Origin of the sequence: Rickettsiella endosymbiont of Dermanyssus gallinae (assembly GCF_019285595.1) — a bacterium.
Taxonomy (GTDB): domain Bacteria; phylum Pseudomonadota; class Gammaproteobacteria; order Diplorickettsiales; family Diplorickettsiaceae; genus Rickettsiella_B.
The window spans coordinates 1,670,001-1,727,671 of record NZ_CP079094.1 but is presented as its reverse complement, the minus strand read 5'-3'; the positions used below and the strand labels follow the sequence as shown (position 1 = coordinate 1,727,671).

53 protein-coding genes and 1 tRNA gene (2 of these 54 cut by a window edge) are annotated in these 57,671 nt (G+C 39.2%); 30 read left to right on the top strand and 24 right to left on the bottom strand.

Annotated elements, in window-relative coordinates; genetic code table 11:
* Positions 1-846, top strand: partial view of a tRNA lysidine(34) synthetase TilS gene (gene tilS / locus KX723_RS08745; protein WP_218813955.1) — the 3' portion only. The gene continues 474 nt to the left of window position 1, outside the view; 846 of the gene's 1,320 nt are visible here — the last part of the coding sequence; its start codon lies off the left edge, out of view; its stop codon occupies positions 844-846.
* 107 nt (positions 847-953) lie between these two features.
* Here tilS and KX723_RS08740 read toward each other — a convergent pair whose 3' ends face one another.
* Together KX723_RS08740 and KX723_RS08735 are read right to left on the bottom strand one after the other, a co-directional pair.
* A complete protein-coding gene (locus KX723_RS08740; protein ID WP_218813954.1) occupies positions 954-1,178 on the bottom strand; it encodes a CsbD family protein in 225 nt (74 codons plus the stop codon).
* Between the two features lie 182 nt (positions 1,179-1,360).
* Positions 1,361-2,116, bottom strand: coding sequence for an FKBP-type peptidyl-prolyl cis-trans isomerase N-terminal domain-containing protein (locus KX723_RS08735; RefSeq protein WP_218813953.1), 756 nt, complete (start codon positions 2,114-2,116; stop codon positions 1,361-1,363).
* Between the two features lie 159 nt (positions 2,117-2,275).
* Between KX723_RS08735 and mnmG the strand changes: the two genes are divergently transcribed.
* The 10 genes from mnmG (at position 2,276) to KX723_RS08685 (ending at position 15,841) form a co-directional block, all read left to right on the top strand.
* A complete protein-coding gene (gene mnmG, locus KX723_RS08730) occupies positions 2,276-4,144 on the top strand; it encodes a tRNA uridine-5-carboxymethylaminomethyl(34) synthesis enzyme MnmG (protein ID WP_218813952.1) in 1,869 nt (622 codons plus the stop codon).
* Positions 4,145-4,298: 154 nt separating this feature from the next.
* A complete protein-coding gene (locus KX723_RS08725) occupies positions 4,299-4,502 on the top strand; it encodes a hypothetical protein (protein ID WP_218813951.1) in 204 nt (67 codons plus the stop codon).
* Positions 4,499-4,669, top strand: a complete 171-nt coding sequence (locus tag KX723_RS08720; RefSeq protein WP_218813323.1) for a hypothetical protein — start codon at positions 4,499-4,501, stop codon at positions 4,667-4,669. The genes KX723_RS08725 and KX723_RS08720 overlap by 4 nt, the downstream gene beginning before the upstream one ends.
* Positions 4,670-4,740: 71 nt before the next feature.
* The gene (locus tag KX723_RS08715) at positions 4,741-5,808 is read left to right on the top strand and encodes an ankyrin repeat domain-containing protein (RefSeq protein WP_218813950.1); all 1,068 of its coding nucleotides are present in this window, start codon (positions 4,741-4,743) and stop codon (positions 5,806-5,808) included.
* A gap of 51 nt (positions 5,809-5,859) precedes the next feature.
* Complete coding sequence (locus KX723_RS08710) at positions 5,860-6,354, top strand: hypothetical protein (protein WP_218813949.1); 495 nt, start codon at positions 5,860-5,862, stop codon at positions 6,352-6,354.
* Positions 6,355-6,552: 198 nt separating this feature from the next.
* Positions 6,553-7,716: a hypothetical protein gene (locus tag KX723_RS08705; protein ID WP_218813948.1), complete on the top strand. Its 1,164-nt coding sequence runs from the start codon at positions 6,553-6,555 to the stop codon at positions 7,714-7,716.
* The gene (locus KX723_RS08700; RefSeq protein WP_218813947.1) at positions 7,707-8,519 is read left to right on the top strand and encodes a hypothetical protein; all 813 of its coding nucleotides are present in this window, start codon (positions 7,707-7,709) and stop codon (positions 8,517-8,519) included. Before KX723_RS08705 ends, KX723_RS08700 begins: the two co-directional genes overlap by 10 nt.
* Before the next feature lie 20 nt (positions 8,520-8,539).
* Positions 8,540-10,885, top strand: a complete 2,346-nt coding sequence (locus KX723_RS08695; protein WP_218813946.1) for a hypothetical protein — start codon at positions 8,540-8,542, stop codon at positions 10,883-10,885.
* A 120-nt stretch (positions 10,886-11,005) separates the two neighbouring features.
* On the top strand, positions 11,006-14,482 hold the full coding sequence (gene mfd / locus KX723_RS08690) for a transcription-repair coupling factor (RefSeq protein ID WP_218813945.1): 3,477 nt from the start codon (positions 11,006-11,008) through the stop codon (positions 14,480-14,482).
* A gap of 105 nt (positions 14,483-14,587) precedes the next feature.
* Positions 14,588-15,841 (top strand): hypothetical protein, encoded by a 1,254-nt coding sequence (locus tag KX723_RS08685; protein ID WP_218813944.1) that lies wholly within the window; start codon positions 14,588-14,590, stop codon positions 15,839-15,841.
* Positions 15,842-15,855: 14 nt separating this feature from the next.
* On the opposite strand, the gene KX723_RS08680 is transcribed toward KX723_RS08685, so the two are convergent.
* The 5 genes from KX723_RS08680 to djlA form a co-directional block, all read right to left on the bottom strand.
* Positions 15,856-17,154, bottom strand: coding sequence for a peptidylprolyl isomerase (locus KX723_RS08680; protein WP_218813943.1), 1,299 nt, complete (start codon positions 17,152-17,154; stop codon positions 15,856-15,858).
* Positions 17,155-17,163: 9 nt separating this feature from the next.
* Positions 17,164-19,806, bottom strand: coding sequence for an LPS-assembly protein LptD (locus KX723_RS08675; RefSeq protein WP_246562451.1), 2,643 nt, complete (start codon positions 19,804-19,806; stop codon positions 17,164-17,166).
* Between the two features lie 104 nt (positions 19,807-19,910).
* Positions 19,911-20,306, bottom strand: coding sequence for a hypothetical protein (locus tag KX723_RS08670; RefSeq protein ID WP_218813942.1), 396 nt, complete (start codon positions 20,304-20,306; stop codon positions 19,911-19,913).
* A gap of 1 nt (position 20,307) precedes the next feature.
* A complete protein-coding gene (gene rpe, locus KX723_RS08665; RefSeq protein WP_218813941.1) occupies positions 20,308-21,033 on the bottom strand; it encodes a ribulose-phosphate 3-epimerase in 726 nt (241 codons plus the stop codon).
* A 73-nt stretch (positions 21,034-21,106) separates the two neighbouring features.
* A complete protein-coding gene (djlA, locus tag KX723_RS08660; RefSeq protein ID WP_218813940.1) occupies positions 21,107-21,937 on the bottom strand; it encodes a co-chaperone DjlA in 831 nt (276 codons plus the stop codon).
* A 98-nt stretch (positions 21,938-22,035) separates the two neighbouring features.
* Between djlA and waaA the strand changes: the two genes are divergently transcribed.
* Together waaA and KX723_RS08650 are read left to right on the top strand one after the other, a co-directional pair.
* Complete coding sequence (gene waaA / locus KX723_RS08655) at positions 22,036-23,322, top strand: lipid IV(A) 3-deoxy-D-manno-octulosonic acid transferase (protein ID WP_343230280.1); 1,287 nt, start codon at positions 22,036-22,038, stop codon at positions 23,320-23,322.
* 2 nt (positions 23,323-23,324) lie between these two features.
* Positions 23,325-23,978 (top strand): riboflavin synthase subunit alpha, encoded by a 654-nt coding sequence (locus KX723_RS08650; RefSeq protein WP_218813939.1) that lies wholly within the window; start codon positions 23,325-23,327, stop codon positions 23,976-23,978.
* Here the strand turns inward: KX723_RS08650 and KX723_RS08645 are convergent.
* On the bottom strand, positions 23,965-24,627 hold the full coding sequence (locus KX723_RS08645) for an HAD family hydrolase (protein ID WP_218813938.1): 663 nt from the start codon (positions 24,625-24,627) through the stop codon (positions 23,965-23,967). The genes KX723_RS08650 and KX723_RS08645 overlap by 14 nt on opposite strands.
* 217 nt (positions 24,628-24,844) lie before the next feature.
* On the opposite strand from KX723_RS08645, the gene KX723_RS08640 reads away from it, so the two are divergent.
* The gene (locus KX723_RS08640; protein WP_218813937.1) at positions 24,845-25,285 is read left to right on the top strand and encodes a hypothetical protein; all 441 of its coding nucleotides are present in this window, start codon (positions 24,845-24,847) and stop codon (positions 25,283-25,285) included.
* Positions 25,286-25,370: 85 nt separating this feature from the next.
* Positions 25,371-26,024, top strand: coding sequence for a GNAT family N-acetyltransferase (locus KX723_RS08635; protein WP_218813936.1), 654 nt, complete (start codon positions 25,371-25,373; stop codon positions 26,022-26,024).
* Positions 26,025-26,040: 16 nt separating this feature from the next.
* On the opposite strand, the gene KX723_RS08630 is transcribed toward KX723_RS08635, so the two are convergent.
* From KX723_RS08630 to dapB, 3 genes are all read right to left on the bottom strand, one after another.
* Positions 26,041-26,117, bottom strand: a tRNA-Arg gene (locus KX723_RS08630).
* 94 nt (positions 26,118-26,211) lie between these two features.
* Positions 26,212-26,850 carry a 16S rRNA (guanine(527)-N(7))-methyltransferase RsmG gene (rsmG, locus tag KX723_RS08625; protein WP_218813935.1) on the bottom strand — a complete coding sequence of 213 codons (639 nt, stop codon included), beginning with the start codon at positions 26,848-26,850 and terminating at the stop codon, positions 26,212-26,214.
* The gene (gene dapB, locus KX723_RS08620) at positions 26,847-27,581 is read right to left on the bottom strand and encodes a 4-hydroxy-tetrahydrodipicolinate reductase (RefSeq protein WP_218813934.1); all 735 of its coding nucleotides are present in this window, start codon (positions 27,579-27,581) and stop codon (positions 26,847-26,849) included. The genes rsmG and dapB overlap by 4 nt, the downstream gene beginning before the upstream one ends.
* Positions 27,582-27,776: 195 nt before the next feature.
* Between dapB and KX723_RS08615 the strand changes: the two genes are divergently transcribed.
* From KX723_RS08615 to KX723_RS08600, 4 genes are all read left to right on the top strand, one after another.
* Positions 27,777-28,655, top strand: coding sequence for a DMT family transporter (locus tag KX723_RS08615; RefSeq protein ID WP_218813933.1), 879 nt, complete (start codon positions 27,777-27,779; stop codon positions 28,653-28,655).
* A gap of 13 nt (positions 28,656-28,668) precedes the next feature.
* The gene (gene pepN / locus KX723_RS08610) at positions 28,669-31,311 is read left to right on the top strand and encodes an aminopeptidase N (RefSeq protein WP_218813932.1); all 2,643 of its coding nucleotides are present in this window, start codon (positions 28,669-28,671) and stop codon (positions 31,309-31,311) included.
* Positions 31,312-31,661: 350 nt separating this feature from the next.
* Positions 31,662-31,832, top strand: a complete 171-nt coding sequence (locus KX723_RS08605; RefSeq protein WP_218813323.1) for a hypothetical protein — start codon at positions 31,662-31,664, stop codon at positions 31,830-31,832.
* 141 nt (positions 31,833-31,973) lie between these two features.
* Positions 31,974-32,561 carry a hypothetical protein gene (locus tag KX723_RS08600; protein ID WP_218813931.1) on the top strand — a complete coding sequence of 196 codons (588 nt, stop codon included), beginning with the start codon at positions 31,974-31,976 and terminating at the stop codon, positions 32,559-32,561.
* Positions 32,562-32,607: 46 nt separating this feature from the next.
* Here the strand turns inward: KX723_RS08600 and KX723_RS08595 are convergent, their stop codons facing one another.
* Entirely contained in the window at positions 32,608-33,513 is a 906-nt protein-coding gene (locus KX723_RS08595) for a DMT family transporter (RefSeq protein WP_218813930.1), read from the bottom strand.
* 300 nt (positions 33,514-33,813) lie between these two features.
* On the opposite strand from KX723_RS08595, the gene KX723_RS08590 reads away from it, so the two are divergent.
* The 3 genes from KX723_RS08590 to KX723_RS08580 all read left to right on the top strand — a co-directional run bounded on the left by KX723_RS08590 (position 33,814) and on the right by KX723_RS08580 (position 39,736).
* Positions 33,814-35,307, top strand: a complete 1,494-nt coding sequence (locus KX723_RS08590) for an efflux transporter outer membrane subunit (protein ID WP_218813929.1) — start codon at positions 33,814-33,816, stop codon at positions 35,305-35,307.
* A 162-nt stretch (positions 35,308-35,469) separates the two neighbouring features.
* The gene (locus tag KX723_RS08585) at positions 35,470-36,621 is read left to right on the top strand and encodes an efflux RND transporter periplasmic adaptor subunit (protein WP_218813928.1); all 1,152 of its coding nucleotides are present in this window, start codon (positions 35,470-35,472) and stop codon (positions 36,619-36,621) included.
* Between the two features lie 55 nt (positions 36,622-36,676).
* Positions 36,677-39,736: an efflux RND transporter permease subunit gene (locus KX723_RS08580; RefSeq protein WP_218813927.1), complete on the top strand. Its 3,060-nt coding sequence runs from the start codon at positions 36,677-36,679 to the stop codon at positions 39,734-39,736.
* Here the strand turns inward: KX723_RS08580 and KX723_RS08575 are convergent.
* The 3 genes from KX723_RS08575 to KX723_RS08565 form a co-directional block, all read right to left on the bottom strand.
* A complete protein-coding gene (locus KX723_RS08575; RefSeq protein WP_246562449.1) occupies positions 39,709-40,110 on the bottom strand; it encodes a phospholipase D family nuclease in 402 nt (133 codons plus the stop codon). The genes KX723_RS08580 and KX723_RS08575 overlap by 28 nt on opposite strands.
* Positions 40,111-40,299: 189 nt before the next feature.
* Positions 40,300-40,932 carry a guanylate kinase gene (gmk, locus tag KX723_RS08570; RefSeq protein ID WP_218813925.1) on the bottom strand — a complete coding sequence of 211 codons (633 nt, stop codon included), beginning with the start codon at positions 40,930-40,932 and terminating at the stop codon, positions 40,300-40,302.
* 3 nt (positions 40,933-40,935) lie between these two features.
* Positions 40,936-41,787, bottom strand: coding sequence for a YicC/YloC family endoribonuclease (locus KX723_RS08565; protein ID WP_218813924.1), 852 nt, complete (start codon positions 41,785-41,787; stop codon positions 40,936-40,938).
* A gap of 116 nt (positions 41,788-41,903) precedes the next feature.
* Here KX723_RS08565 and rph point away from each other — a divergent pair, with 116 nt between their 5' ends.
* Positions 41,904-42,623 (top strand): ribonuclease PH, encoded by a 720-nt coding sequence (gene rph, locus KX723_RS08560; protein WP_218814997.1) that lies wholly within the window; start codon positions 41,904-41,906, stop codon positions 42,621-42,623.
* A 168-nt stretch (positions 42,624-42,791) separates the two neighbouring features.
* The gene (locus KX723_RS08555; protein ID WP_218813923.1) at positions 42,792-44,357 is read left to right on the top strand and encodes an APC family permease; all 1,566 of its coding nucleotides are present in this window, start codon (positions 42,792-42,794) and stop codon (positions 44,355-44,357) included.
* On the opposite strand, the gene murB is transcribed toward KX723_RS08555, so the two are convergent.
* The 6 genes from murB to KX723_RS08525 all read right to left on the bottom strand — a co-directional run bounded on the left by murB (position 44,352) and on the right by KX723_RS08525 (position 51,014).
* Positions 44,352-45,233 (bottom strand): UDP-N-acetylmuramate dehydrogenase, encoded by an 882-nt coding sequence (gene murB / locus KX723_RS08550; protein WP_218813922.1) that lies wholly within the window; start codon positions 45,231-45,233, stop codon positions 44,352-44,354. The genes KX723_RS08555 and murB overlap by 6 nt on opposite strands.
* Positions 45,234-45,236: 3 nt before the next feature.
* Positions 45,237-46,661: a UDP-N-acetylmuramate--L-alanine ligase gene (gene murC, locus KX723_RS08545; RefSeq protein WP_425516603.1), complete on the bottom strand. Its 1,425-nt coding sequence runs from the start codon at positions 46,659-46,661 to the stop codon at positions 45,237-45,239.
* 77 nt (positions 46,662-46,738) lie between these two features.
* Positions 46,739-47,887: a putative lipid II flippase FtsW gene (gene ftsW / locus KX723_RS08540; RefSeq protein ID WP_218813921.1), complete on the bottom strand. Its 1,149-nt coding sequence runs from the start codon at positions 47,885-47,887 to the stop codon at positions 46,739-46,741.
* Position 47,888: 1 nt separating this feature from the next.
* The gene (gene murD, locus KX723_RS08535) at positions 47,889-49,259 is read right to left on the bottom strand and encodes a UDP-N-acetylmuramoyl-L-alanine--D-glutamate ligase (protein ID WP_218813920.1); all 1,371 of its coding nucleotides are present in this window, start codon (positions 49,257-49,259) and stop codon (positions 47,889-47,891) included.
* Positions 49,246-50,328 carry a tRNA 2-thiouridine(34) synthase MnmA gene (mnmA, locus tag KX723_RS08530; protein ID WP_218813919.1) on the bottom strand — a complete coding sequence of 361 codons (1,083 nt, stop codon included), beginning with the start codon at positions 50,326-50,328 and terminating at the stop codon, positions 49,246-49,248. The genes murD and mnmA overlap by 14 nt, the downstream gene beginning before the upstream one ends.
* 14 nt (positions 50,329-50,342) lie before the next feature.
* The gene (locus KX723_RS08525; protein WP_218813918.1) at positions 50,343-51,014 is read right to left on the bottom strand and encodes an SCO family protein; all 672 of its coding nucleotides are present in this window, start codon (positions 51,012-51,014) and stop codon (positions 50,343-50,345) included.
* A 207-nt stretch (positions 51,015-51,221) separates the two neighbouring features.
* Between KX723_RS08525 and KX723_RS08520 the strand changes: the two genes are divergently transcribed.
* Positions 51,222-51,392, top strand: coding sequence for a hypothetical protein (locus KX723_RS08520; RefSeq protein ID WP_218813323.1), 171 nt, complete (start codon positions 51,222-51,224; stop codon positions 51,390-51,392).
* 364 nt (positions 51,393-51,756) lie between these two features.
* Positions 51,757-52,518, top strand: coding sequence for a hypothetical protein (locus tag KX723_RS08515; protein ID WP_218813917.1), 762 nt, complete (start codon positions 51,757-51,759; stop codon positions 52,516-52,518).
* A gap of 11 nt (positions 52,519-52,529) precedes the next feature.
* Here KX723_RS08515 and KX723_RS08510 read toward each other — a convergent pair whose 3' ends face one another.
* Entirely contained in the window at positions 52,530-52,700 is a 171-nt protein-coding gene (locus KX723_RS08510) for a hypothetical protein (RefSeq protein WP_218813323.1), read from the bottom strand.
* Positions 52,701-52,744: 44 nt separating this feature from the next.
* Between KX723_RS08510 and KX723_RS08505 the strand changes: the two genes are divergently transcribed.
* The 4 genes from KX723_RS08505 to KX723_RS08495 all read left to right on the top strand — a co-directional run bounded on the left by KX723_RS08505 (position 52,745) and on the right by KX723_RS08495 (position 55,657).
* Positions 52,745-53,713 carry a hypothetical protein gene (locus tag KX723_RS08505; protein WP_218813916.1) on the top strand — a complete coding sequence of 323 codons (969 nt, stop codon included), beginning with the start codon at positions 52,745-52,747 and terminating at the stop codon, positions 53,711-53,713.
* A gap of 174 nt (positions 53,714-53,887) precedes the next feature.
* The gene (locus KX723_RS08500) at positions 53,888-54,832 is read left to right on the top strand and encodes an L-threonylcarbamoyladenylate synthase (protein ID WP_218813915.1); all 945 of its coding nucleotides are present in this window, start codon (positions 53,888-53,890) and stop codon (positions 54,830-54,832) included.
* A 77-nt stretch (positions 54,833-54,909) separates the two neighbouring features.
* The gene (locus tag KX723_RS09905) at positions 54,910-55,062 is read left to right on the top strand and encodes a DUF5993 family protein (RefSeq protein ID WP_425516584.1); all 153 of its coding nucleotides are present in this window, start codon (positions 54,910-54,912) and stop codon (positions 55,060-55,062) included.
* 1 nt (position 55,063) lies between these two features.
* A complete protein-coding gene (locus tag KX723_RS08495) occupies positions 55,064-55,657 on the top strand; it encodes a disulfide bond formation protein B (protein ID WP_218813914.1) in 594 nt (197 codons plus the stop codon).
* Positions 55,658-55,707: 50 nt separating this feature from the next.
* Here the strand turns inward: KX723_RS08495 and rho are convergent, their stop codons facing one another.
* Together rho and trxA are read right to left on the bottom strand one after the other, a co-directional pair.
* Positions 55,708-56,973, bottom strand: a complete 1,266-nt coding sequence (gene rho, locus KX723_RS08490) for a transcription termination factor Rho (RefSeq protein ID WP_218813913.1) — start codon at positions 56,971-56,973, stop codon at positions 55,708-55,710.
* Positions 56,974-57,370: 397 nt separating this feature from the next.
* Positions 57,371-57,671: the 3' portion of a thioredoxin TrxA gene (trxA, locus tag KX723_RS08485; RefSeq protein ID WP_218813912.1), read on the bottom strand. The gene runs 32 nt beyond the window's last position; 301 of the gene's 333 nt are visible here — the last part of the coding sequence; the start codon falls outside the window, past its right edge — the gene reads right to left on this strand; its stop codon occupies positions 57,371-57,373.

Genomic DNA, 57,671 nt, shown 5'->3' with positions numbered 1-57,671 from the left:
CAATGTACTCGTGCAGAATTGCAAGCTTATGCTGAAGCGCAACAACTGACATGGGTAGAAGATAGTAGTAATACCGATTTGCGATTTAATCGTAATTTTATGCGCCATCAAGTATTACCACTTATCCAGCAACGTTGGCCTGAAGCGAGTAAAACCTTAGCACGTGTTGCTGAAAATGCGGCAGAAGCACATCAACTACTTGAAGCGCTGGCCTATGAGGACTTGATAAAAGTTCGGGATCCACAATCAAATAATATACTGGTTTCCCATTTACTTCATTTAACACCCCCACGTCGACGGAATTGCTTACGTTATTGGCTGAAGCAATTACATTTTCCGCTACCTACTCAAATGCAACTGCAACAAATTGAGTTTTTGTTAGAAAGTAAAGGCGATGCGAATCCCCAAGTCAATTGGGGTGGTGTGCAAGTTCGTCGTTACCGTGATCTTTTATATCCGTTTATATTAAAAGAAAATAAACGGCCTAGCTTGCCTGTTGCCTGGGATCTACATCTACAACAAGCGGTTTTACCGTTACCACCGTTAGGGTTCTTAATGGCTGAGCGAACACAAGGCCAGGGAATTTCTTGTGAAAGTATTAAAGCAGAGTCGGTAACTATTAATTTTCGACAAGGCGGAGAGCGGTTTCATTTGCAAGGACGTCTCGGCTCTCATCCATTAAAAAAACTCTTTCAAGAATGGGCTGTTCCACCTTGGCAACGCGAAAAAATTCCTTTGATTTATTACAAGGAGCAGCTTATTGCGGTAGCGGGTTATGGCATTAATCCCAATTATTTGGCTAAGCCTAATGAGCTAGGGTACATAATCAGTTTAAAATCTATATAGAAAACTCATTGTCCCCGAATCTATTTTTACAGAAAATATATTATCGTACTAAGCATTTCTGTTACTGAATGTTTTAAGATAGGTACGGGGCAATGACGGTAGTTATTTTATGGTTGATGGTGGTCGTCGTCGTCTTTATTTTTGTTAAAAAAGTCGCGAAGTTGTTTTTCCGCTTCTTCTTTCTCGACGCCATATCGCTCTTTAATTTTTCCGACCAGCTGATCTTTATTGCCTTTGATTCCTTGCCAGTCATCATCGGTAAGTTTAGACCATTGTTCACGTAATTTACCGATCAATTGTTGCCATTTCCCTTTTAATTCATCTGCATTCATTGCTATCTCCTTATGTAATATCAACGGGTTTAAAAGATCTATACCCAAGAAGTACGAGCGGTATAGACAAAAAACAAGATAATTTCGTCTGATCGAGTATAGCGGAAGTCTACTCAGATACAAGTTGGGACATTATTCCCGCTTTTGCGGGAATAATGTCGTGCATTCACTAATGGATTGGTTTAAGCAGATTTACTGTCGCTTTTTTTTACTTCCAAGAGATGGATAGTAAATAACAGCGTTTGATTGGGGCCAATGGCTTTATCCACGCCATGTTCACCGTAAGCGAGTTGTGGGGGAATAGCGACTTCGAATTCAGCGCCCGGTTTCATCAATTTTAAAACTTCAGTCCAGCCAGGAATGACATTATTAATTGGGAAAGTAACAGGATCTTTCGATTTATCGAAAATTGTGCCATCGATAAATTTACCGGTATACATCACTTTTACCATTGAATTATCGCTAGGTGCTTCACCATTACCGGCATTAACAATTTTATATTGCATGCCGCTTTTCGTTGTGATAATGCCAGGCTTTGCTTTATTGCTAGCTAAGAAAGTATCGCCTTGCTGTTTGTTTTTATCGCTAACGGTTTTAAATTCAGTTTCTTTTTTAGCAATAAGTTGTTGTTGAAAGTTTTTCAATATATCCACCATTTGTGCTTGTGATAATGAGGTTTTTCCTAGGGTTGCATCTTTTAATCCATGGGCGAGTTCAGCAGGGTCGATATCGATCCCTTGTTCCTTAAAATTTTCACCCAGGTCAGCGCCAATACTGTAGCTGATTTGCGCTTTGCTCGGTGTTGATGTGGAGCTGATATGCTGGCTTGTCGCACCGAGTTGATTAACCGCGGAGGGAGGGGTAGTCTGTGCAGCCAGTGCCGATGAACTAACGATTAAACTAGCCGTTAGGGTAGAAAGGACGGATAATCTTGTCATTGGGTTCTTCCTCTTGGGGATAGCATTAAAAGAACGTTATATTGCCTTTATACGGCTCGTATAGCAAGATGCAAGCCTATACTCTTCGTACTTGAATTTTTGTCTGCGTTGCCGCTCAAATGGCATGGTTGGAAAACAAGCGATAACTAAGAATAAACTATGCAACTTTCTCAAGAATTTGATGTCATTGTGGTGGGTGGTGGCCATGCAGGGACTGAAGCGGCCTTAGCGGCAGCGCGTTTAGGCGCAGCAACCTTGTTATTGACACATAATATTGAAACACTCGGTCAATTATCCTGTAATCCTTCTATAGGGGGCATTGGCAAGAGTCATTTGGTCAAGGAAATTGATGCTTTAGGCGGTGTGATGGCGCGTGCCGCCGATCACGCCGGAATACAATGGCGTATTTTAAATGCCAGTAAAGGCCCAGCTGTACGGGCAACACGTGCGCAGATGGATCGTAATCTTTATAAACAAGCCATTCGTGCGACATTAGAAAATCAAGCTAATCTACTTATTTTGCAACAGGCAGTAGATGATCTACTTTGGGAAGGGAATCGTATTAAAGGCGTTATCACGCAATCAGGGATTCATTTTCGTGCTAAGACGGTGGTATTAACGGCCGGGACCTTTTTAGCCGGTAAAATTCACATCGGGTTACAACAATCACAAGGTGGACGAGCGGGGGAACCCGCGGCTATGCATTTAGCAGAGCGATTGCGTCAATTGCCCTTGCGAATTAATCGCTTAAAAACAGGCACGCCGCCGCGCCTTGATGGCCGAACCATTGATTATAAACAATTATTAGAACAACCCAGTGATTATCCTTTACCTGTGTTTTCTTATTCAGGAAAGCTAGAGCAGCATCCTGCGCAGATTAGTTGTTTCATTACACATACGAATGAAACAACGCATGCCATTATTCGTTCAGGCTTAGATCGCTCACCTATTTATAGTGGCGTGATCGATGGTATAGGACCCCGTTATTGCCCATCGATTGAAGATAAAGTCGTTCGATTTGCTGATAAAACAGCACATCAAATCTTTCTTGAACCGGAAGGTCTTAATACGCATGAAGTGTATCCGAATGGTATTTCAACCAGTTTACCTTTTGAAGTGCAAGTTGAATTAGTGCGTAGTATTAAAGGTTTAGAGCAAGTACACATAACCCGGCCGGGTTATGCCATTGAATATGACTTTTTTGATCCACGTGATTTATTTCCTTCATTGGAATCGCGCATACTAGAAAATTTATTTTTTGCTGGTCAAATTAATGGTACCACCGGCTATGAAGAAGCTGCCGCGCAAGGATTAATTGCGGGCTTAAATGCGGCGCGAAAAGCGCAAGCGAAATCAGCGTGGGCGCCGCGACGTGACGAAGCCTATATTGGGGTCTTAATTGACGATTTAATTACACAAGGTACTTTAGAACCTTACCGTATGTTTACCAGCCGTGCAGAATACCGTTTATTGCTTCGAGAGGATAATGCGGATCTACGCTTAAGCGAATCAGCGTATCATTTAGGTTTAATTGATGAAATCCGCTGGAAAATCGTCTGTAATAAACGAGATAGCATAGAGCAAGAACAACAACGTCTACAGAAACTTTCTGTCAAGCCAGAAACATCAGCTAGTAAGGCGATAGAAATGTATTTGCAACAGCCTTTGACTCGAGACTATCGTGTTTCTGAGTTACTGATACGGCCCGAATTAAATTATAGTGTTTTAATGAAAATAGAAGGTTTAGGTCCGGGTGTGTTAGATGTAGCCGTGAGTGAACAAGTTGAAATTCAAGCAAAATATCAAGGTTATATCGAGCGGCAACGCAGCGAAGTGCAGCGGCAAGCGCGTTACGAAGCGATTTCATTGCCCGTGAATTTAGATTATCACGCCGTTAAAGGGCTCTCTAATGAAGTACGGGAAAAATTAATTCAACATAAACCACTGACTTTGGGTCAGGCATCACGTATTTCCGGTATAACGCCGGCGGCAATTTCTCTCTTGTTGGTACACGTCAAAAAACATTAACACACGCTTGTATATTTTACTAAAGTTAATGCGCCTTTTTTCTGTTTTTTTTAAATATTAATCCATATTTCTCCAAATTAAAAAAATATAACGCCCATATATTTTTTATGTTTATAATACTAGACATATTAAAATTCTAAATGGAGATAGAAAAATGCAAGAAATAACAAGGATGTTTAAAAAAGCCCTTAAGAGTGGAAACATAGTTTCCGTTCATAACTTTCTAAAAAAATATCAACACGAAGACATTGCAAATTGGCGCTTAGACGCCGATGGATATTCTGCATTACATTATCTATCTTATGTTGAAGTTTCTATCGATGATCTACATCGTCGAAGATTAGCACGCTTACGATGAGACAGGAAAGCATTGTGAAAGCAATGCGAAGTCGAAGAGCCCGCGATAGGCGTGCGTTGACGGGCGAAGCAGGAAACGCATCACGCCGTAAAGTCATTTGTGGGAGGCACGGGCATGAACTCCGAAGGAGTGAGTGCGTGCCGGACGCAGGACGTATCGCGGCCTAATTTCAGTCGCGTCATGCGAACGAATTTCGGGGACACGATGGCCGAAATTCTTCGGGAGCATAGCGACTCACTTGTTATTAGAGTATGGAGCGAATGTTAATCTAAAAGCTAAATTTGATATAACGCCAATATTTGACGCCTGTGAATTGCCTTCTGAGCTATTAGTTGAATTTTTCATAAAGCACGGTGCTGACGTTGATATATTTGATGTCAGTGATCGAACCGTTCTTTTCTCCGCCGTAGAGAATAATGAAGTTGATATGGTAGTTGATCTTATAAACGCAGGTGCAGATGCAGTAATTGATGTGATCGATGAAAATGGTGATGCGGCTATCCACCGTGCATTAACACACCCCTTAGCTGATATTAGAGTATTACGGGAACTCATTAATGCCGGCGCTAATCTTGATCTCCAAAATAAAAATGGGCACACGCTTCTTCATTTAAATGTTTTATCTCATAAAAATGAAGCCGCGGCTCGATTGCTTTTAGAAAAGGGGGCTGATTATTCAATAGAGGTAAATGGGGTAACCGCGTTACAGGACGCTGCAAAAAGTGGATTTTATCCTTTAATTGATTGGTTAATAGACGAAGGTGTTTCTGTGCAAGCTAACAACGGAGTACTTTTAGAGGATTGTGTTGAAAAATTTAAGATTGTTTTACTAGAAAATCCAACATTGTTCAAACTTGTTGCGCTTATTTTGGGTTTAAATGATAAAAAGGATTACTTGTCAAATAAATGGAGCCTAATCCAACAAGAATTAATAAAAATGCAAAATACGAAAATAGGACTTACTGAATATTCATTTTACGATATTTTATCGGAAAGAAACCCGATAAAATTAAAAAATATTTTTAGTGACCAAATAGTCATAGACGCTATCAACGATAATACTTTAGAAGCGTTTCCTAATTTTTCCATGAAAATAAAAAGCTTGAAAAATAACATGAAGAGGATCGAGGGGGTTAGAACGCCCTATTCAATCTATGATATTTATACAGAAAAAGATAAAAATAAATTAGCAAATATTTTTTTGAATAGAAATTTAGAAAATAAAGTAAGGGAGCTATTGAATGAAGCTGATTTAGGCAATGTTGTAAGAAACAACTTATGGCGTAATTTACAAATAGGTGTTTAACGAAGAGATCTTTTACAAGCAAGCTTAGATTATAATACTGATAGCAATGGAGTGAAACGCTTATCTCAAGAAATGATATGGGAAATATTAAAATATCTTTCTTTAGAGCAATTAAGAGATATAACTTTCACTGGCCTCTCTGTAAAAGAAAATAGAGAAATTGACAGCGACTTAGCAAAAAACGTTGCTCAACTGTTTGTAATTTTATCAAGATACATAAGAAATGATAGAAATTTACCTATTATTTTTCGTGTAAAAAATGTAGATGATATCTTTGTTTTTCTTAAGGCACTAAATACTGAACAATTTATAGCGGTATTTAATTATGTTAAGGAAAACATACCTTTAAATATCTATGAGGTCAATGATTTTTATATTGTTTTTAAAAACTTAAATACCGAACAACGTGCCATGTTGTTTGATTTGATTAAAGAGAAATTGCCTTCCATCATTAAGAATAGCAATGATTTTTGTCATATTTATAAAAATTTAAATGTAGCACAACGTGCGATTTTATTTGATCAGGTTAAGGAACGGTTCCCATGATTTATCCAGGTTTCGGATGATTTTTACCGTGTTTATAAAAATTTAAATTCTGAGCAGCGCGCAATTTTATTTGATAGCGCTAAGAAAACATTGCCATCGCTCATTAAAAGTGCGGACGATTTTTATTTTATTTTTATAAGTTTAAATCTTGAGCAGAAAATAAATATATTTGACCAGGTTAAGGGAGTATTTCCTTCAATGATTCATAGTGCAGAAGATTTTTATTCTGTTTTAAAGCATTTAAATTTCGAACAACGTACAAAGGTATTTGAGAATGTTAAAGGAAAATTGTTATCAATTATTTTTCGTGCGGATGATTTTTATTTGATTCTTGAAACTTTGAATTATGAACAACGCACCACTACATTTAATTTTCTTAAACAAAAATTGCCTTCGCTTATTCGCTGCTCAGATGATTTTTACATGATTCTTGAGAATTTAAATTTTGAACAGCGCACAGCTATTTTTAATCCCGTTAAAGAAGGATTATTTTTTTCTACTGCCTATGATTTTTATATTATTACGAAAAATTTAAACGCGGAACAACGTGTGATTATATTTGGTAGAATTAAAGATAGCTTATCTTCAATGATCTTTAATTCAGATGACGTTTATTACATTTTTAAACATTTAAATTTTGAGCAACACGCAATAACGTTTAAAAATGTTAAGGAGAAATTGTTATTTACTATTAATCATGTAGATGATTTAACGACCGTTTTTAGTGTGCTTAGTACAGAACAACGCCTTGATGTACTTAAAACATTCGAAGAAAAATTACCTTTTATCATCCATAATGCCGATGCTTATAATGCGATTATTAGAGATTTAAATTCTAGTGAACGCGCCTATTTGGATCAATTGTTAAAATTTCATAAATATAATTTATTAGCAATAGATTCAAAGTTAATATCTTTCGAGGATTGTTTACCCGGTCCGAGTGGTCATCATCGAAGAAAAAGAAATACACTGGAAGAAGCTTGTCAATCTTTGTGGGAAGATGTGGATAAATTCAATGAAGAAAAGGAAAAACCAAGGGATTTTAATAAAATAAAAATTAATAGTGATCGATTTATAGCTTTTTTAGAAAACCCATCATTGTCGGAAGCTAGACGTGTTCCGTTATTTGAGTTAGCTGATAAAAGACCTGTAATGGGTACCTCTCAAGATAGTGTAGATGGCTTAATTAAGTATAAAAAAAACTTACGCTATTTGCACAAAGTAGGTCATTTATCGAGTATGGCGACGCAGGGAATGATGCTTAAAAATACGCTGAGAGATTTTTTTCAGGAGGATTATAAAGGCGTCGCTATTAACATAGGCTTTATTGCAGGAGGGCAAGGGTTTGCAAAATGGCGGTAGCGGCGTCTGTAAAGGGAAAAAGGTTCGTTGCAAAAGGGCAACGTTTGCTGGGCCAATCGTTAAAAGTTGCATCGCCTTTCTTGGCACGAGGAACCTCGGTCTTTATTGCTTATGATTTAGTCGAACAAATAAAAGCTTATAAAAAAGGAAATCCTGATGCAGCGATTGGTATGTTGGGAGATGGTATTTATCTGGGTGTTGATGGGGTGGAAATTGGAATAGAAATAGCAGAAGGATCGGCGTTATTAGAGGGTGTTTCGTCGGTTACAGGACCGATCGGTGCAACTATCGGCGCTGTCGTGTTTATTGGCACAGATATTTATTCTGCAGTTAAATTGGTTGATAAAATAGATGAGCAAATTCATTTAACCGGTATAGAAAAATTAATTGAAGGCTTACGTGCTGTTGTAGGAATGCGGCCTGAACAATACATCGAAAAATTATTGCAAGAAAAGCAAGTTAATAATGAGTTATTCGCACAAGGACTTGCCTTCTTAAAAAACCACACTACAGTACGGCGAATTATTTTTCCAACAGCAACAGTCGTCTCAGAATGCACTGCAAGATTTGTACCTACACGCTGCCCGCTTATTGGCCAAGGAGCCTTTGGAAGATGTGTCACAAATTCAAGGATTAAGTCTTTCGATCCAGGGCAACTGGTAGGACAATGTACAAGCAAGTTGAAACCAGATTTAAATAACATCATGATACTTGAAGGGAAAAAAAATGATATTAAATGGAGTCGACTAAAACCCGATGAGAGGAAGGAAATCTTTTTTGTTTTACCGCAGGTGATGAGGTAATACCTAGCGATGGAGCCTATTTGTGCGACAAGACTATGGGTATAGAATATTCTGATTTCAGGACAGGAAATTCTACTGTCATTCAGTTAGGAAATGGAAATGATGTAGTAGTTGGTTTTCCTCAGACCGATCATATACTTATGTTGGGTGGTGGAAATAAAAACATCAAGTTAGGAAATGGTAACGATACGTTTCTTTTAGCGGGTAATGGCGTTACAGGTACTCTACAGAGAGGTGGCGGTACTAATATTTTGGATTTAGGTTCTTTTGCTAGCAAAAAGAAACATATTTCTGTTGATTTGAAAAAGGAAGTTAGCTACCTACACAGCACTGCAAAACTTAATAGTGTGAATGATCTATTAGAAATGTATGGAATAACTGATTTTTTTTTACGACCAAACAAACAAGATGTGGTTTATACCGTTTGTAATGCGCATTCTATAGATGCACGAGGAGGAGAAGATCAATATAATCCGGATATTATTGTTATTTCTGAAATTTATAATTGTACTTATCCATTACAACTTACAGTAAGCGCTTATACGAGGATTATTAACCGTGCTAATAGCAGTGAGTTTATCTATATCGTGCCCTATTCGGAAACGCAAGGGGAAAGTACGGTTGATTTACAGGCGGATGGTGGATTACACCGATTTCTGTTTAACCACACACTATTTGATATTGATAGGCTGGAAAATATTGATAACACATTAAACATTGCTTTTATTAATGGGTTTAAGTTACGTATTACTCAGCGCGATATAAATACAACTTACCAATTTCTTGATCAGATAGAAATAAAAGTAGTGAAAAGCAACCTGTATGCTTTTCAGAGCACAAACCGAACAATAAGCGAGATCATTAACCATTATCCTCGTTTAGCGAACTATTTAAAACTTTCTTTTATTATGCAATTGCCATTAATGAATGAAAGTATTGTCATAGGCTATAACAAGCGCGATGTATTATATAATAATCCTCATCGCCAAAGTCATTTAATGGGAAATGGTGGTGAAGACCTATTTGTTATTACTTCGGGCTATAAGATCTTAGATGAAAATAAATTACCGATTCCTAAAGTACTGCTTTATGACGTGGATTATGAAACCTCAATGAATACGTTGGATTTGAGTCATATAAAGCGTCAGTTGGAGAAAGATTTAGGTTTAAAAGTCCGAACAAGGATAAGTACGATAGGGAATGATGTCGTGATTGAATTATATAGGCGGCTTACTGATACGGTAAATCCGCTTGTTACTGTACGATTAAAAGAGGCGTTCCGTACAAGCTGGCATGAAAGATTTCATATCATTCTTAACCATGTGCCTATGAGGTTCAATGAGTTTGATTTAGAGCCGGTACCGTTAGAATTTGGGGCAGAAGATATCATTATTGTTAGTCCTGAAGATGTAGAGGAAAACACGACACTTGTTCTTTCTCAGGGATCAGGGGATTATCGTTTTTCTCGAGTGTTAAATAATTTGCTTATTAGCAACGCATTTACCAATAACCTAACCGCAACCGAGCGCTATACGGTATCGCTACAAGCATTTTACCAAACGCCGAAGCTAGAAACTTTATCCATCCAATTTTCAGATAAAGAGATAGTGCTCAAGAATGAAATGGTAAAAATAAAACATGCCGCCGATTTTACAGCGGAATGTGAGCAGTACAATCGTACGACGCATGATATTTTTTTTAATAAAGACATACGACAAGAGAATAAGAGACCCGTTCGCCATATACATGCTAAGGGAGTTGAAAAAAAAGAAGTGAGTAAAAACCGTTGGGGAATAATGACTTCCTATGTATTGCCCATAGTAGGGGCGATAGCGGCTGCTTTTGGAGCGGGTATGGGTTATAGGCATCAAGCGAGGAACCGTCTTCGAGCAAATGCGGTGCTTGCTGTCGCTGAACCAGCCGCTATGACAGTGCCTTTTTTAGCCCCGACTGTAGAAGCTAAATCAACCAAACAGCAGGAAAAGCTAGGGTCGGGTAGCAAGGAAAGTTATTCAGAGCAAAATAGCCGTTTTACAGCGGATTTTAATAATAGCTTAATGAATAACACTTCTTTTGCAGAGTGGTTTTTACAGGTTGTTCTAGGCAAGCGTTCTTTTGTTGCTCGAATGAATAAGGCCAAACAGGTCGTGGCTAATGCACATAATGATTCCATGGATCCGTTGGATTTAATCGAGCAATCCGTTAAAAAAGCGATAGGAGCCAATGATTTTGTGTATGCTCCTAAATCAAATGGTATAAGCTGGGCAGCTAAAAAAAACACGGCGAGCTTTTTTCAAGCTAGCTTAGCGTCGACTCCAGACAACAAGCCGGAGTATCAGCTAATTGGCTTAGCATCTGGAACCTGATTTTTCTATAGTTTCTTAGATAGTTAGAATTGAGTAGAATGTGCAATATTTGAGAGTTTATGCAAAAAAGCCCCCCGGGGGCTTTTTTTAAAATTTAATTCAATAACATCTAAGTTTTAAATGTCTATTTCTAAAGTTTTCAATTTTTCTATTCCGACAAAGCCCGATCAGCGTTTGCGTTTAGGCAATCTACAGCAAGATAGTATGGCCTTAGCCTTAAGTGAGATTGCAAGCAAGCAATCTGGCGTTATTTTAACAATAACACCGGATACGCACACCGCAAATCGTTTAGAACTCGCATTGAAGTTTTTTTCACCGGGGCTGACGGTACTCAATTTTCCTGATTGGGAAACCTTGCCTTATGACCATTTCTCACCGCACCAAGATATTATTTCACAGCGTTTATTGACATTAACCCAGCTTCCTTATGTAACACGTGGCATTTTATTGGTTCCGATTACGACGTTGCTGCAACGGCTTCCTCCGCTAAGTTATATTCAATCTACGGGTTTAATGATCCAATGCGGCGACAAAAGACGTATTGATGAAATGCGCCAAGGATTACAAAAAGCGGGCTACCATAGCGTTTCGCAAGTGTTAACCCGCGGAGAATTCGCGGTGCGCGGGTCTATTTTAGATATTTTCCCCATGGGCAGTGACAGCCCTTATCGTATTGATTTTCTCGATGATGAAATTGATAGTATCCGTGAATTTGATCCCGATACACAGCGTTCTACAGAGAAGCTAGAAAAAATTGATCTATTACCGGCTAGAGAATTTCCTTTATCCGAAGCAGCCATTAGTCAGTTTAGACAGCAATGGCGTGAAAACTTTATAGGAAACCCCTTAAATTGTCCGCTTTATGAAGCCGTTAGCCGAGCCTATGCGCCAGCGGGGATTGAATATTACCTGCCTTTGTTTTTTTCACAAACACAATTATTGTTAGATTATTTACCTAGCAACGCATTGATTATAGAAATAAACAATATTCAGCAGCCAGCCCAGCATTTTTGCCAAGAAGTTAAGGAACGCTATGAGCAGCTGCGGCATGACGTAGAACGACCTATACTGGCACCCGAGCAATTATATGTTGCTTTGGATGAGTTGTTTGCCGCGCTTAAGCAATTTCCGCGCATTGTATTACAACAAAAGCCCTTAGCAGAGGAATCCGCCCAGTATAATTTCCCAGTAAACGTGTTTCCAAACATTACGATTGATCACAAGTTAGAACAGCCTAGCAATAGCTTACAGCTTTTTTTAAAAGAATTTTTATCAAATGAGCATGAAAAAGCACGTGTTTTATTTTGTGTAGAAAGTGCAGGGCGTCGGGAGGTATTACTCGATTTATTAAAAGATTTAGCTATACAACCTAAACGGTGTGAAACATGGGCTGAATTTCTGCATGCGACTGATCCGGTGCATATTGCAGTTGCGCCTTTAGAAGAAGGCTTTTATTTTTCTCAGCCGCCGTTGGCATTAATTACGGAGTCTCAACTATTTGGCCAACATGTTATACAGCGGCAGCGAAAAATAAAAAATGCGGGTAGCCAAGCGATTATTCGCAATTTAGCAGAACTAAGTATAGGAAGCCCGGTTGTTCATATTGATCATGGTATTGGGCGCTATCGTGGTTTAGAGCATGTCAAAGTCGGTGATCAAGAGAGTGAATTCTTGATTCTTGAATATGCTAATAATACCAAGCTGTATGTGCCTATTGCTTCACTAGACTTAATTAGTCGCTACAGTGGCGGCGAATCCGAACATGCGCCTTTACATCGTTTGGGTTCTGATCAATGGGAAAAAGCGAAACGAAAGGCAGCCGAGCAGATGCAGGATGTTGCTGCAGATTTACTGGATATTTATGCGCGTAGGGAAGCTGAAAAAGGTTATAGCTTTAGCTTGCCCGATGAAAACTATAGGGCCTTTTCCGCACAATTTCCTTTTACAGAAACCGTTGATCAAACCAAAGCAATTGAACAGGTTATTACGGATATGACCTCCGCAAAGCCTATGGATCGTTTAGTCTGCGGTGATGTAGGTTTTGGTAAGACAGAAGTGGCTATGCGCGCGACCTTTTTAGCCATACAGTCGAATAAACAAGTGATTATCTTGGTTCCTACGACCTTGTTAGCGCAGCAGCATTATCAGAATTTTAGTGATCGATTTGCAGAATGGCCAGTACAGATAGAAATGATTTCACGTTTTCGTTCGGCAAAAGAACAAAAAACGATTCAGGAGCGCTTAAAATTAGGTGCGATAGATATCTTGATTGGTACGCATAAATTATTAAGTAAAGAATTAAAGTTTATCCGTTTAGGCTTATTAATTATTGATGAAGAACATCGTTTTGGCGTACAACAGAAAGAACGCTTAAAATCCTTACGTGCTGAAGTAGATATTTTAAGTTTAACCGCTACGCCGATTCCACGAACCTTAAATATGGCTTTTTCTGGCTTACGAGAATTATCGATTATTGCTACACCGCCAGCACGTCGTTTATCCATCAAGACCTTTGTGCAGCTGCGTAATACGCGTTTAATGCGCGAAGCAATTTTACGTGAATTATTACGTGGCGGACAAGTTTATTTCTTGCATAATCAAGTACAAAGCATTGAGAAAACGGCCAGAGAACTAGAAGAGTTAATACCCGAAGCGCGCATTCAAATTGCGCATGGGCAATTACGTGAACGTGAACTCGAACGTATCATGGCAGATTTCTATCATCAGCGTTTTAATGTATTGGTATGCACTACTATTATTGAAACTGGTATTGATATACCGTCTGCCAATACGATTATTATCGATCGTGCGGATAAGTTTGGTTTAGCACAGCTTCATCAATTACGTGGACGTGTAGGACGATCGCATCATCAAGCCTATGCTTATTTGATGACACCACCAAAAGAGATTATGACAGCGGATGCCATTAAACGTTTAGATGCTTTAAGTGCTTTAGAAGATTTAGGCGCGGGGTTTACCTTGGCCACACATGATTTAGAAATTCGTGGCGCCGGCGAATTATTAGGCGAACAACAAAGCGGTAACATACATAGCATTGGATTTTCGTTGTATATGGAGCTCTTAGAGCAAACAGTTAAAAGCTTAAAATCCGGTAAAATCCCTAGGTTGGCCGATATCATTGCTGAGCGTGGTACAGAAATTGATTTACAAATTTCGGCCTTAATTCCTGAACCTTATTTGCCGGATGTACATACGCGTTTAGTTCTCTATAAACGGATTGCGAATGCAAACAGTAAGGAAGCGTTAGAAAAGCTTCAGGTAGAAATGATCGATCGTTTTGGGTTATTTCCTGACGCTATAAAAAACTTATTTCAGGTAAGCGAATTAAAATTATTAGCACAATCATTAGGGATTAAAAAAATAAATGCAGGCCCACAAGGTGGTTTTATTGAGTTTAGTGCAAAACCGCAAATTAACCCGGCCTTTATTATTCAACTGATTCAAAAGAAACCATCGCAATATAAGCTAGATGGCGGCTCTCGGTTACGTTTTATGCTCGAGCAAGCCAATGCTGAATCCCGCATTAAAACTATCTTTGATTTATTGAATGGCTTTATTAAAACAGCAGCACTTTAACGGCAATTTAAACTGCGTTTGTCCTAGGGCTCTCAGGTGTTGTTTAAGGGTTTTTTAATATAAATGCGGTACTATCTGCAGCCAATTTATAATTCAAAGAATATCGTGAGCCAACATCTAGAGAACAATTCTCCCCGTAACTATAGTAACTTATCGTATTATATAACTGAGTTTTTAGGTTTTTTTCTTAAAAAGGGTGTTGTTTCACCTATAGGCAAAATGGCTTCGCCTCTCGTTGGGATAATAGAAAAAAAAGCCAAGCATAATTTAGAAAAAATTTTAGCCCGGAACGATTTTTGTTTTGCATTACTAAAAAAGCTATACGAGTGGGATTGTGTCACTGAGGCGAACTTTGAATATTATGCAGAAGTCAGAAAACATCATTCAGGTACAGAGAAAATAAAAACAAAAGCTAAATTTGTGGTGGATAAGGTACTAGGGAAGGCAAAAAAAACAGAATCTGACCACGCGGGCAGTGGGGTGGATGATAATAAATTCGATGTTTCCACTAGATCGTACTTTTTCAAGAGTAGTATCTATGTTATTGCAGTAGCTATTTGGTTTTCTCATAAGTGTTACAAAACCCACTCAACTTTAAAGAGTGGGCAAGTTACCAGCTCGGATGAAGATCGCAATTCATCAGGCAAAATTTATTTTGCTAAAATTTTGTTAAGAAGAACCAAACGAATTGTCAATTCTACTGACTGGGATGAAGAAGGGAAGGATTTATTTTTTAGACCGATTAAATGTCCGGATGGGTTCCAGAGAATGCGAAAACGTTTAATTGATATTGATAGTATCTTAGATAAGTGTGAGTTGACTGAGTTAATTAATGAAATAAATAAGATCCGCGATCTCGTTACTAAAAAGAGTAAAGAATCTAATTTATATAAGTATCATTGGTATAGGTCCCTTAGAACGCAGGAGGCATATGAAATGCTTTCGGATATATATGAAGCATATAGTAAATGCACATTTGAGCCTCAAAATGATTGGGTGCAAATAAAAGAAGAAGAGGAAAATGTTTTAATTTTTACAGATAAGCTGTATAGCGATGATTGGGAATCATTTCTTCCCAAAAGAAAAGAAGGTACAGAAATAACGACAGGTCACTCGGGATTTTCTTCTGCCACAGATAGCCTTGAAGAAGATAAAGAGCAAATAGCACAGCGAGAGCATGCGCTAGAGTTGGCGGATAATCATGCCGAAAACAGTCTTATTGGAAAAACTTATTCGTTTTTTAAATCAAATGCTGATTCTGTAAGCTCAGCTTTGACTGATTTTAGCCGTGAAATAAAGGATGTTGCCAGAATATGTGTAAGCTCAAACTTGTTTTTTCCAATAAGTTACGAGCATTAAATCTAGCAAAAACATTACATGATTTTTACATACGCTTGACGACGTAACTGTCGCAACCAATTTTGTAAGGCTTGTTGAAATTTTTTCTGATAAACCCATTGTGCCGCTTGTTCGCGCGTGAGTGATTCGGTGGTTTGCAGTTTTTGTTCACGGCCTAAGACCTGTATCAAATGCCACCCGAATTGAGTTTGAAAAGGCAAACTAAGCTGATTAAGCAGTAGTTTATTTTCTTGTGCTTCAAAGGTTGGATCAAATGTGCCTGGTAGTGTCCAGCCTAGATCACCGCCTTTGACAGAAGAGCCAGGATCTTGTGAATATTTTTTTGCTAGATCGGCAAAGTTACCGCCACGTAAAATTTCAGCACGGATTTCTCTCAGGCGTTGTTCGGCTTGCTTATTACTAACCAACGGAGATGTTTTAATTAAAATATGCCGCACGTGTGATGAAGTGACGGTACGAGCTGCCGTTGCGGAGCCTCCGCGACTCTCTAACAAGCGAAGAAGATGAAATCCATTTTGTGCTTGAATAGGACCTGCTATTTCTCCTGGCTTTAATGATTGTACGGATGATTGAAAGATATCCGGTAATTCATTCAGAAGTCTCCAGCCTAGATCGCCGCCAGATAGAGCCAATGAGGCATTTTGAGGTTGTTCCACCAATTGCTGGAAAGAATGGCCACTTTTTGCTTGTTGTAACAGAGATAAAGCTGCTTGTTTGGTCGTAGCTAAAATTTGTGATGATGGATTATTTGGAAGTGGTACCAGCAGATCTTCAACATGATAGGCTGCTCCGCCAGTATTAGATTTTGGCATATGTGCAAGCGCATCGGTTATCTCTTGTGGCGTTACCGTAATTTTTTGGCCCACTTCATCTTGTTGTAAACGAGCCATAATCAGTTGTTCGCGTATTTTTTGTCGATATTTTGCATAAGGCATATTTTCTTGTTCAAGTCGGCTACGTAACTCTTCAACAGTCAGGCCATTGCGCTTGGCGATATCGGCGATTGTTTTATCTAATCCGGTTTCGTCGATCTTCATACCAGCCATTTCAGCCAATTGACGTTGTAATTCGGTATCAATCATGTGATTAAGAACTTCTGTGCGGAAAGTGGCATCAGAAGGAATGGGCTTGTTTTCTGCTTGTGCTTGTTGGCGTGTTAGTTCTATTTGTTCGTTAAGCTGTTGTTGCGTGATAACGTGCGTATTAACGACGGCAACAATACGATCTAGGGTTTCAGCCGCATGGCTAGTCATTGAAACAAGCAGGCTGCTTAATAAAATAACCAGAGGAACAAATTTTTTAAAATAATGCATAGCTCGCTACTATAAAAGATTGGCACTAGATTGGAAATTATCCGTATAGCCAGGAATATTACTTGTCAAAAAGCTGGTTATATCACTGATACCTATGGTACTCAAGCCTTTGAATTGCCATTGGAAATAAACAACATTGTTAAAAATAGGGTCACTATTTTGATTTAAAGCATAAAAAGTACGGCCGGCGACAACACGAAATGCCCAGCAACAACTATCGTACTGCAGCCCATAGAAAAAACTTTGTGAATAATTATGGCTGAAATTATAATTCCATCCTCCCACGGTACTCCACTGATTTTTAAGCGGGGTAGCAAAAGAGAAGCCAAGCCGATTGAAATCATTTTGTGAGCTGGTAGGGGATGTGGGCGGATTTGTTAGCAACTGATCACCAAAACGAATACGTCCGTAGTTAATGTTAAAGAGTTGGTTTGGGTAGGGATGGTATTGCACATTAGCTGCCGCATTAATAATCTCGTGACTGGAAGGATCCCAGGCGATATCGGCCGTTGTGCTCCACCTTGAGCTGACATTGTAATTAAGCTGACCGGCAATGGGCGAAAACTCGGCTGTGGGTGAGGTGGCGCCTACAACAAAGAGATTAGCACACAATGTTCCTGCCGTACTCAGTTGCTTTTCTAGCGGGCTACACAAACCCACACGTCTATTTTCAAAATAATAAATTTCGCCAATACTTGCTCTAAGTTTTTCTGCTTCTGTGGTTTGATCAAGCAATCGAGTGGTTAAGGCAAAACTAATTTGGTTAGCGTCACCGATTCGATCATAGCCACTGAATCGATTTGTCAAAAAAAGACTATCATAACTAAAAGGAATGAGCGCGCTATCAAAAATAGGAATATTATTTTGATCGCGATAGGGCACATACAAATAAAAGAGGCGAGGCTCTAAGGTTTGTTGATAAGGGTGAGAACCCCAATCAAATTGACGATCAAAATATAAACCACTATCAACGCTAAATAACGGTGTTGTTCGTTGGATAGCACTTTTAAATCCCGGAACTTGGTTGCGAATGTTGTAATGCGTTAAGCTTAGTTGTATGCGAGGAATGATGTAATAACTCTGCTCTCTAATAGGATAGCTAATAGAAGGCTGGATATTGAGGCGTAACGCTTGCGGCGGTGGAACTAGCTCACCCGGATCGCTTAAAGCTTGGAAATAGTTGAGTTGATTGCTCAGTTGATAATTAAATCCATGAAACGTTTGCGTGCTACTACTTAAATCAATTTCTGGCAGGCTGTTATAAGGATTATTAACCGGTGCTTGATTCAAAGGATGAAGTGTTTGGTAACGCATCAAGCGTGTTGTGAAGTTCCAGATATCCCCTGAGTAGTTTATTTCAGCGTGTTGAGGGAGCTGATTAATAGCAATAGTGGTTGGATTGTTAAAATCTTCTAAATAGTAATCATCTCCCACCCAGTTAAAATCAACTAAGCTAGACCACCGAGGTGACCATTGGCGTTGTTCTTGCCAAGTGAGCGAGCGTCTGTCGTTACGAGGAAAAATCAACGGATTCGTGTCCGGATAAAGAAAAGGAATTTGATTTGTAAGTTCAGCAGCGGCCCGATCATGGGGAAGGTAAGTCGCTGTTATTTGCCCTGTGCTTTTACGGGTTAAATAGCGCAATTGCCCATTTAATTGTATTCCACGTTTAGTTAAAAATGTCGGTGTAAATAAAAAATCATAATTGGTTGTGATGTTCCAATAGTAAGGAAATCCAATACCAATGCCAGATTGCGTGGTGTTGTTTAGATTAGGAAATAAAAAGCCGGATTGACGACGATCATCAATAGGAAACCCAATATAAGGGCTATAAAAAATAGGTGTTCCTTTATAATCTAACCATGTGTTATAGGCTTTACCTCGCCCTGTATCACGATTTAATACTATTTTTTTTGCAGATAACTGCCAAACAGGATTGGTTGGTGAGCAAGTTGTATAGTTTGTATTATATAAGGTAATCAGACCCGGATAATTTTGTTCTGCGTTGCTGGCTGTTCCCCAAGCATTAATAGGCATTTTTTCATTTGTGCCGAATAAAATAGTGCTATTGCGTAATAAGATGCGATAAATAATGTCCGTGATCGAGCCGGATTGCTTATCGACATCTAAATGTGCTTTTTTAGCTTTTATTAATAAATTAGGTTCATGGATCCTAATTTCACCGCGTAAATCCATGTTAGTAATTTTCCCTGAGGTAGGATCACGATAAAAATAGACTTGATCCGCATACAAAGTTCGCCCTGGTTGTGTAATAACAACATGTCCACTTAAAGTTGAAGTACCTTCAAATGAAAAGTGAGATTGAGCCGCATCAATATGAGTAAAGGCTTGATCAAAATTGGCTAAAGACATTTTAGCGTAAGCGTGTAGAGGATCCCGGTAATAGCCTTTACAAATACTTAGCTTATCCGGTATCCAACCGAGTTCATGTGCAATGGATGTATTTTCTACAGTTGCTGCACTGACGGGCGTTATAAAGCTGCCTGCAATGAATAGATAAGCAATAGCGCGTAAGGAAATTAAAAAATTGTCGCTTACGCTATTGTGTGCATTATCGTCGCATTGATTAAATTTCACAGTGAAATCTTTTATATTCTTCGCAATTGAATTTTTGGCTGTGTTCCCGCTCAACTTGCAATCCTCATGTAGGATGAATACACGGCGGTTGCTTCATTTTCGCAGCACCTTGCCAAAAATGCCATTGCTGTGAGTATATTTAATTGCATGATTAAAAATCACTGCCGAATAAAGCGATAAGCAAAACAGTTATTGCCATTAAAGCTGATATTAATGATAGTGCCATTCTTGTTGGTTTCAAACGTCGTACGGCAGTAACGTACCATCGTTATATTACTGAGCCAAGGTTCTTCATAACTTTTAAAGAGGGTGTCATTCGTGTGTAGAGGTTGGCGCTTAGCATCAGGAATGCTAGAAAAACTTTTCCGCATATACTGATAAAGCATGTGGCCATTGGGGAGTTTTGTGACCGCTTCCGGTCGTCCCCACTGTGTTTTTAGTGTTTGAATATTCTTTCCTTGCCATCGGTGCATTTGTTTCTGATAAGCCGTAGACGTAGCACAGGCGCTTAATAAAAAAGATAAAATGAATGCAATAAAAAGTGAAAAACGCATGTTATTTTCCTTTGCTTGACAAAGCGTATCGAAGTTTATTGAGTGTTTCTGAATAGTTAGTTGAATTAAAAATAGCAGAGCCTAATATAAATGTATTAGCACCCGCGTTTGCAACCGTTGCAATATTATTTTCTTTTATACCACCGTCGACGCCTAAACGTATGCTTGGATTTTTTTCTTGAATAAGCTGTTTAACAGTAGATATTTTATCTAAAACATCCGGTATAAAGGCTTGTGCAGCAAATCCAGGATTAACAGACATCATCAGTATAAAATCCAGTTGTTCCCAAACAGCGTTTAAGCAATTTAAATCGGTTTTTGGATTGATAGCTAAACCTGCTTTACATCCTAATTCATGAATTTGTTGTAGATTTTTAGTGACATCATGGCTTGCTTCAGGATGAAAACTAATCTGATTGGCACCTGCTTTAGCAAAACCATCGATCAACGCAGCTATAGGTTCTACCATCAGGTGTACATCTAAAAAAGCATCGGGGAGGTGTTTGCGTAAGGCCTCACAAACCATAGGTCCAAAAGTGAGGTTCGGTACATAATGATTATCCATTACATCAATATGTAGCCAGTCTGCCCCCGCCTTTAATACAGCATTTGCTTCTTTAGCTAAGTGGCCCATATCAGCGGATAAAACGGAAGCCGAAATAACATACTCTTCGCACTTGAATTTTTTGGCGGTGTTCCCACTCAACTCGCCATCCTCATGTATCATTTATACACTCCGGAGGCTCGTTTTCGCGGCGTCTTGCCAAAAATCCAATTGCTGTGAGTATATCGTTGATGCATTATATTCCCTTCGCCGCGCAAATACGTTCATAAGCGGCCTTAATGTTTTGGGTTTTCTCGGTTGCAATTTTTATCATTTCTTCCGGTAGACCTTTTGATACGAGTTTATCAGGATGATGCTGACTCATTAGCTTACGATATGCTTTTTTAATTTCGGCCGGTGAGGCACTTTCAGAAACTCCTAAGATAGCATAGGCATCGCTCAGATTCAGCTGATGTCGTGAGCGAGGTGATTGATGTTGATAGTACCCCCCTTGCTGTTGCTGGCTAGACTGTTGCCTAAAGGCTTGCTCAAAATTGAATATATGTTCGAAGAAACTAAAGTTAATGGGGGCAAAGCCTAAATATTGATAGATTTTTTGTAGCACCTTCTGTTTATCACGACTGATAGGTTGTTCAGCCAATGCGCTTTGCATTTGTATTTCCACAAACAGTTTCAGTAATACTTTATTTCTATGGCAGGTTTGAACAAGATGTTTTAAGGTTTTTTCTAGATCAAACGAGGGTTGCTTGCCTTGATTAAATAAATCAATCGCTTTTTTGCGCATGGTTTCCGTTAAACCAAGGCGAGTCATAATGGCGCGTGCCGCTTGAATTTCAGCTTCTGACACACGTCCATCTAATTTGGCGATATGCCCCATAACCGAAAATGTGCTGTCAAAGAAAACCTGTTGTGCGACCGAGGGATTGACTGAGGAGAAAGTCCAACCCTGATTTCTAGAAAGACCACGATCAAATAGATGTCCAATGAAAACACCGAGTATGAGTCCGAATGGGCCGCTCAGCAAAAACCCAAAAAACCCCCCGATGAGTTTACCCCATATATGCATATTGAAAACCTGTCTTATAAAATTTTGCTTAAGACTAACAGGATATTATGTTGCCATAAAGTGGGCGAGGCGATAGACTGAAAGGGCTCTTCGCATTAATGTATAATTTTTTAGGCATGCGGTACTTATATACAATAATCTTCTATTTATTGCTGCCTTTTATCTTGTTGCGGTTATGGGCAAAAAACCGTAAAAATCCCGCTGCACTTAAGTTTTGGCATGAACGCTTAGCCATAAGGCTACGCCCAGTGCCGCAACATGGGGTTTGGTTACATGCCGTCTCTGTTGGCGAATCAATAGCGGCTATTCCGCTGATAAAAGGGTTACAGCAGCGTTATCCCAACATCCCTGTGATTGTGACAAATGAGACGATTGGCGGGGCAAATTGTATTCATGCGGGTCTAGGAAGCCGTGTTACAGCGCTTTATTTTCCTTATGATCTTCCCTTGGTTTTAAAAAGGTTTTTTAAAGCACTTAAGCCGCGTTTGCTCATTTTAATGGAAACAGAGTTATGGCCTAATTTATTGGCGGCAGCACGTCAGAACAAGGTGCCGGTGGTACTGGCTAATGCCCGTTTATCAGCGCGATCAGCAAAGCGTTATAGCTATATTCTACCCGTGACGCAAGCGATGTTAAGGGGAGTCAGTGTGGTGATTGCGGCGACACAGGCGGATGCGGATCGTTTTATTGAGTTGGGATTACCACCAGAGCGAATCCAGGTAACAGGTAGTATTAAATTTGATTTAGAGCTTCCGCTGCAATTAAATGAACACGCTAAAGCATTGCGCGAAAGTTGGGGAAACAATAGGCTGGTTTGGATAGCAGCGAGCACCCATGAGGGTGAAGAAGAACAAATATTAGAGGCTTTTTCACAGATAAGAAAAAAATTAACTAATGTGTTGTTAGTTTCGGTACCACGACATATTGATCGTGCAGATCGTTTAAAAAGCTTTTATCAAAGTCGCGGTTATCAGGTAATAAAGCGTAGTGAGAATAAAGCATGTTCTGACGGCACGGATATTTTTGTGGGTGATACACTAGGAGAATTGCTTTTATTCTATGCGGCGGCTGATCTTGCTTTCGTAGGCGGGAGTTTGATAAAGAAAGGTGGGCAAAATCCACTGGAACCCGCCGCAGTGGGCTTAGCTTTGCTAACGGGTCCTTATACATTTAACTTTGCATTGATTACAGAGCAGTTAAAGCAGCGGGGAGTAGAAATTCAAGTTAATAATGCAAAGGAATTGGAAGAGCAGGTCACTGCACTATTATCTGATCCACAAAAACGTAAACAAATGGGTAATGCCGCTAAAAAGTTTGTTGAAGAAAATAAAGGCTCATTGAACAAGCATCTAAAACTGATTGAAAATCTCATACACGAAAATTAATTATGTTTACTGGTATCGCACAAGGCTTATTTCCCGTTAACACACTGGTTAAACAAGAAGGGTTATTACATTACACCGTAGTTTTAAATGAAAGCTTGGGAAAAGGCCTAAAGCTAGGCGCGAGTGTGGCGATTGATGGCGTGTGTCAAACAGTCGTCGCTATTAATGGGCTTGAGATAGGTTTTGATGCGATGCTAGAAACCTTATCTAAAACAACCTTAAGTGAACTTGCTATTAATAAAAAAGTGAGTGTAGAAAGAAGTGTATGTTTGGGTGATGAGATAGGTGGTCATGAAGTGAGTGGACATGTGTTTGAAAAAGGAAAAATTATTGCGAAAAAAAATACGGAAAATAATTTGTGCTTAACGATACAATGCTCAGATAAATGTTTTTCTTTTATTAAACCCAAAGGTTTTATTGCCGTGGATGGTTCTAGTCTAACGGTGGGGCTAGTAAATAAAGCACAAAATAGTTTCGAGGTTTATTTAATTCCTGAAACATTACGCGTAACTAATTTTTCCAATAAGAATGTTGGCGATCACGTTAATCTTGAGCCTGATATGAAAACGATGATTTTAGTAGAAGCGGTGCAATCACAGTTCGCTGATATTTATCATAGATTGGAAAAAATAGAAAACAAACTTAAGGTAAAATAGCTAAAATATCGGTTAAATGCCTAATGGTATAAGTAGGGTTAAGCGCGCGGCAGATTTTTGCATCGCCATAGCCGTATTCTGCCCAACAAGAATCGGCGCCAATATTTTGTGCGAATAATATATCGGCGGGTGTATCGCCTACCATCAAGATTTCGCGCGGACTTATCGATGGAAATTTTACTTTAATAAAATCATTATAAGCCATAGGATCAGGTTTTTTACGTAGTGCTTTAGTATCGCCGACGACGATTGAAATATATTCATCAAGTGCAAAGTGCTTTAAAGCCGTATTAACAGCGGTAATCGCTTTGTTGCTAACCACAGTGAGTATATAACCTGCATCGTAAAGTTTTTTTAATACCTCATCCGCTTTTGAAAAGGGCGCACTTTTTTGTTCTCCTTCTTTTAAATAAATCGTTTCATAGGCATCCAGTAGCTTTTGAAGTTCGGCATCCGATAATTTTGGACTCAGCGCCTTTAGGGTATTTTCCATGCCAAGGCCTTCTTGAATAGTTGCATCAGTGAAATCATGGTCGGGCACTGTTTTGCCAAGCGTTACATAGGCTTTTTTAATACAAAAGAGAATCGCTTCGTGCGTTGCACAAAGTGTGCCGTCAAAGTCCAAGATAATTAATTTATAGTTATTCATAGTCTAAAGCCGAGTGGTATTGTCTAAAAATAAAGCATTAATAATATCTGCTGATATAAACAGTGTAGCGCACTATGAATTTTATGACCAAGAAAAACACGATTTAGTAGGGAATTAAATCGTGTTTAATGAAATATAAAATTGTAAAAGGTTAAATTCAAGCGTAGAATTTTCTATGCATTTATACATTTAAAAATACTAAACTAGGGAGATAAATATGTTTTCAAAGGAAACGCAAAATTGGCTTGATAGATGTAATAATCCTGGATTATGTTCAGCTATAGCGGGAACATGGGGTGCAGATAGTAGATACATTTCTGCAAATGCTCCACCCGCTGTACAAGCTGAACTTAATTCTTTTTATGCTGTGCAAAGGCAAAGAGAAGAAGAGCAACAACGTGCCAGTACACAAATGCGGGGAGCAAATGAAAAGTTTTATGCATCTATGAATGCTATGAATCCATCTATAAATAAACCATCCTACTCTTTCACTACATCAAGCATTACTTCTGTATTCGATTCACCCAGTTCTTCGCTGACGGGATTAGGATCTAGTGCTTTGTTCAGCCCAACAAGTTCGTCTATAACTGGGCATTCTTCGTTAAATCTGCCAAATTCTTCATTGGGTGGACCAGATTTTGGAAATTCAAAATGGTAGGCTAAAAGAAAGCTGAGCGATATTAAATGTTATTTAATTTAGTTTTTTAGATAGGAACGACTCGTCTAGTTAAAGGAACCATGAAATGAAACCGGAAATTTATTTCGAAATTAACGATAAAAATCAATTAACCGTTACCATTCAAACGGAGCGGCTATACATGCAATCAGTAGTCGAGAATGATTTTACGCATTACAGTCAATTGTTCAGTGATGCTGAAAACGTGGCTAAATTTTGTTATGGAAAGCCATGGGATGCAATGGGTGAAACTAAGCCATGTCTGGATGCTTGGATCAAACGCTGGAATCACAATGATCCATTTAGTGCATTAACTGTTTCTAAGCAGGATACGGGTGAATTTATTGGTCATATTGTTTTAGAGCCTGAGGAAGAGCCAGGTCATATTGAAGTAGGTTATGCTTTTGATAAAAAAAATTGGGGTAAAGGCTATGGTAAAGAATCAGTGATTGCTGTTGTTCGTGAATATGCCCCTGAGCTAATTAATCGCAATTATAAAGTTAACGGAGAAGATTTTACCGCTATTGTTGCTACCGCGCGCCCAGATAATGAAGCCTCTGTTAAGATATTACAGGCAGCAGGCATGAAAATTGTCCGTGAGGAATTTAAATTTGCCCATAACCGTTATGTTTTTTTTGTGAGTACGACTGAATTAATACCTTCGCAAAGGGAGAGTTTAGTCAGTATTGGAGTAGGCCCCACTAGTTCAGCAATAATATAAAAGCGTTTGATTTAATTGGTGCGCTCGGAGGGACTCGAACCCCCGACACCCAAGTTCGAAGCCTGGTACTCTATCCAGCTGAGCTACGAGCGCACGACCCCAAAAGGCCACGCATTCTAACAGTTTGCCCCCCATCCAGCTAGCTTCTTGTGCAGCCATTTATGAAGGTTTAAGCGAGTATGAAACATCAGCCATTTAATTTTATGACAATAACATGCCGTTTTTCATTCAGTCCGTTGATCTGAATGGGATTTACAGACATGACAGAAAACGTAGTATCCAATTGATTGATTTCTTCAGTAGGGTATTGGCCTTTCATAGATAAAAAAATCCCTTTTTGACAAGCGAGATGCTGTGTTTTTTTTAAAAAATCGGTTAAAGAGGTAAAGGCTCGGGTAATGATGGAGTCAAAACAAATGTTTGCCTGAAATTCTTCCACACGTTTTTGTATAATATTTATATTAGAAATTGCCAGCTTTTGTATCACATGGGTAAGAAAGCGTGTTTTTTTTCCATTACTATCCAATAATGTGAAATGACAGTTGGGGTGAGTTAGTGCTAAGGGAATACCAGGTAACCCAGCGCCTGTTCCAACGTCAAGAACACGTGTTCCTTGTAAGTAAGGGCTAATAGAAAGACTATCTAAAATGTGTTTAGGAATCATCAAGCTAGGGTCGCGTATGCTCGTCAAGTTATAAACTTGTCCCCATTTCTCAAGTAACAGTAAGTAATCCGTCAGCTTGGCAATGACAGGCTCGCTGAATGCCAGATGATTTTGTGTTAATTGCTTTTGCAAATTGGCATGTAATTGAGAAGCATTCATCATATAAGTAGCGATTCTAATCCGTAAATTAATTTTTTTAAAGCCACGACTTTTTTACAGGCTAATAGCACACCCGGCATAAAGGCTTGTCGATCAATGGTTTCATGCGCAATGACCAGATTGCCGCCCAGATGACCAAATATAACTTCTTGTTTGGCTAAAAAACCCGGAAGTCGTAATGAATGAATAGAAATTTGATCTTTGTTCGCACCACGCGCACCGGCTAATGTTTCATGTATTTTTTTAGGTTGTGGGTTTGTTTTTCTTGCGCCGGCGATCATTTCAGCTGTTTTTATGGCAGTGCCGGAAGGTGCATCGAGTTTTTTTTCATGATGGGTTTCGATAATTTCGACTTCTGAAAAATACTGGGCCGCTTGTTCTGCGAACTTCATCATTAATAGCGCCGAAATACAGAAATTGGGTGCAATAATGCCGCCTAGCTGTTTTTTAGTGCATAGTTCTTGTAGTTCTTTAATTTGATCCGGAAGAAGTCCGCTGGTGCCAATAACGGGATGAGCATCTGCCTCAATAATCGTTTTTGAATTTTCAAATACGACAGAAGCATTGGTGAAGTCAACCACAACATTGGCATGATTGGTACGAATAGCTTGTTTGAGATCATCCGTACTATCTGTTTCACCTGCCAATTCAAGTGCACCATCTTGGCGAATAGCCATGACACCGGTTTTTCCCATACGCCCTGAGGCGCCATTAACAAGCACTCGTATAGGCACAGCAAGTTCTCCTTAATTCAGTTTATACTCTTCGCACTAGAATTTTCGGCGGTGTTCCCGCTCAATTCGCAATCCTCATGTATGCATATATACACTCCGGCTGCTTCATTTTCGCGGCGCCTTGCCGAAAATCCTATTACTGTGAGTAATAAGGGTCTATTGTTGCAGCGATAAGGAGTGACTATACTCTATTTTATGAAATTATCTAGCAAAGCCAATCTCTATTTAGCCTTAGCAACCCTGATGTGGGGTATTACTTTTCCAGTTACTCGGAATGCATTAACAGAGGTCGATCCCTTTGTATTTGTTAGCTTGCGCTTTGTTATTGCAACCTTAATTTTATTACCGATGGCCTATACGTTGTTTTATAAAACAACAAAACCCATACTTTTAGGTAGTCTTATTATTGGTATGCTGAATGCGGCGGCTTATCTTTGTCAGACCATCGGTTTAGAAACGGTTAGTTCAGCACGTGCTGCTTTTATTACGGGTGCTAGTGTTATTTTAGTGCCTTTTTTATCGCCACTGTTTGGATTAAATAAACCCTCTGGCTTAGATATGGTGTACGCATTAATAGGATTTTTAGGACTTTATGTATTAACCGGCATGAGCCATTTTCATTTAAGTAGCGGCGATCTATGGGTTTTTGTAAGTGCCTTGAGTTTTTCTTTACAAATTACGTATTTGCAGCGATTGACGCAAGCAACAGAGCATTATAAGTTATTGGCATTTTATCAACTTTTTTTCACAATACCTTTTGTTGCTTTATTGGCCGAAGGGCATAACTTCAGCTTTGCTTTTCAGCCTAAAGCCTTAATTGGGATTTTATTTTGTGCCATTTTTGCAACCAGCGGCGCGTATTATTTACAAAATAAATATCAAAAATTTACCAGTGCTCCAAAAGCGGCATTGATATTTGCTTTAGAACCAGTATTCGCAAGTATCTTTGGGTTTTTGATTAATCGTGAGTTGCTTACTAAGTCAACTATTTATGGGGGAACGCTGCTTTTATTTAGTTTGGCGTTACCGAGTTTGCTTAGCCTAGTACGTGAATCTAATGTGCCTATAAAATGAGAAATGATAATTTATGACAGAAGCTAAAACGACATTTTTACGTGATTATACACCCCCTGATTTTTTAATTAAAACAGTTGATTTATGTTTTTCATTAGATGAAGCCTTAACCAAGGTTAATTCACATTTAACGATTTCACGTAATTCGGATGCAAAACAACAAACGAGTCCGTTAGTTCTTAATGGTGAACAATTAGAATTAATTTCTATTAAGCTGAATGATCGTCTTTTGTCAGAGAGCGAATATAAACTCAGTGCAACAGAATTAGTTATTGCCAAGGTTCCCAATGAATTTAGCTTAAATATAGAAACACAGATTAAACCGAGTGCAAATACTTCACTGAGTGGACTTTATGTTTCGCGAAATATTTTTTGTACACAATGTGAAGCAGAGGGTTTTCGGCGTATTACCTATTTTCTTGATCGTCCGGATGTGTTGGCTGCTTATACGACGACGATTATTGCCGATAAAACGCGGTACCCCGTGTTACTGTCAAATGGAAATAAAATTGCTACAAAAGTATTAGCGAATAACCAACATTCAGTCACTTGGGAAGATCCCTTTAAAAAACCTAGTTATTTATTTGCATTGGTAGCAGGAAATCTAGAGTTTATTGAAGATACGTTTGTTACCAAATCAGCGCGTAAAGTGACATTACAAATATTTTTTGAAAAAGGTCAAAAAGAAAAATGTTATCATGCCATGGACTCACTGAAAAAGGCGATGACTTGGGATGAGCAAGCATATGGCCGTGAATATGATTTAGATATTTTCATGATCGCTGTTATTGATGATTTCAATATGGGAGCGATGGAGAATAAAGGGCTTAATATTTTTAACTCGCAAACGGTTTTGGCGGATCCAGAGAGTGCGACCGATTCAGATTATAGTTATGTGACCAAGGTAGTAGGGCACGAATATTTTCATAATTGGACAGGAGATAGAATTACCTGTCGTGATTGGTTTCAATTAAGTCTTAAAGAAGGTTTAACTGTTTTTCGTGAACAGGAATTTAGTGAGACGATAGGTTCTGCCGCTATTGAGCGAATTAATACCGTAAAATTACTACGCAATTTACAGTTTTCAGAAGATGCAGGTCCTTTGGCACACCCCGTACAGCCTGATGCTTATATCGAAATCAATAATTTTTATACGATGACCATCTATGAAAAAGGTGCTGAAGTGATTCGTATGATGAAAGTATTGGTGGGCCCCGAATTATTTCGCAAAGGCATGGATGTTTATTTTGAACGCCATGATGGACAAGCTGTGACGATTGAGGATTTTATTCAGTCTATTGAAGAAGGCAGTGGCTATGATTTACAGCAATTTCGTTTATGGTATAAACAATCAGGAACGCCAGAGTTACATATTGAATACCATTATAAACCGGAAGCAAAGACATTTGATTTAATAGTGAAGCAAAGCTGTCCTCCTACGCCGAATCAACCTACAAAAAAACCTTTTTATCTGCCTTTAGTGATGGCTTTATTCAATACAGAAGGCCAAGCATTCGCTTTGCAACTAGCGGGGGATTCTAAAGGCGTTGATAAACAACATATATTAACTATCAAAGAAAAAGAACAGCATTTCCAGTTTGTTAATGTTGACAGTAAACCAGTGCCTTCTTTGTTAAGAAATTTTTCAGCGCCGGTAAAGCTTTATGTAGAGTATAGCGACAAAGATTTGGCATTTTTAATGCAGAACGACAGTGATGATTTTAATCGCTGGGATGCAGCGCAGCAATTGGCGAACCGTATCGTCATGCGTAGACTGGAACAGCCATCGGGTTCAGATGAATCGGCTAATTTATTGATCGAATCCTATCGAAAGTTATTGACGAATATTACCCAAGAGAATAATGCTTTATTTGCCGAATTATTGAATTTGCCAAGTGAAGTTTATTTTTCAGAGCAGATGAAAACGGTTGATGTGGATGGCATACATAAGACTCGCCTCTGGTTACGTGAGAAAATTGCGAGTGATTTGCGTGATGAGTTATTAAAACTTTATAAAATCTATCAAGACGGCAAACCCTATATATTTAATGATGCAGCACAAGCGCGGCGCCGTGTAAAAAATACCTGTTTAAGTTATTTAATGCTATTAAAAGATACGACGATTAATAATCTAGCTGTTACACAGTATCAAAAAGCCGATAATATAACTGATAGTGTGAATGCTTTGAGTGAATTAGTAAATAATAATGTACCCGAGGGTATGCAATTTTTAAATAATTTTTATGAAAAATATCAAAACAATCCCTTAGTAGTTTGTAAATGGCTTACGATACAGGCGAGTGCGCCGTTGAGCGATACATTGCAGCGAGTGAAAGTACTATTAAAACATCCTGCATTTGATTGGAAAAATCCTAATAAGATTAGATCGCTGATTGGCGCGTTTTGTGCAGGAAATCAGGTGCAATTTCATCAGATTTCAGGTGAGGGCTATCTTTTCTTAAGCGAACAAATACAGTATTTGGATAAGTTAAATCCGCAAATAGCGGCACGTTTGTTAAGACCGCTGACCCGTTGGCAGCGATTTGATAAGACGCGGCGTGAATTAATGCGTGAACAATTAGAACATATTGCTAAAACACCAGGTGTTTCACCCGATGTTTATGAAATTGCTAGTAAAAGTTTAGTGCTTAAGTGATTTTTTAGCATTAAAAAGCTAGTTTCCCGAGTGTAAGTTTAGTATCTATTTGGTAAAAATAGATTAGAATTTTATGAAATTCGCTTATGTTTTTTTACGTTTAGTGATTTTTTTCTAGAATATTATAGGTTAATATTAACCTAGTATTATATTGATTAATAAAGGAATTATGACAATGGCTTTAAATAAAGAGAAAAAGGAATATATATTTGCAGCATGTTATAAAAAGCAGTTGGCGCTTTTGCTGCCGCGTTTTATTTTTGATATAGATGGTACATTAAGAAATTTCAGAGTAACAATACCAGAACTAAATCAAGTACAACAAATAGAACGAGTGCTAGTAACATACGATGAGACAGGAAAGCATTGTGAAAGCAATGCGAAGTCGAAGAGCCCGCGATAGGCGTGCGTTGACGGGCGAAGCAGGAAACGCATCACGCCGTAAAGTCATTTGTGGGAGGCACGGGCATGAACTCCGAAGGAGTGAGTGCGTGCCGGACGCAGGACGTATCGCGGCCTAATTTCAGTCGCGTCATGCGAACGAATTTCGGGGACACGATGGCCGAAATTCTTCGGGAGCATAGCGACTCACTTGTATAGTATTAAATGAAAATGAATTATCCAAATCGACTAATTGTAAATTAGGATTAGTTAGAGAGTCTTTGGATTTTCTAGAAAAAGATCCTGAAAATTTTAGATTATTAGAAGCTTTAGGGAAGTATACGACATATTGTAGAATGGATAAAATAAAAAGTGCGGTTGGTAAATCGGGATGTGTAGGCTTTATCTCTATTTTACTCAATTATATTATTGTTTCGGCAATTTTATTACCCTTTCTCTGCTTTTCTACCAGTGTATTGCCACCGGTCTTATTTTTTTCCTTAGCTTTCTGTATGTTTGTTGGAAGTCATTTTGTAAAAAAGGGTATGGAAAGTATACCTTTGTTCAATGAACAGCTAGGAGAGCTTGAAAAATGTCTTGAAAGGGATCTTATTTCGCTTATCAATCAGTGTAAAACGAGAGAAACAAATGAAGTAGCGGCGAATGAAAAAACTAAGTTTTGCCGGTTTAATAATAGTATGGGAGAGTTTCAGGTAAATGAAGAACCTACTGTTATTACTACTACTCAACCTGCACGTTTGTATCCCCCCCTAGCATTTTTTAATGGCACTGTCTCGCCAGAGCGAGAGGCGATAAATAATAATATGGAGAATAGTTTATACGATAGGGATAGAATGTACTATAAATAATCCATAACAGATTTGCTAAACATGCAGTGTTTTATTTAGAAATTATTTAAGTAGTTTGCTTCGCTAAAAAAATACCGACCAAAGCAATCAGGATACCTGACATTTGGACTAAGGATAGATACTCTGCAAACAAAAGCCATCCAGCAATAGCGGCGACCATAGGCTGTACTAATAAAGCCGTTGAAGCAAAAGTAACGGGAAGATAAGGTAAGGCATAAGCAATAAGACCTTGGCCGAGTATGTGAGAAAACAATGCCAATGCAATTAAAATAATCCAGGCCATTTCAGTGTGTGGCAAGAAAGATTCGCCAGAGAAATACGTAATAATAAGGAGTGTTAACATGCTGGAAAAAGTAGATATTGCCATACTGGCAACCGCAGTAAATTTCTTACGCGAGCGATTGAGTACTAATAAATAACCCGCATAGAAAAATGCAGTGATGAAAGCCAAGCTATCACCCATGGCCGTGCGTTTATCCATATGTAAGTGAGGACTGATTAAAATAGCAACACCTACAATAGCGAATAATAGACCAATGACTAATTTTTTTTGTGGTGGTTTATGTAATACGAGCCATCCCCATAAAGCGATAAGTACGGGAGAGAAATTAGCCAATAATGTTGAATTAGCAATGGTCGTATATTGAATAGATAAATGCCAGGTCGCTAAATCACCGCCAAATAAAATACCTGCAAATAATATCCATAAATAATCTTTAAATTTGGGTACTTCCGTGTCACTAGGATAGGTTGAGCCTTGTCCCATTGAAAGTAATGTTAGAATAGGAAAAGCAATGGCAACCCGCCAGAACCCCGTTGCAATAGGTCCCACTTCGCTTAAACGAACAAAGATAGGGGCAAAACCGATGGCTACGGCACCTATTATTAAATACAACAGGGCAAGCTTACGTTTTTTTTCAGAACCAATCGTGGATGTCGTTTCTGTACGCATACGTGACCCCTAAAAATTTCTTCCTGTTTATTATTAGAATAGGCCTAAAAGGGCAAGTTTTCTCCTGGTAATTAAAGCATAGTATTGGTTAAATAGTGAATTAAATGTTTCTTTTATAATCAGATTATATATAGCGCTGATACGGCGGGCGTGACGCTTGAATCGTCAAGTTCCTGAAAATATCGACTATCATAAATGTAAGAAATATAAAGTTAGTGCGTGCTGCGCTGCTGAAACGCAGGGCAAAGACGCTGAAGGACCGGGCTAAAATTTTATCCTAGGAGATGGGTTGTACAAGCCATGCGCTTTTCTTACAAGTCCGCTTGTCAAGCGTTCATCATTATTTTGCTATTAGCTAGTCTTAATGCTTGCCTGGTAGGGCCTGATTTCAAGCCGGCTGAGCCACCTAAGGTAAAACATTATACAGAGTCGCCTTGGTCTCATAGAACGACAAGCGCGGCAGGGTATGCAGGCGCACCGCAACATTTTATTCGCGGGGGCAATGTTTCACCACAATGGTGGCGTGCATTTCATTCAAAAAAATTAAATAAATTGATTTGTAGAGGACTTGCCAATAGTCCTAATTTAATAGCGGCAAAAGCGGTATTGAGGGAGGCAGAAGAAAATCTTAATGCCGGAATAGGTGCTTTATATCCTGCGTTCAGCGCACAACTTTCTGCTCAGCGTGGATCCAGTACCGGGATCTTTAATTCAAACACAGCAGGGAGTACTGTATCCGCCAGTAATGTTCCTTTAGGAAGTGTATTTAATCTTTTTAATGCGGCGGTGAATGTTTCTTATCTTCTCGATATTTTTGGCGGGACACGGCGCGAAATAGAAGCATTAAAAGCACAAGTTGATTATCAAGATTATGAATGGAAAGCTGCCTATCTAAGTCTAACAGGGAATATTGTGACTTCAACCATTGCGTTGGCGTCTTTGCAAAGACAAATTAGTGTTACAAAGCAATTGATTTTAGAGCAGGAAGAGCAGTTGAACATTATTAAGCAGCAATTCGAATTAGGTGGTGCTTCTGGTGTAGATGTATTACAACAACAAACGCAGGTTGCACAGACGCGTGCGACATTACCGCCATTAGAAAAAAGTAAAGAACAGACACGTCATGCATTAGCGGTTTTAGTGGGCTCATTCCCTAGTTGCGGCCGTATTCCTAATATTGATTTAAGTGAATTAAGGTTGCCCACACGGCTTCCTTTAAGTATTCCTTCGGCATTAGTTCGTCATCGGCCAGATGTACGTGCTGCAGAAGCTTTATGGAAGACGGCTAATGCACAAGTAGGTGTTGCCACGGCTAATTTATATCCGCAATTTTCGATTAATGGTACCTATGGGGAATCGAACTCCGTAGGTAATCAACTTTTTTCTTCGCAAAGTAAGCTATGGAGTTTAGGAAGTGGATTACTGCAGCCGTTATTTAAAGGGGGCACTTTAATAGCGCAACGTCGTGCAGCGTTTGCAGCGTATGATCAAGCAGCGGCACAATATCAGCAAGTGGTACTGCAAGCTTTTCAAAACGTGGCGGATACATTACGTGCCTTAGAAGCCGATGCGCGCGAGTTACGCGCGCAAAAACAGGCAGAATTAGCGGCACGTGCTAATTTAAATTTAACGCGTCAACAGTTTAAATTAGGAGGCATTAATTATCTTTCTCTATTAGATTCACAACGGCAGTATCAACAAACGCGTATTAGCCTTATTCAAGCACAAGCCAGTCGTTATACGGATACGGCAGCGTTGTATCAGGCATTGGGAGGTGGATGGTGGAACTGCTAAAAAAACCTGTGTCTTTTGTTCTCTTTCGTCGTTGGATTGTCTTTTGCGATGCTCATGTACTTGCGTGTACATTCCGCTTCTCAAAGCCAATCCGCCTAGAAATCAAACAAAATACTTGGTTTTACTTTTTGTTTGATTGCACGCGCGGGAGGGTATTTAGAGATGCATAATTGGAGAGAACAGCTACGAAAACCGATGGTTATTATGTTAGTCAGTGTGGCGCTATTGTTTACGTGTATTTTTGGTTTTCAGTTGTTTAAAAGAATGTTAATTAACCATGCGATGCGAAATAATACAGCGCCTGTGGTAACGGTTTCTGCGATGCAAGTGCATTATCAAGACTGGCAACCATCATTGCTAACGTACGGTAGTTTGCGTGCGGTAAACGGTGTGAATGTGACGACTGAATTGGCCGGTTTAGTGCGCACGATTTACTTTAAGCCCGGCGCAGAAGTAAAACAAGGCGATGTGTTGGTACAACTTAATGCAGATTCTGATATCGCTTTATTACATGCGTTAGAGGCACAAGAAAAATTATCTGAGATTACTTATCATCGTGATAGCGCACAATTTGCGATAAAAGCGATCAGTAAAGCTGTTTTGGATGCGGATGAGCAAAATCTAAAGAATTTACAAGCACAAGTGGCGCAACAAGCAGCAATCGTAGCTAAAAAAACGTTGGTTGCCCCTTTTGCGGGACGTTTAGGTATTTCTACAGTGAATCCAGGGCAATATCTTAATGCCGGTGATCAAGTGGTTACATTACAGGCATTGGATCCACTGTACGCTGATTTTTATGTTCCTCAACAAAATTTAGTTCAACTACGTATTGGATCTGCTGCTAAAATTAAAACAGATACTTACCCAGATAAGACGTTTGATGCAGCAATTACTACTATTAATCCTATAGTAGATTCAACGACACGTAATGTTGAAGTCGAAGCAACGGTTGAGAATGCTCAATCTGAATTATATCCAGGCATGTTTATATCGGCGAAAGTTGAAACGGGTACACCGCAGCGCTATTTGACGTTGCCTCAAACGGCGATTAGTTTTAATCCCTACGGTGAAATAGCTTATATTGTGCAGCAAAAAGGTAAAGACAAAAAAGGCAACTCCATCCTGAATGTATTACAAACTTTTGTGGAAACGGGTGATAAGAGAGGCGATCAAATTGCTGTTCTAAAAGGAATTAAAGAAGGCGATACGGTAGTCACTAGCGGACAGCTTAAATTAAAGAATGGTAGCTTAATTGTGATTAATAATTCAGTGGTTCCACAAGATAAAATGGCCCCGATGGTTGTTGATGAGTAGAGTAATGGATCCTGCGGTCTAGCCGCAGGACGATGCCTAATGTCAAGGATGACAAATGCGGTTTACAGATATATTTATTAAACGGCCTGTATTAGCAACGGTCATTAGCTTGCTAATTCTTGTATTAGGCATACGTTCATTAAGCTTATTGCAAGTTCGTCAATATCCTTTTACAGAAAATGCTGTGATTACCGTGTCTACGGTTTATACGGGGGCAGATCCTGCATTAGTGGCGGGATTTATAACCACACCTTTAGAAAATTCTATTGCACAAGCGCAAGGCATCGATTATTTAACCTCGAGCAGTACGCAAGGTAGCAGTTCTATTCAAGCTAATCTGCGCCTGAATTATGATCCCAATAGAGCGCTGACGGAAGTTAATACCAAAGTAAACGCCGTACTTAACCAATTACCTAAAGCCTCTCAGCAACCCACGCTCAGTATTGCAGTGGGCGAAACGATTGATTCGATGTATCTCGGGTTTTATAGCCAACAACTGGCGAGTAATAACGTCACTGATTATCTTGTTCGAGTCGTACAGCCTAAGTTGCAAGCCATTGATGGTGTACAGCAAGCAGAAATACTAGGCCAGAGACAGTTTGCTTTACGTGCATGGTTAGATCCAGCCAAGCTCGCTTCTTATGGCATTACAGCCAATGAAGTGGCGACCGCTTTAGCCAATAATGATTTCATTGCGGCGGTGGGGCGCACCAAGGGCGAAATGATAACGGTTGATCTCACGATAGAAACAGGATTGAAAACAGTAGAACAATTTAAAAACCTGATTGTTAAAGCGAAAAATGGTGCGATTATTCGTTTAAAAGATGTGGCTAAAGTCACACTAGGTGCACAAAATTATGATACGGCCGTTAAGTTTGATAATAAACCCGCCGTTTATATTGGTATAAAAGTGGCTCCGACTGCCAATGTGCTGTCAGTTATTAAAAATGTTAGAAAAGCTTTTCCTGATATTCAACAACAATTACCGCAAGGACTCAAAGGTGAGATTGTTTATGATGAAAGTCGTTATATTAATAGTGCTATCAGCGAGGTTATTCATAGTTTAATTGAAGCCTTAATTATTGTAACGGCGGTTATTTTTATTTTTCTAGGTTCTATGCGTTCGGTTGTTATTCCGGTTATTGCGATGCCACTTTCGTTAATTGGCAGCTTTCTTATTATGTTATTACTGGGATACACCATCAACTTATTAACTTTATTAGCATTGGTATTAGCGATTGGTTTAGTGGTAGATGATGCCATTATTATTGTAGAAAATATTTATAGACATATCGAAGCAGGGGAGACGCCGTTTAATGCAGCGATAAAAGGTGCCAGAGAATTAGCCATTCCTATTATTTCAATTTCAGTTGTGTTAGTCGCAGTATATGTACCGATTGGTTTTATGGGTGGTTTAACAGGCGCTCTTTTTACCGAATTTGCTTTTACTTTAGCCGGTGCGGTGGCCATATCAGCCATTATCGCTTTAACATTGTCACCAATGATGTGCTCTAAATCGTTAAAGTCTACAAAAAATAATCATCATGATTTTGTGGCTTTTATTGATCGTCAGTTTGAAAAAATACGTGCCGTTTATGAGCGTGCGTTGCATAGCTCATTAGATAATGTACGTGTCACCGGTGTTTTTGCTATTATTATTTTATCCAGTATTTATTTTCTTTATGCAACCTCTAAGAATGAATTAACCCCACAAGAAGATCAGGGACTGATCATTAGTTTATTAACCGCTGCACCCAATGCGAGTTTAGAGCAAACCCAGCTGTATTCGAAGCAAGTATTTAAAATATTTGAACAATTTCCTGAAACTGATCACGTTTTTCAGTTAGATGGCGTTAACGGGTTGAATAGCAGCATTGGCGGTATGGTTTTTAAACCATGGGATGAGCGTAAACGTACGACAAATCAGCTACAACCTGTGATACAAGAATTATTCGGTCACATTGCTGGAGCGCGGGTTGCTGCTTTTCAAAAACCGTCATTACCCGGCGGTGGTAGTGGGTTACCGGTGCAGTTTGTTATTACAACGACAGATAGCTACGAAAAATTGAATGATGTCTCTCAAAATTTATTAGATGAAGCGCGTAAGAGTGGCTTATTTGTTTATTTAGATACTGATCTTAAAATTGATAAGGCACAGACAACTATTCAACTCGATCGTGATAAAGCGGCGCAACTTGGGTTAAACATGGCAGATGTCGGTAGTGTATTGGCTTCTGCTTTAAGCGAAGGCTATATTAATTATTTTGATTTTTCTGGACGTTCTTATCAAGTTATACCGCAAATGATACGTAGTCAGCGTTTAAATGCCTATCAAGTACTTAATTATTATTTAACGTTACCGAATGGTTCGTCTATTCCACTATCAACCATTGCACGTTTAAAAACAACAGTAGTGCCTGAGGCTATTAATCATTTTCAGCAACTTAATTCAGCCACTATTTCAGCCGTTGCTTTTCCGGGTGTGACGATGGGCGATGCGCTTCAGGGTCTGAAAAATATGGCACAAAAAATATTTCCAGAAGGCTATGGTATTGATTATTCCGCGCAGTCACGTCAATATCAGCAAGAAAGTAGCGCATTGGTACTAACCTTTTTTTTAGCATTGGTTATTATTTTTCTTTGTTTAGCCGCGCAATTTGAAAGTTTTAGGGATCCTTTAATTATTCTTATTAGTGTTCCGATGTCGATTTGCGGAGCGCTTATTTTTATTAGCTTAGGGATTGGTGGTGCGAGTTTAAATATCTATACCGAAGTGGGTTTGGTAACTTTAATTGGTTTGATCAGTAAACACGGTATTTTAATCGTGCAATTTGCTAATGATCTGCAAAAAGAAGGCCACGCTAAGCGAGAAGCCGTGCAAATGGCAGCAGGTATTCGATTAAGACCTATTCTGATGACGACAGCTTCGATGGTATTAGGTGTTATCCCGTTGATATTAGCAACCGGTGCAGGCGCTATTAGTCGCTTTAATATTGGATTAGTCATTGCTACAGGGATTTCAATAGGTACCTTATTTACTTTATTTGTGGTGCCGGCCATGTATTTATTTTTGGCTCAGGATCATCATCAACCAAAAGTTTCAGAAACCGCTTGACGTCGTTGCCAATTGTCCATGTAGCGTTTTGCAAGGATTGGATCTCGAATAATTAATACATTTTCAGCATTTTTGTTTTGTGCAGCCTTAGTAAAATTAAATGAACCCGTAATAACCTCTTGTCCATCAATAATCATAATTTTGTTATGAGCAATTGCTGGTTTGTAATCGATCCAAACAGGAATATGTTGGTTTAGTAAAAAACGCGAGGCGCTATATTTTTGTGATTTTTGACTTTTATCCAAGATGACTTTGACAACAACCCCGCGTTTTTTCGCTTCAACAAGATGCTTTGCAATCGGTACAGAGGTAAAACTATAAGTTTGTACAGAAATAGATTTTTTTGCGCTATCTAATGCATCCGTAATTTGCATCGTACAGTTTTGTCCGGGGGTGAAACAAACTTGTATGTTAGGACAGCTCGTCGTGCTGGCTTGACTAGCCATTGTATAAAACGGAGAAAAAAATAAAAAACAAATTAATAAAAATTTTAGCATCAATAAATTACTCTTATTTTTTATAAAAGGAAAATGTGTAGGTGGCAAGCTTTGTTGTGATAGCCACTACTTTGAAAAAGGTTGTTTCAACAAATCTTCGAGTAATGGAGCAAGTTCCCGTTGTTGAATACCGCTACGTAGGCGACGTACTCTGAGAATGGCATTCAAGTCGGCCAGTGCATTTGAAAAATTATCATTAAGAATTAAGTAATCATATTCATCAAAATGTTCTAGCTCTGCTTTTGCATCAGCCATACGTTTTTTAATGACCGTCTCTTCATCCTGCGCTCTGAGCCTTAATCTTTTTTCCAAGGTTTCCCAGGAGGGCGGGATGATAAAGATACCTATAGATTCAGGCATTTTCTCTCTAATTTGCCGTGCGCCTTGCCAGTCGATTTCTAAAATAATATCAATACCCGCTTCTATTTTTTTAGTGACCCAGTCTACAGAGGTAGCATAGTAATGGCCAAAAACAGTGGCATCTTCCAGAAAAGCGTGTTCTTTTTTAAGCTGTTTAAACTGTGTTTCATCAACAAAGTGATAATCTATCCCTTCTTTTTCACCAGGTCTAGGCGCGCGCGTGGTATAGGAAATAGAAACTTCTAAATTCGATACCGACTCCAACAAGGCATTCACTAAACTGGTTTTTCCGCCACCAGAAGGTGCTGAGATAATATAAAGCGTACCAGGAATTTTCATAATTTACTCGACGTTTTGCACTTGTTCGCGTATTTCTTCAATTAAAACTTTTAAGTTAACAGCCATTAAACTAAGGTCTGCATTAAGCGATTTAGAGGCTAAGGTATTTGCTTCTCGATTTAATTCTTGGAGCAAGAAATCCAACTGTTTTCCCTGCGCTTGTTTTTTAAGCAACCTCTTAAAATCATTAACATGGATTTGTAAGCGATCTAATTCTTCTGCCACATCCATTTTTTGAGTGAATAATAGCATTTCCTGTTCTAAACGGTTAGGGTCTAAACTAATTTTGATATCCGATAGACGTGCTAAGATTTTTTCACGTTGTAGTGAAAGAATAGTAGGCAATTGTTCCTTAATTACGTTGATTAGATTTTGTAGTTTTGTTAAACGCTGATCGATGACATCAAGAATAGCTTTTCCTTCCTGGGTTCGCGTTAGACATAAATCAGCCAGGGCTTCTGAAAACAAAGCAAGTAAATCGGATTGTAGCGTTTCGTAAGCGATATCAGGAAGCTTTAGCAATTGTGGCCAACGTAATAATTCAATAGGATCTAAGGAACTAGAAGTTTGGGTCAGGGCTGCTAATTTTTTATGGGTTTGGATAATCGCGGTGGCGAGGTCTTCATTAATCTCAATAGGAATCGCTTTGTTAGTAGGCGGTTTGTAACGCAGCCTTACATCGACTCTGCCTCGTCGTAGCTGTTGGCTTAGCTTTTTTCGCAGCAAGGGTTCTAGGTAACTCAAGGACTCAGGTAAAGAGAGGCTAATGTCTAAATAGCGGTGATTAACGCTACGTAATTCCCAAGTGGTATGTCCCCAATCCGTTTGTTGTTCTTTTCTGGCAAAAGCCGTCATGCTACAGATCATGTTAATCGCTAATTTAAAAAGTATAATGATGCCTGTTTTAGGCCTTGCCGGCGGCAGGTCTATTCTAATCAGTCTTATGTAATAAATATAGAAGGAAAATAATGATGCGTTCTACTTCACGCTCCGTTGATGCGCTACGCGCTATTCAGATCACGCGTGCTTATACCCAACATGCAGAAGGATCCGTATTAATTGAATTTGGTCATACCAAGGTGATCTGCAATGCCAGTGTTATTGCGGGTGTGCCTAAGTTTTTAAAGGGGTCTGGCCAAGGTTGGCTTACCGCAGAATATGGGATGCTGCCGCGTTCAACCCATTCACGTATGGATCGAGAGGCGAGTCGTGGTAAACAATCAGGTCGGACCTTAGAGATTCAGCGTTTGATTGGTCGAGCGTTGCGCACGAGTATTGATCTAAAACAATTAGGTGAAAATACTATTTTATTGGATTGCGATGTGATTCAAGCCGATGGTGGCACACGTACGGCGGCTATCACAGGCGCTTGTGTTGCTTTAGCCGATGCGCTGGCTACGATGAAGAAAAAAGGCGAGATTAAGCAAGACCCTATGCGTTTTTTGGTGGCTGCGGTTTCTGTAGGGCTTTATAAAGGCACACCGATTTTAGATCTCGATTATGCAGAAGATTCTACAGCGGATACGGATATGAATGTCATCATGACAGAGCAGGGTGAGTTTATTGAATTTCAAGCAACCGCAGAGAAAAAGGCTTTTTCAAAGCAAGAGTTTGATAGTTTGTTGAACTTAGCAGAATCTGGAATCAAACAATTATTTGTAAAACAAAAGGAAAGTTTAGGTATTTCTTAACAGTTTTTTCGAGATGTCCCTGGTTTTACAGGGACATCTCCCCTCCAACGCCACCAAAATTAGCTAATTATCCGTGTAAAACGGTTTTTTTCGAATATATTTGCTATCCTTGATGGATAGGATTGACGTATACGACGATAAAAATTAGCGAATGATAGGGAGATTAAATTGTTAAAACGCGATATCTCTACGACGAATATACTCATTGTTGCTGCCGGCGGTATGATTGGATCAGGATGGTTATTTACGCCTTTTCTTGGGGCGAAAATGGCAGGACCGAATGCATTGGTAAGCTGGATTATCGCCGCAATTTTTATGTTATTGATCGCTTTGCCGCTGTGCGAATTAGGTGCAATGCTGCCGTTATCCGGTGGAATGTCTAATTATCCGACGTTTACGCATGGAAGAGAGGTTGGGTTTTTATTTTCTTGGATCACGTGGCTATCTTACGTGGTGATGACACCGATAGAAATTCAAGCTATTTTGCAATATAGCAGCCATTTCTTTCCAGCATTACTTGTTAAAGAAGCCAATTATTTCAAGCTTTCTCATATAGGATATATCGCTGCATTAGCGATTATGTTTGCTATTGTATTGCTTAATACTTATGGCATTAAATTCCTTACTGAATGTAATAAATATGCCAGTATCATAAAATTTATTCTTCCCTCTATTGCCATTGTGGCATTGATGCATACGTCGCCTTCTTTTGAGAATATTCATTTAACGCTGACGACAGAAGAAAGTTGGATGCAAATATTTTCTGCCCTGTCAGCCGGCGGCATTGCCTTTGCTTTTACCGGTTTTCAAAACGGCTTAATGTTGGCGGGAGAAGTAAAAAATCCGCAAAAAACAATTCCTATCGCTATGTTAGGTGCGATTTTGATTGGATTAATTTTATATTTTACCTTGCAGCTTGCTTTTTTAATGGCAATTCCAAAAATATATCTACAACAGGGTTGGTATCAGCTTACGTTTCCAGGCGATAGTGGTCCGTTAGTTGGGTTAACACTTTTATTAGGATTGAGTTTGGTCGCTACTTTATTGTTGTTTGATGCCGCCTTTTCGCCTTTAGGTACAACATTGGTTTATACCGCCGCCACTTCACGTATTTTGTACGGCATGGCACTTAATAAATATTTACCATCACTTTTTTTAAAAGTGAATAGGCATCAAATTCCATACATTACCTTATATGCTAACTTTTTGGTGGGAGCATTATCTTTTCTACCTTTTCCCGGATGGCAAAAAATGGTGGCATTTCTAGCGTCAGCGAGCATTTTTTCTTATGGTGTGGGGCCGATCTGCTTGTTAGCATTGCGTAAGCTGCGTGCAGAACAATATCGTCCATTTAGACTAGATAATAGCTTTGTTTTGTGTCACGGTGCTTTTTTTGTTTGTAATTTAATGCTTTATTGGTGTGGATTCTCAGTGATTTGGAAACTTTATTTAGCCATTGTGGTAGGGATTATTATCTATTTTTTTTATCACCGTAATACCCGTGTCTCCAATAAACTAAGTTTATATTGGTTTTTTTCTTATGTAACATTGTTATTATTATTATCTTATTTAGGGCCTTTTGGTGGTATGGGTTTATTTAGATTTCCTTTTGGTATGTTATTAATTTTTCCTTTTAGTGTGCTCATGCTTTATTTATCGCAGCATTGTTTGGTGAAGGATGCTGCAGAGCAGGAGTCATTTGAGTTGATGAATAAGCAATTACAAGATTTATAGCTTATCGCCAATAATATGAACTTCGCGAATAAGTTGAATATGCTGTTTTTTTAAAACGGTATCACTGACTTTTTCTATGAGTGCTTCAATATCGGCAGCGGTCGCCTGGCCTTCGTTGACAATAAAATTAGCATGTTTAGTAGAAACAGAGGCGCCACCTATCTTTAGGCCTTTTAATCCACAACTTTCAATAAGACGCGCCGCATAATCATTTTCAGGGTTACGAAACACAGAGCCACAACTGGGTTCATTGGTTGGTTGCGTCGCAGTACGATGCGCTAATAGCGATCGTATTTTTTCTAAAGATTCTTCTTTATCGCCTGGTTTTAATTGGAAATGGGCAGCTAGATAAAATTCATCGGGAAAAACACTGACGCTACGGTAAGCAATTTGATAGTCGCTGGGATAACGAAGTTTTTTTTCTCTATGCCGGTTGATAGTTTCTACTGCTTTAACAATCTCCCACGTTTCTGAACCATTACATCCCGCGTTCATTGCTAAAGCACCACCGATAGTGCCAGGAATACCCGCTAAAAATTCGGCACCACTTAAATTTTTTCTTGCAGAGAATCGTGCGAATGCAGGTGATGCGACGCCTGCTTCGGCGCGTATCACAGTAGGTTCTAGTAATTCAAATTTGCTCAGCGCACCTTGGGTAACAACAACGGTTGTTTTAAGACCCCCATCACGTATTAACGTATTACTCCCTAAACCTAAAAATAACAGCGGTTCTTTTGCTGGTAATTGTTTTAGGAAGTTAATGAGATCATCGCTGTCTTTAGGAATATAAAGGCGTTGTGCAGGACCTCCAACTCGCCAGGAGGTGTAATCTGAGAGTGAAACATTTTCTAGTAAGCTGCCATGGAGTTCCTGCATTATTTAATCCATGCTGAATTCGGACAGGGCAAGTTCTTGTGCGATACTGCCAATATCACCCGCACCTTGTAATAAAAGTACATCGTTATCTTCAAGAATATCGTGCAAATTGCGCGATAAATGTTTTTTGTTTTCAACAACGGTAGGATTTAAATCAGAGTGTTGGCGAATGTGTTCGGATAGTGCAAGGCTATCAGCACCGGGTATAGGTGTTTCACCAGCCGAATAGACGTCTAATAACAATAAATGATCTACGCCGGCTAATACAGTGACAAAGTCATTAAATAGATCGCGTGTACGGGTGTAACGGTGTGGCTGATATGTCATAACTAAACGTCGATCGGGCCAAGCCGCGCGAATCGTTTTTAAAGTAGCGGCAATTTCACTGGGATGATGGCCATAATCATCAATTAATAAAATACGTCCTTTTTTAATTTTAAATTCACCGAGGATTTGAAAGCGTCTATCAACACCACTAAAGTTAGCTAAAGCGCTTTGAATCACGTCATCAGCAATATTTAATTCAGTTGCAACAGCAATGCTAGCGACAGCATTCAAGGCATTATGTTGTCCAGGTAAATTTAAGGTGATATCTAACGGTTTTTGGTTTTTGCGTAAAACAGTAAAGTGATTTTTAATTTCTTTTTGTTTGAAAGAGGTAATGCGTATATCAGCGTCTTTGCTGAACCCATAGGTAATAACAGGGCGCATCACTTCAGGAAGAATAGAACGTATAATAGGATCGTCTATACAGACGATTGCTAAACCATAAAAGGGTAAATGGCGTAAAAACTCTATAAAGCTTTGTTTGAGGCGCTGAAAATTTCCGTCATAGGTACCCATGTGATCGGCGTCGATATTGGTGATGATAGCCACCATCGGTTTTAAATAAAGAAAAGAAGCGTCGCTTTCATCTGCTTCCGCAACCAAGTAGCGGCCTGAACCGAGTCGTGCATGCGTATTAGTGCTATTAAGACAGCCGCCAATAACAAAGGTAGGATCAAGTCCTGCTTCACCTAGTAGACTAGCAACCAAGCTGGTGGTTGTTGTCTTTCCATGCGTGCCAGCGACAGCAATCCCATAGCGAAATCGCATTAATTCGGCCAGCATTAAGGCTCTAGGGACTACCGGGATATGCGTTTGCCGCGCTTTCATAATCTCTACATTATCTTTTGGCACGGCACTGGAATAGATGATCACATCTGCTTTATCAATATGCTGCGCTTTATGACCACGGTTGAATTGTGCGCCTAGCTGTTGCAAATGTTGGGTCATGCTATTTTCTTGTAGATCAGAGCCCGAAACCGTGTAACCCTCATTGAGTAGGATTTCGGCAATACCGCCCATGCCAGCACCACCGATGCCAACGAAATGAAGATGCTGAATACGGCCCATTTGGTGGTCTACAAAAGGGTTTTTCATAGAGATAGCCTATATCTTGTAAGGAGATGGGCGTATTGTGGCATTAGTTGTAGGTAGGCTCAACATCTTATCTCGAAGATGGCTTATTCACGATAGCCAAATTCAGCTAAGCGATATTCATAATCGATGCGTAATAATAACGAAAGCATCATACAGGTAATCAATAAACTACTGCCGCCATAACTCATTAAAGGGAGTGTTAATCCTTTAGTGGGAAGTACACCCATATTGACACCAATGTTAATCATTACTTGAAGGGCAATATTTAAACCAATGCCGTAGGCAAGATAAGCAGAAAAACGTTGTCCCGCATTAAAGCAGCGTTGGCCAATACGTAAGGCGCGCCATACTAATACCGAAAATAATAAGACCATAAATAATCCGCCAATAAGGCCTAATTCTTCGGTTAACACGGCAAATAGAAAATCAGTATGCGCTTCTGGAAGATAAAATAATTTTTGTATGCTTTCACCAAGGCCGACGCCAAACCAGCCGCCGCGTCCAAATGCAATTAAAGATTGTGTTAACTGATAACCAGAATCAAATTGATTTGCCCAAGGGTTAAGAAAGGTCGTTAAACGGGCTAAGCGATAGGGTGAGCTAATCGCAAGGATGCCTAAAATAAGTACCACGCCGGTAAAGAGGATCGCAAATTGCCAAATTCGTACACCCGCTAAAAACAACATGCCAAGGCTAGTAACTAAAATAACAGTGGCTGCGCCAAAATCGGGTTCACGTAATAATAAAAACGTAATAATCGCAAGAACTAACAGTGGTTTTAGAAATCCGCGTATTTGTGTTTGTACTTGTTTTTCTTGGCGGAGTAGATAGCCTGCTAAGTAAACGATCATCGTTAATTTTACGAATTCAGAGACTTGCAGGCCAAAAGGACCGAATCCAAGCCAACGCATACTGCCATTAACCTGCCTGCCAATACCTGGTAATAAAACGACTACGAGTAAAGCGATACTTAACACTAACAGTGCAAGACTTATTTGTTTCCAATAATCCGTTTTTATTTGGAAAATAACGGCCCCTGTTCCTATGCCTAATATCAAATAAAATAACTGGTGGAAAAAGTAATGGAAAGCTTGGCCGTATTGACGTTCTGAAATCACAATCGAGGTAGAGGCAACCATTAAGAGGCCAAATGCTAATAACGTTAAAATTGAAAAAAGTAACGTGCGATCATAGAGGACAACGGGTCCCTCCTGTTGAATCGCTTTAGCCATGTTAAGGTTCTCCTCGTACTAGCTGCGCAAAAACATTGCCGCGTTCTTCATAGTTTTTGAACATATCCATACTCGCGCAGGCGGGCGATAGTAATACAGCATCTCCCGGTGAAGCGGCTTGTTGTGCCAGTGAAACAGCATGTGCTAAATCGCTGGCCGCTTGCGTTAAAGTGTCATTCTCCAATGCTTGTTTTAATAGAGGGGCATCTTGCCCAATTAATATGACCGTTTTAACATGTGTTTTAACACTGTGTTTTAAAAGATTGAAATCAGCGCCTTTTCCCAGGCCACCAGCAATTAAAACAATTTTTCCTCGAGTGGCAGGGCCTAAACCCTGTAAGGCTGCCATAGTTGCGCCTACATTGGTTGCTTTAGAGTCGTTATACCAGGTGACACCTTTTTCTTCTTTAATCCATTGGCAACGGTGTGTTAGGCCCTTAAATTGGCATAAAGCTTCTAGCATTGAGGCTAGTGGAAGTTGAATGGCCTCTCCGATGGTTAACGCGGCTAAGGCATTGGCCCAATTATGTTTTCCTTTGATAAAAAGCTTATCAACAGGCATGAGGCGTTTGCTTCCTTTCGCTAAGTAAATTTTTTTGTTTGATAGTTGAAGGCCAAACTTTTCTGAATTAGGTTTTACCATTTTTAAACCAAAGCTGAGGATTTGTTTTGGTTTAAAGTGGCTGTATGGATGTGTGTTGGGATCGTCTTGATTCCATACCGCTGTTTTACAATGTTGGTAAATACGTTGTTTGGTTTGCGTATAGTTTTCTAGGGTTTTATGCCGATCCAAATGATCAGGGCTAATATTCAGAATCGTCGCGACTTTTGCTTTGAGTGAATAAGTGGTTTGCAACTGAAAGCTAGAAATTTCTAATACATAGAAATCGGGTTTAGCACCTTTTAATAAATCCAGCGCCGCTTTGCCGATATTTCCTCCCACCTTCGCCGTTTTTTGTGAGGCGTGAATCATGTCGCCAACTAAGGTTGTCACGGTTCCTTTTGCATTGGTGCCGGTGATTGCAATAATGGGGGCACGCGCTTTTTGAGCAAATAATTCAATATCACCGATTGGACGTACGCCAGTTTTAGCGATTGCGTTGGCAATGACAGGATCATCTAAATCGATGCCTGGGCTCACAATTAATTCTTTTGCTTGTTCCAACAATTGCGGATCAAATGGGCCTAAGTAAAGCGGCACGTGTGGGAATTCTTTTTTAAAGGTTGCTAAAAGAGGTGGATCTAAACGGCTATCTAATAATGCAAAACGCTTTGGCCATAGACGATTACGGCTAAAATAGCGGGCACAGGAAAGCCCGGCTTCACCCAAGCCAATAATTAATCGCCGATGAGAAGCATTAGACCGAGCCATGAATAATTCCTCCTCCTAAGCAACGCGTGTCTTGATAGAAAACGATCGACTGGCCGGGCGTAATAGCCCATTGCGCCTGCTCAAATTCAACACGCAGCTTGTTCTCTGCATCCAGCATAACATTGCAAGGCGTTTCAAGCTGTCTATAGCGGATTTTTGCGGTACAAGTAAAGGGGAAGGCTGGTGGCTGCTCATTAACCCAGTCTAGTTGTTCGCAGATAAGGACGGTGGAATAGAGTGCGGGATGATCGCGGCCTTGCACAACGATTAAGGCGTTGCGATCTAGTGCTTTATCGGCCACATACCAGGGTGTTAATTCAGTTTTTTTTAGGCCACCGATCCCAAGGCCTTGTCGTTGGCCAATCGTATAGAACATAAGCCCGTCATGTTGGCCTATGCGGTTTCCTTCTTGAGTTTCAATGTCACCCGGTTGCGCCGGTAAATAATTTTGTAAGAAGCGTTTGAACTTTCGTTCGCCAATAAAGCAAATGCCTGTACTATCCTTTTTATTATGATTCAATAGCCCGGCTTGCTCAGCAATTTTTCGTATTTCTGTTTTATTAAGCAAGGCGAGTGGGAATAAGGTTTTGCTTAATTGTTCTTGTCCTAAGGTATACAGAAAATAAGTTTGATCCTTGTTTTTATCAGTACTTTTAAGTAATTGATAGTCATTGTCTGCAAAAGATATGCCCGCATAATGACCGGTAGCGATAAAATCGGCGCCTTGTTGTATGGCGTATTCTAGAAAAGCTTTGAACTTAATTTCTTTGTTGCAAAGGATATCCGGATTAGGTGTGCGACCTGCTTGATATTCTTTCAAAAAGTGAGAAAAAACACGGTCCCAATATTCGGCTGCAAAATTAATCGTATGCAATGGGATAGACAGATGATCACAAACAGCTTGTGCATCCGCAATATCAGTACTCGCCGAACAATACTCTTCAGTATCATCCTCTTCCCAATTCTTCATAAACAAGCCTTGGACGTCATAACCTTGCTCTTTAAGTAATAAAGTGGCAACAGAGGAATCTACTCCGCCTGATAAGCCTATGATGACACGTTTTTTCATAGCGAATTTATTTGTTATAGCTTGTTATTGGCTCGAAGGTCACTTGTATTTACTAGCTGCTGTACTTGCATAAGGGCCTTATAGTTCTGGGCAATAGTATCTTTTTTATGCGGCGGAGAAAAGACGGCAATGAGCTGTCCGGCAGGATTGATGAGGTAGAGGGTGCCATTATGGTCAATGGGGTGGTTTTTATCGTTAGAGTTTTTTTGTTGGGTCTGGATATAAACGACACCCATTTGCTTACTTAGCTGCTGAATACCGACTAAAGGGCCTGTTACGCCTTTGAAAGCTGGATTAAACGTTTTGACATAATCGGCGACTATTTTTTGCTCATCATGCTTTGGGTCCAGGGTAATAAAGACAATTTGAGGCAATGGGAGCTTTTCTTCTTCAAATTGTGCGTAGAGATGTGAAAGCACGTTCATTGGGTCATGCGTCTGAGTGTCGCCAAAAAAGAGAAAACTATAGTGGCCTTTTAAGCTATGGTTGGTAAATGGGTCACCCGATCCCTCTGTCAGTAGGAATTCAGGGATTCTTTGCGGGTGGCTGATTTGCGTGCCCGATGTGGGTAAGTTTATCTTATGCTTTGCTGTATACCATGTGTTAAAGCCAAGGCCTAACACGAGGGCAATGACAGTGAAACATACCAACGGCAAAACGTTGTTTTTAGAAGACGGGTAAGGCATCCAATGCTCCTCATTAAAGAATGGTCCATGAATAGAAAAAACGGCATGAGCCAATAAGAATTCGAATAATGAAAGGGTTCTATCGTTGCTATGCCTTTAGTTTGCTTTAATAAATGGATTGCTGCAACTATAAATCTCCTAAGAAGTAAGAGAACGCTCGCCAAGATAGGTAGTCATTATCGGCTATTGAATCTACTCTTTCATTCGATGAGACAGGAAAGCATTGTGAAAGCAATGCGAAGTCGAAGAGCCCGCGATAGGCGTGCGTTGACGGGCGAAGCAGGAAACGCATCACGCCGTAAAGTCATTTGTGGGAGGCACGGGCATGAACTCCGAAGGAGTGAGTGCGTGCCGGACGCAGGACGTATCGCGGCCTAATTTCAGTCGCGTCATGCGAACGAATTTCGGGGACACGATGGCCGAAATTCTTCGGGAGCATAGCGACTCACTTGTTCTAATAGCTACCGATTTAGTCTAAAGATGAAAGGTAGGTTATATGCAGGCACGGCACGATTTTATTTTTATTTATTTTATATGATGAATATTTAATATAGTTAATTTTTTTGTAAAAAATTAACTATATTTATTTGATATAAGGCTGTTATTTAATTTAAAAAATTAAAATAACTAGACAAATTAATTTTAATAATGATAAATTACTGCCGAATATTTTAATTAATTATTAAAAAATAAATATTTATTTGGACTGTAAAAATAATAATATTAATAAAGGAGAGATTTTATGGCTAATTTTTATAAGGCGATGGCTATAGACCAGAATTATTTTCCAATAAGAGAAAAAATTAAAGTTATTGTTATAGAGATGGGTAAAGCTATTCTTCCTACTAGTAGAGGAAAGTTAAAAACAATAATTATGAACAGAGAGGAATATAAAAAGTCTAATAAATCAGACCATTTAATAACCATTGCTATAAATAACTCTGGCAAACAAAAATTAAGAGATGTTATTGCTGATAGTCTGGATAATTTTGATCGCAAAAATCTTAATGACATTATCGATTTTTTAGGACAAAAAGGGTTTGCGTTTTATAAAGAAGACAATTTAGATGTTTATTTAAATGACGAGTTAATTTTATTGAAAAAGCTTAAATTAAATGATGATCAAGGAAAAGCTTTCGATGTAATAAACAATAAAATTTCAGAGCTGCAAAATTGGGCTAAAAAATATAGAAATTCCTCCGAAGGCCAATTTCATGGAAACGTAGAAATTGATAAAGAATTAGATGAGTTGCAACTGAACTGTGCGGAATATACGATCGAAAAGGATAATGCCGGGTTAAATGCTGTTATTGAAAGGTTTAATAAGATTAGGGTTAGTTTTTCACTTGATGGTTTGGATTTTTTGCATCGTACGCTTACAAATCTACAGTCTAGGTTTATAGGCATCCAGCCAGAGGTAGGCAATCTTCAACAAGCAATGCAAGTGAGTCGCTATGCTCCCGAAGAATTTCGGCCATCGTGTCCCCGAAATTCGTTCGCATGACGCGACTGAAATTAGGCCGCGATACGTCCTGCGTCCGGCACGCACTCACTCCTTCGGAGTTCATGCCCGTGCCTCCCACAAATGACTTTACGGCGTGATGCGTTTCCTGCTTCGCCCGTCAACGCACGCCTATCGCGGGCTCTTCGACTTCGCATTGCTTTCACAATGCTTTCCTGTCTCATCGAATGAAATTTCATTAATATTAGCAAACGATAAAAATAAAAAATTGACTGAAGAAAATGCATGTTATTTACTTGAGCAAGAAGAAAAATTTGTTGAAATAATGCAACTTTATTTCGATAAAATCGATAAAAAAATGCTTGATCTAAAAGAAAAAGTTGATGGAATTTCTAAGCAGATTTTTGGATTAGCGCCTTTACTCTTAGAAGAAGGAGAAAAATTACTTGAAAGAGAATTACTGGATGGTCACATTAGTATGTTTCATAAGGCGTTAGAAGCAAAACCCTTGGCCGAATTGGAATATCAAGCTGTACTTATTAAGGAAATTTTTAATAAAAAGCTTGATGCAATAAAAAATAATTTTGTGAGAGATTCTAAAAGGAGATTTGAACGAATCAATGAGCAGGTTTGTCCTTATTCTGAAATAGAATCAGCAAAACGGATACTGCAAGAAGTAGCTTCTTTGCAGACAATATTTGCCGATTTTTCTCAGAATGATGCCGATCAACTTGCTTTGCTGCTAGAAAGAGTAACTAAATGTGTCGAAGAGGCAGATAGTTTTCATTGTATAATCGTTAAGCAGGAAGGAGATAAAAAAACTGATTTGAGGCCTGCTATTTATAGCATTACCAAATTTTTTGACGAAGAAAAGCCAGTTTTAGATCAAATTAAAGAGCACGGGGAAAAAATACGGCATGGCTATTGGGATGCTGATGAAAAATCAGGAAAGCTACAAGAGATCTCAGATAGAGCAAACGCAATTAAAGCTAAGAATGAAGAATTATTCCAAAATACTGAGGTGGATAAAGCTAAAGTAGGAGAAATTCGTGATGAGCTCCAGGGACTATATAGCTTTATTTCTTCTAATGAAGAAACCTTATCGCGTTATCGGGGAATTTCTGTATTAAGGCCTTTAGCTAAATTGTGGGGTGGAGGAAAAGTAACAAGTATGCAATATGCTAATGAAATAAAGGAAGAATTAGCTAAGCTTAATGAGATAGTAGCGCATATTTAAGTTTATACAGCGCTTCGTAATGCTTGAAACTCAATTAGAGGGCGACGATAGGTTGCCCTTTTTAAATAAAAAAGTAACGGTATATCGATGCACCCTGCTCAAGTGGTAGGGAGACGGTTTCTAGTGTCTACTTAGACTTGTTTAGCCTATTTTTTTCTGGTATAGAAAAACCAGATGAAAATAGCTAAAGAAAAAATAAACCTAATGAGTGAGGGGCAGTTACAGAAACTGGTATTCTCTTTGCAGCAAGGAGGGGTCATTGCCTTTCCAACCGAGACTGTCTATGCCCTGGCTGGGGATGCGAGAAGCTTATCGGCGATTAAACGGATATTTAGGCTTAAGGCTCGCCCTTTAACCCAGCCTTTAAGCGTTTTGCTCCCCCAAAATCATGATTTAGCCGAATGGGCGAATGATGTTTCTCCACTCGCGCAACGATTGGCTGATTATTTTTGGCCAGGTCCTTTGACGTTAATTTTCAATAAAAAAGCATCTGTTTTATCTGAGCTTAGCGGAGGAGGGTCTAAAGTTGGTCTGAGAGTGCCGGATCATCCGGTTGCACAGTCAATATTGCAGGCATTTGCTGGGGGTTTAGCAGCTCCTTCTGCCAATCGTTCGGCACATCTTAGCCCTACACAAGCCACACATGTTCGGCAAGCATTTGCGGATGAACTTGATGCGATTGTTGATGGTGGCGCCTGTTCGATTGGTATTGAATCAACTATTGTAGATGTTTCGTCAGATAGTCCACGTATCTTAAGACTAGGCGCTATTTCGCAAGAAGCGATACAACGTGTGATAGGTTCAGAACTCGTGGCTGATTCTTCTGTGCTGGGTCGTATCCGATTACCGTTAAGACAGATAGAAAGGGATGAGCTGGAAAATAGTGTTCATCACTATTTAAACCAAGGAAAATCAATAACGGTATTGGCACGACAACCGGCTCGTGTTAGCCATACGAATCTGATTTGGATAACGATGCCTGAAGAGGCAAGTGACTATGGACGTGTGTTATATCAACATTTGCATGAGGCTGAAAAAAATTCAACAACTCAAATTTTAATTGAATCTTTACCCCAGAATGAGGCATGGGCAGGGATACATGCTTTATTACGAAGCTAAAATGTGTTGATGGCCCGTTAGATAGATTTTTTTGAAAATATAGTCTAACTTAATATTATCATTTGCAGGGAAAGCGGATGTTAGCTCTATTTTTTATCTATAGTATTTGTGTATTACTGGCCTGGTTTAATCAAAGGCGGCTTGCTATTGGCCTATTTATTTTCTTTTTCCTAGCGACAGCGTTTGTCTTCCTGCATCATCTTACTGATCAGCTAGCTTTGCAGTTTTAATATGATGGAACCTCATAAAGTTGCTAAAATCATTAAAATCTTTAATGCACTTGATGCATTGGGGCTTTGCCTTTTATTGCTTATTGCATTTGCATTACAGCTGATTTTACATGAACTACCTTGTCCTTTATGTATATTGCAGCGTATTGGAATTTTAGCGATCGCGTTTGGTTTTTTGCTTAATGTGAAATTTAATATCCATCCGGGTCATTACACACTTTCATTACTTGCCGCTTTATTAACAGCAGCAATGTCGGTACGCCAGATATTTTTGCATGTCATACCTGGCGATCCAGGCTATGGTTCTTCTGTTTTAGGGTTACATTTATATACTTGGGTTTTTCTTTTATGTGTAGGCGTCATTATTTATATCGCCATTATTTTTAGTATTTCCCCGCAATATTCAGAGATACCGAGTAGTGCGTTTAAAAGCAAAACTTTACAATGGTTAACGCACCTTGCTTTTGCAGTGGTTTTTATTTTGACTGTATTTAATGGTATTTCTACTTATCTTGAGTGTGGGTTTAAAGCGTGCCCTGAGAATCCAGTTAAATATGAGATTCAATTAGTCGAGGTTCATCCTACGCATACTTAAAGCCTCGTCACTGCGCACAATAACGAGGCTTATTCCTTAAATAAAGAATTTTATTTCTTCATCGAATCAAAAAATTCATTATTCGTTTTAGTCGCCTTCAAGCGATCAATCAAGAATTCCATCGCTGCAATTTCGTCCATTGATTGGAGGATTTTACGTAAAATCCACATTTTTTGTAATACATCAGGTTTTGCCAGAAGTTCTTCACGTCGTGTACCTGAACGATTTAAATGGATAGCGGGGTAAATGCGTTTTTCAGCAATTCGACGATCAAGGTGAATTTCCATATTACCCGTACCTTTGAATTCCTCATAGATAACATCATCCATTTTTGAGCCCGTATCAACCAGTGCGGTTGAGATAATGGTTAAACTACCACCTTCTTCAATGTTACGTGCGGCACCAAAGAAACGTTTAGGGCGTTGTAACGCATTGGCATCGACACCACCGGTTAACACCTTCCCGGAAGAAGGAATGACGGTATTATAGGCACGTGCTAAACGCGTCATGGAATCTAGTAAAATCACCACATCTTTTTTATGCTCGACGAGTCGTTTTGCTTTTTCAATGACAATTTCAGCTACTTGTACATGACGTGTAGCGGGTTCATCGAAAGTACTGGCAATGACTTCTACTCTGTCACCTTTAACAGAACGTCGCATATCGGTTACTTCTTCAGGGCGTTCATCAATTAATAAAACAATTAAATAACATTCAGCACAATTATGTACGATAGATTGTGCAATGTTTTGCATCATCATCGTTTTTCCGGCTTTAGGTGGTGATACGATGATTCCACGCTGGCCTTTTCCGGTGGGTGCAACTAAATCAATGACCCGGGCTGTAATATCTTCTGTACTACCATTCCCACGCTCTAGACAGATACGCTCATCGGGAAATAAAGGCGTTAAATTCTCAAATAAAACCCGATTTTTAGCATTATCAGGGGTGTCAAAATTAATTTCGTCTACTTTGAGTAAAGCAAAGTAGCGTTCACTTTCTTTGGGAGGGCGAATTTTTCCAGAAACAGTATCGCCGGTATGAAGATTGAATCGACGGATTTGGCTAGGGGAGACATAAATGTCATCAGGCCCTGCAAGATAAGAACCTTCGGAAGAGCGTAAAAATCCAAACCCATCAGGTAGTATTTCTAGTACGCCAGCACCGTAAATATCCTCGCCTCGTTTAGCATGTGCTTTAAGAATAGAAAAAATCATATCCTTTTTATGAAGGCGGCCAAGGCCGTCTATTTTTAATTCTTCAGCAATCGTAACCAGTTCAGCCGGTGAGTTTTTTTTAAGTTCAGTTAAATTCATAATGTTGTTTCTTTCATAAAAGGAAAATTTTCTAGTTAGCGGTTATGGGATATTTAAAAGCAAGAGAAATAATTTCGGGAATTCGAAGATATTTAAAATCTATTCACGTTATATCCTACACAAGGATACAAATAAATATAACTCCTATATATGGATAGCATGTAACGCTGCTATAACTTTAGGCAGCTCCTAATACATTGACAGTGAAAAATAGTAATTACCTTAACATCCATTCTACTTAGTATCTTAGTAAGTAGAAACATCGTTATACGCTTCGCACTTGAGTTTTCGGCTGTGTTCCCACTCAATTCACAATCCTCATGTATCATCTATACACGCCGGTTGCTTCATTTTCGCGGCGCCTTGCCGAAAATCCCATTGCTGTGAGTATCTCTATTTAAGCAAGATGCTTGTCTATAAAAGCGGCTAAATCTGTTTTTGATAAAGCACCGACTTTCGTGGCTTGTGCTTTTCCATCTTTAAAGAGGATTAATGTAGGTATTCCGCGTACGCCGAATTTTGCTGGCGTCGCTTGATTTCCGTCAACGTCTACTTTAGCAATCGTTATTTTCCCATCATACTCTTTAGCTATTTCGTCTAAGACAGGTACAAGTTGCTTACAAGGACCACACCAGGTAGCCCAGAAATCAACTAATACGGGCAATTTGGATTTTAAAACTTCTTCTTCAAAGGAAGCA

Excerpts from the sequence above, each read along its gene's own strand:
- rph (WP_218814997.1), top strand. The coding sequence starts at position 41,904 with ATGCGTTCTACTTCACGCTCCGTTGATGCGCTACGCGCTATTCAGATC.
- KX723_RS08495 (WP_218813914.1), top strand. The coding sequence starts at position 55,064 with ATGATGGAACCTCATAAAGTTGCTAAAATCATTAAAATCTTTAATGCA.
- KX723_RS08580 (WP_218813927.1), top strand. The coding sequence starts at position 36,677 with ATGCGGTTTACAGATATATTTATTAAACGGCCTGTATTAGCAACGGTC.
- KX723_RS08735 (WP_218813953.1), bottom strand. The coding sequence starts at position 2,116 with ATGACAAGATTATCCGTCCTTTCTACCCTAACGGCTAGTTTAATCGTT.
- KX723_RS08525 (WP_218813918.1), bottom strand. The coding sequence starts at position 51,014 with ATGCCTTACCCGTCTTCTAAAAACAACGTTTTGCCGTTGGTATGTTTC.
- KX723_RS08595 (WP_218813930.1), bottom strand. The coding sequence starts at position 33,513 with ATGCGTACAGAAACGACATCCACGATTGGTTCTGAAAAAAAACGTAAG.
- KX723_RS08590 (WP_218813929.1), top strand. The coding sequence starts at position 33,814 with ATGCGCTTTTCTTACAAGTCCGCTTGTCAAGCGTTCATCATTATTTTG.
- KX723_RS09905 (WP_425516584.1), top strand. The coding sequence starts at position 54,910 with ATGTTAGCTCTATTTTTTATCTATAGTATTTGTGTATTACTGGCCTGG.
- KX723_RS08670 (WP_218813942.1), bottom strand. The coding sequence starts at position 20,306 with ATGCGTTTTTCACTTTTTATTGCATTCATTTTATCTTTTTTATTAAGC.
- KX723_RS08720 (WP_218813323.1), top strand. The coding sequence starts at position 4,499 with ATGAGACAGGAAAGCATTGTGAAAGCAATGCGAAGTCGAAGAGCCCGC.
- KX723_RS08575 (WP_246562449.1), bottom strand. The coding sequence starts at position 40,110 with ATGCAAATTACGGATGCATTAGATAGCGCAAAAAAATCTATTTCTGTA.
- KX723_RS08510 (WP_218813323.1), bottom strand. The coding sequence starts at position 52,700 with ATGAGACAGGAAAGCATTGTGAAAGCAATGCGAAGTCGAAGAGCCCGC.
- mnmG (WP_218813952.1), top strand. The coding sequence starts at position 2,276 with ATGCAACTTTCTCAAGAATTTGATGTCATTGTGGTGGGTGGTGGCCAT.
- KX723_RS08565 (WP_218813924.1), bottom strand. The coding sequence starts at position 41,787 with ATGACGGCTTTTGCCAGAAAAGAACAACAAACGGATTGGGGACATACC.
- KX723_RS08645 (WP_218813938.1), bottom strand. The coding sequence starts at position 24,627 with ATGAATAACTATAAATTAATTATCTTGGACTTTGACGGCACACTTTGT.
- KX723_RS08585 (WP_218813928.1), top strand. The coding sequence starts at position 35,470 with ATGCATAATTGGAGAGAACAGCTACGAAAACCGATGGTTATTATGTTA.
- djlA (WP_218813940.1), bottom strand. The coding sequence starts at position 21,937 with ATGCATATATGGGGTAAACTCATCGGGGGGTTTTTTGGGTTTTTGCTG.
- KX723_RS08640 (WP_218813937.1), top strand. The coding sequence starts at position 24,845 with ATGTTTTCAAAGGAAACGCAAAATTGGCTTGATAGATGTAATAATCCT.
- mfd (WP_218813945.1), top strand. The coding sequence starts at position 11,006 with ATGTCTATTTCTAAAGTTTTCAATTTTTCTATTCCGACAAAGCCCGAT.
- KX723_RS08725 (WP_218813951.1), top strand. The coding sequence starts at position 4,299 with ATGCAAGAAATAACAAGGATGTTTAAAAAAGCCCTTAAGAGTGGAAAC.
- rho (WP_218813913.1), bottom strand. The coding sequence starts at position 56,973 with ATGAATTTAACTGAACTTAAAAAAAACTCACCGGCTGAACTGGTTACG.
- rsmG (WP_218813935.1), bottom strand. The coding sequence starts at position 26,850 with ATGATGAATGCTTCTCAATTACATGCCAATTTGCAAAAGCAATTAACA.
- KX723_RS08515 (WP_218813917.1), top strand. The coding sequence starts at position 51,757 with ATGGCTAATTTTTATAAGGCGATGGCTATAGACCAGAATTATTTTCCA.
- KX723_RS08520 (WP_218813323.1), top strand. The coding sequence starts at position 51,222 with ATGAGACAGGAAAGCATTGTGAAAGCAATGCGAAGTCGAAGAGCCCGC.
- KX723_RS08500 (WP_218813915.1), top strand. The coding sequence starts at position 53,888 with ATGAAAATAGCTAAAGAAAAAATAAACCTAATGAGTGAGGGGCAGTTA.
- waaA (WP_343230280.1), top strand. The coding sequence starts at position 22,036 with ATGTATAATTTTTTAGGCATGCGGTACTTATATACAATAATCTTCTAT.
- KX723_RS08605 (WP_218813323.1), top strand. The coding sequence starts at position 31,662 with ATGAGACAGGAAAGCATTGTGAAAGCAATGCGAAGTCGAAGAGCCCGC.
- KX723_RS08680 (WP_218813943.1), bottom strand. The coding sequence starts at position 17,154 with ATGCATTATTTTAAAAAATTTGTTCCTCTGGTTATTTTATTAAGCAGC.
- ftsW (WP_218813921.1), bottom strand. The coding sequence starts at position 47,887 with ATGGCTAAAGCGATTCAACAGGAGGGACCCGTTGTCCTCTATGATCGC.
- KX723_RS08700 (WP_218813947.1), top strand. The coding sequence starts at position 7,707 with ATGGCGGTAGCGGCGTCTGTAAAGGGAAAAAGGTTCGTTGCAAAAGGG.
- mnmA (WP_218813919.1), bottom strand. The coding sequence starts at position 50,328 with ATGAAAAAACGTGTCATCATAGGCTTATCAGGCGGAGTAGATTCCTCT.
- murD (WP_218813920.1), bottom strand. The coding sequence starts at position 49,259 with ATGGCTCGGTCTAATGCTTCTCATCGGCGATTAATTATTGGCTTGGGT.
- KX723_RS08705 (WP_218813948.1), top strand. The coding sequence starts at position 6,553 with ATGATTCATAGTGCAGAAGATTTTTATTCTGTTTTAAAGCATTTAAAT.
- KX723_RS08740 (WP_218813954.1), bottom strand. The coding sequence starts at position 1,178 with ATGAATGCAGATGAATTAAAAGGGAAATGGCAACAATTGATCGGTAAA.
- KX723_RS08615 (WP_218813933.1), top strand. The coding sequence starts at position 27,777 with ATGAAATTATCTAGCAAAGCCAATCTCTATTTAGCCTTAGCAACCCTG.
- rpe (WP_218813941.1), bottom strand. The coding sequence starts at position 21,033 with ATGATACATGAGGATGGCGAGTTGAGTGGGAACACCGCCAAAAAATTC.
- KX723_RS08650 (WP_218813939.1), top strand. The coding sequence starts at position 23,325 with ATGTTTACTGGTATCGCACAAGGCTTATTTCCCGTTAACACACTGGTT.
- murB (WP_218813922.1), bottom strand. The coding sequence starts at position 45,233 with ATGCAGGAACTCCATGGCAGCTTACTAGAAAATGTTTCACTCTCAGAT.
- KX723_RS08635 (WP_218813936.1), top strand. The coding sequence starts at position 25,371 with ATGAAACCGGAAATTTATTTCGAAATTAACGATAAAAATCAATTAACC.
- gmk (WP_218813925.1), bottom strand. The coding sequence starts at position 40,932 with ATGAAAATTCCTGGTACGCTTTATATTATCTCAGCACCTTCTGGTGGC.
- pepN (WP_218813932.1), top strand. The coding sequence starts at position 28,669 with ATGACAGAAGCTAAAACGACATTTTTACGTGATTATACACCCCCTGAT.